The 57,295-nt window shown below is 66.3% G+C and carries 53 protein-coding genes, 1 tRNA gene and 2 pseudogenes (2 of these 56 running past the window's edge); 42 read left to right on the top strand and 14 right to left on the bottom strand.

Going from position 1 to position 57,295, the window contains the following annotated elements:
• A pseudogene (bioB, locus tag LV28_RS46380) lies at positions 1–970 on the top strand (biotin synthase BioB); its annotated part reaches 17 nt to the left of the window's first position; the annotation flags it as partial.
• Positions 971–1,172: 202 nt separating this feature from the next.
• Positions 1,173–3,194, top strand: coding sequence for an acetyl/propionyl/methylcrotonyl-CoA carboxylase subunit alpha (locus LV28_RS46385; protein ID WP_023597910.1), 2,022 nt, complete (start codon positions 1,173–1,175; stop codon positions 3,192–3,194).
• Positions 3,195–3,283: 89 nt separating this feature from the next.
• Here the strand turns inward: LV28_RS46385 and LV28_RS46390 are convergent, their stop codons facing one another.
• Positions 3,284–4,087, bottom strand: coding sequence for an AraC family transcriptional regulator (locus LV28_RS46390; RefSeq protein ID WP_023872898.1), 804 nt, complete (start codon positions 4,085–4,087; stop codon positions 3,284–3,286).
• 350 nt (positions 4,088–4,437) lie between these two features.
• Between LV28_RS46390 and LV28_RS46395 the strand changes: the two genes are divergently transcribed.
• The 6 genes from LV28_RS46395 to LV28_RS46420 all read left to right on the top strand — a co-directional run bounded on the left by LV28_RS46395 (position 4,438) and on the right by LV28_RS46420 (position 11,495).
• Positions 4,438–5,424, top strand: coding sequence for an NAD(P)-dependent oxidoreductase (locus tag LV28_RS46395; RefSeq protein ID WP_081214882.1), 987 nt, complete (start codon positions 4,438–4,440; stop codon positions 5,422–5,424).
• 214 nt (positions 5,425–5,638) lie between these two features.
• Positions 5,639–6,862: a porin gene (locus LV28_RS46400; protein WP_024788576.1), complete on the top strand. Its 1,224-nt coding sequence runs from the start codon at positions 5,639–5,641 to the stop codon at positions 6,860–6,862.
• A 1,163-nt stretch (positions 6,863–8,025) separates the two neighbouring features.
• Positions 8,026–8,271 (top strand): hypothetical protein, encoded by a 246-nt coding sequence (locus LV28_RS46405; RefSeq protein ID WP_023597914.1) that lies wholly within the window; start codon positions 8,026–8,028, stop codon positions 8,269–8,271.
• A 402-nt stretch (positions 8,272–8,673) separates the two neighbouring features.
• The gene (locus tag LV28_RS46410; RefSeq protein WP_048806501.1) at positions 8,674–9,597 is read left to right on the top strand and encodes a DMT family transporter; all 924 of its coding nucleotides are present in this window, start codon (positions 8,674–8,676) and stop codon (positions 9,595–9,597) included.
• Between the two features lie 165 nt (positions 9,598–9,762).
• Complete coding sequence (locus LV28_RS49545) at positions 9,763–10,515, top strand: helix-turn-helix domain-containing protein (RefSeq protein WP_306629797.1); 753 nt, start codon at positions 9,763–9,765, stop codon at positions 10,513–10,515.
• 593 nt (positions 10,516–11,108) lie between these two features.
• A complete protein-coding gene (locus LV28_RS46420; protein ID WP_023597917.1) occupies positions 11,109–11,495 on the top strand; it encodes a helix-turn-helix domain-containing protein in 387 nt (128 codons plus the stop codon).
• An 85-nt stretch (positions 11,496–11,580) separates the two neighbouring features.
• Here the strand turns inward: LV28_RS46420 and LV28_RS46425 are convergent, their stop codons facing one another.
• Positions 11,581–12,417, bottom strand: a complete 837-nt coding sequence (locus tag LV28_RS46425; protein WP_023597918.1) for an alpha/beta fold hydrolase — start codon at positions 12,415–12,417, stop codon at positions 11,581–11,583.
• A 177-nt stretch (positions 12,418–12,594) separates the two neighbouring features.
• On the opposite strand from LV28_RS46425, the gene LV28_RS46430 reads away from it, so the two are divergent.
• From LV28_RS46430 to LV28_RS49185, 11 genes are all read left to right on the top strand, one after another.
• Positions 12,595–13,146 (top strand): YaeQ family protein, encoded by a 552-nt coding sequence (locus LV28_RS46430; RefSeq protein WP_023597919.1) that lies wholly within the window; start codon positions 12,595–12,597, stop codon positions 13,144–13,146.
• Positions 13,147–13,505: 359 nt separating this feature from the next.
• Entirely contained in the window at positions 13,506–14,450 is a 945-nt protein-coding gene (locus tag LV28_RS46435; protein WP_023597920.1) for a 2-hydroxyacid dehydrogenase, read from the top strand.
• A 49-nt stretch (positions 14,451–14,499) separates the two neighbouring features.
• A complete protein-coding gene (locus LV28_RS46440) occupies positions 14,500–15,429 on the top strand; it encodes a hydroxymethylglutaryl-CoA lyase (protein WP_029754422.1) in 930 nt (309 codons plus the stop codon).
• 56 nt (positions 15,430–15,485) lie between these two features.
• The gene (locus LV28_RS46445) at positions 15,486–16,004 is read left to right on the top strand and encodes a YbaK/EbsC family protein (RefSeq protein WP_023872888.1); all 519 of its coding nucleotides are present in this window, start codon (positions 15,486–15,488) and stop codon (positions 16,002–16,004) included.
• Positions 16,005–16,112: 108 nt separating this feature from the next.
• Entirely contained in the window at positions 16,113–16,550 is a 438-nt protein-coding gene (locus LV28_RS46450) for a thioesterase family protein (RefSeq protein WP_023597923.1), read from the top strand.
• A 21-nt stretch (positions 16,551–16,571) separates the two neighbouring features.
• A complete protein-coding gene (locus LV28_RS48565) occupies positions 16,572–16,814 on the top strand; it encodes a DUF1289 domain-containing protein (RefSeq protein WP_072619074.1) in 243 nt (80 codons plus the stop codon).
• Positions 16,815–16,848: 34 nt separating this feature from the next.
• Positions 16,849–17,280 (top strand): MaoC family dehydratase, encoded by a 432-nt coding sequence (locus LV28_RS46455; RefSeq protein WP_024788575.1) that lies wholly within the window; start codon positions 16,849–16,851, stop codon positions 17,278–17,280.
• A gap of 64 nt (positions 17,281–17,344) precedes the next feature.
• Positions 17,345–18,268, top strand: coding sequence for an MBL fold metallo-hydrolase (locus LV28_RS46460; RefSeq protein WP_023597924.1), 924 nt, complete (start codon positions 17,345–17,347; stop codon positions 18,266–18,268).
• A gap of 408 nt (positions 18,269–18,676) precedes the next feature.
• Positions 18,677–19,624 (top strand): NAD(P)H-dependent flavin oxidoreductase, encoded by a 948-nt coding sequence (locus LV28_RS46465; protein ID WP_023597925.1) that lies wholly within the window; start codon positions 18,677–18,679, stop codon positions 19,622–19,624.
• Positions 19,625–20,153: 529 nt separating this feature from the next.
• Positions 20,154–21,983, top strand: coding sequence for a hypothetical protein (locus tag LV28_RS46470; RefSeq protein ID WP_038619559.1), 1,830 nt, complete (start codon positions 20,154–20,156; stop codon positions 21,981–21,983).
• A 70-nt stretch (positions 21,984–22,053) separates the two neighbouring features.
• The gene (locus tag LV28_RS49185) at positions 22,054–24,297 is read left to right on the top strand and encodes a hypothetical protein (protein ID WP_038619557.1); all 2,244 of its coding nucleotides are present in this window, start codon (positions 22,054–22,056) and stop codon (positions 24,295–24,297) included.
• 99 nt (positions 24,298–24,396) lie between these two features.
• On the opposite strand, the gene LV28_RS46480 is transcribed toward LV28_RS49185, so the two are convergent.
• From LV28_RS46480 to LV28_RS46495, 4 genes are all read right to left on the bottom strand, one after another.
• The gene (locus tag LV28_RS46480) at positions 24,397–25,245 is read right to left on the bottom strand and encodes a 3-hydroxybutyryl-CoA dehydrogenase (protein ID WP_023597928.1); all 849 of its coding nucleotides are present in this window, start codon (positions 25,243–25,245) and stop codon (positions 24,397–24,399) included.
• Positions 25,246–25,490: 245 nt separating this feature from the next.
• Entirely contained in the window at positions 25,491–26,531 is a 1,041-nt protein-coding gene (locus LV28_RS46485) for a porin (RefSeq protein ID WP_023597929.1), read from the bottom strand.
• Positions 26,532–27,010: 479 nt separating this feature from the next.
• A complete protein-coding gene (locus LV28_RS46490; RefSeq protein ID WP_141570645.1) occupies positions 27,011–27,277 on the bottom strand; it encodes a hypothetical protein in 267 nt (88 codons plus the stop codon).
• A 246-nt stretch (positions 27,278–27,523) separates the two neighbouring features.
• Complete coding sequence (locus LV28_RS46495; protein ID WP_038619553.1) at positions 27,524–28,039, bottom strand: hypothetical protein; 516 nt, start codon at positions 28,037–28,039, stop codon at positions 27,524–27,526.
• Between the two features lie 765 nt (positions 28,040–28,804).
• Here LV28_RS46495 and LV28_RS46500 point away from each other — a divergent pair.
• Both LV28_RS46500 and LV28_RS46505 read left to right on the top strand, forming a co-directional pair.
• Entirely contained in the window at positions 28,805–29,188 is a 384-nt protein-coding gene (locus LV28_RS46500; RefSeq protein ID WP_038619550.1) for a hypothetical protein, read from the top strand.
• Between the two features lie 128 nt (positions 29,189–29,316).
• Positions 29,317–29,721, top strand: a complete 405-nt coding sequence (locus tag LV28_RS46505) for a hypothetical protein (RefSeq protein WP_023597933.1) — start codon at positions 29,317–29,319, stop codon at positions 29,719–29,721.
• A 149-nt stretch (positions 29,722–29,870) separates the two neighbouring features.
• On the opposite strand, the gene LV28_RS48945 is transcribed toward LV28_RS46505, so the two are convergent.
• Entirely contained in the window at positions 29,871–30,023 is a 153-nt protein-coding gene (locus tag LV28_RS48945) for a hypothetical protein (RefSeq protein ID WP_155765765.1), read from the bottom strand.
• A gap of 491 nt (positions 30,024–30,514) precedes the next feature.
• Here LV28_RS48945 and LV28_RS46515 point away from each other — a divergent pair, with 491 nt between their 5' ends.
• The 4 genes from LV28_RS46515 (at position 30,515) to LV28_RS46530 (ending at position 34,381) form a co-directional block, all read left to right on the top strand.
• Positions 30,515–31,054, top strand: a complete 540-nt coding sequence (locus tag LV28_RS46515) for a hypothetical protein (protein WP_115344449.1) — start codon at positions 30,515–30,517, stop codon at positions 31,052–31,054.
• 71 nt (positions 31,055–31,125) lie between these two features.
• Complete coding sequence (locus tag LV28_RS46520) at positions 31,126–32,505, top strand: TolC family protein (RefSeq protein WP_255315202.1); 1,380 nt, start codon at positions 31,126–31,128, stop codon at positions 32,503–32,505.
• A complete protein-coding gene (locus LV28_RS46525; RefSeq protein WP_038619542.1) occupies positions 32,502–33,875 on the top strand; it encodes a multicopper oxidase family protein in 1,374 nt (457 codons plus the stop codon). The genes LV28_RS46520 and LV28_RS46525 overlap by 4 nt, the downstream gene beginning before the upstream one ends.
• Positions 33,872–34,381 (top strand): cupredoxin domain-containing protein, encoded by a 510-nt coding sequence (locus LV28_RS46530; protein WP_038619538.1) that lies wholly within the window; start codon positions 33,872–33,874, stop codon positions 34,379–34,381. Before LV28_RS46525 ends, LV28_RS46530 begins: the two co-directional genes overlap by 4 nt.
• A 42-nt stretch (positions 34,382–34,423) precedes the next feature.
• Here LV28_RS46530 and LV28_RS46535 read toward each other — a convergent pair whose 3' ends face one another.
• Positions 34,424–35,011 carry an IMPACT family protein gene (locus tag LV28_RS46535; RefSeq protein WP_038619535.1) on the bottom strand — a complete coding sequence of 196 codons (588 nt, stop codon included), beginning with the start codon at positions 35,009–35,011 and terminating at the stop codon, positions 34,424–34,426.
• 22 nt (positions 35,012–35,033) lie between these two features.
• The gene (locus LV28_RS46540; protein ID WP_023597941.1) at positions 35,034–35,903 is read right to left on the bottom strand and encodes a PhzF family phenazine biosynthesis protein; all 870 of its coding nucleotides are present in this window, start codon (positions 35,901–35,903) and stop codon (positions 35,034–35,036) included.
• Between the two features lie 339 nt (positions 35,904–36,242).
• Here LV28_RS46540 and LV28_RS46545 point away from each other — a divergent pair, with 339 nt between their 5' ends.
• Positions 36,243–36,962 (top strand): pirin family protein, encoded by a 720-nt coding sequence (locus LV28_RS46545; RefSeq protein ID WP_023597942.1) that lies wholly within the window; start codon positions 36,243–36,245, stop codon positions 36,960–36,962.
• 223 nt (positions 36,963–37,185) lie between these two features.
• Here LV28_RS46545 and LV28_RS46550 read toward each other — a convergent pair whose 3' ends face one another.
• Complete coding sequence (locus tag LV28_RS46550; protein ID WP_023597943.1) at positions 37,186–38,436, bottom strand: GTP-binding protein; 1,251 nt, start codon at positions 38,434–38,436, stop codon at positions 37,186–37,188.
• 396 nt (positions 38,437–38,832) lie between these two features.
• Between LV28_RS46550 and LV28_RS46555 the strand changes: the two genes are divergently transcribed.
• From LV28_RS46555 to alkB, 5 genes are all read left to right on the top strand, one after another.
• Positions 38,833–39,243 carry a copper resistance CopC family protein gene (locus LV28_RS46555; RefSeq protein ID WP_023597944.1) on the top strand — a complete coding sequence of 137 codons (411 nt, stop codon included), beginning with the start codon at positions 38,833–38,835 and terminating at the stop codon, positions 39,241–39,243.
• An 11-nt stretch (positions 39,244–39,254) separates the two neighbouring features.
• A complete protein-coding gene (locus LV28_RS46560; protein ID WP_158443217.1) occupies positions 39,255–40,232 on the top strand; it encodes a CopD family protein in 978 nt (325 codons plus the stop codon).
• A 126-nt stretch (positions 40,233–40,358) separates the two neighbouring features.
• Entirely contained in the window at positions 40,359–41,564 is a 1,206-nt protein-coding gene (gene ada / locus LV28_RS46565; RefSeq protein WP_023597946.1) for a bifunctional DNA-binding transcriptional regulator/O6-methylguanine-DNA methyltransferase Ada, read from the top strand.
• Positions 41,531–42,292: a 2OG-Fe(II) oxygenase gene (locus tag LV28_RS46570; RefSeq protein ID WP_224785219.1), complete on the top strand. Its 762-nt coding sequence runs from the start codon at positions 41,531–41,533 to the stop codon at positions 42,290–42,292. Before ada ends, LV28_RS46570 begins: the two co-directional genes overlap by 34 nt.
• Positions 42,289–42,948, top strand: coding sequence for a DNA oxidative demethylase AlkB (gene alkB / locus LV28_RS46575; RefSeq protein WP_023597948.1), 660 nt, complete (start codon positions 42,289–42,291; stop codon positions 42,946–42,948). The genes LV28_RS46570 and alkB overlap by 4 nt, the downstream gene beginning before the upstream one ends.
• A gap of 45 nt (positions 42,949–42,993) precedes the next feature.
• Here the strand turns inward: alkB and LV28_RS46580 are convergent, their stop codons facing one another.
• Positions 42,994–43,614 (bottom strand): NAD(P)-dependent oxidoreductase, encoded by a 621-nt coding sequence (locus LV28_RS46580; RefSeq protein WP_023597949.1) that lies wholly within the window; start codon positions 43,612–43,614, stop codon positions 42,994–42,996.
• Between the two features lie 49 nt (positions 43,615–43,663).
• A complete protein-coding gene (locus LV28_RS46585; RefSeq protein ID WP_038619528.1) occupies positions 43,664–44,380 on the bottom strand; it encodes a DsbA family protein in 717 nt (238 codons plus the stop codon).
• Between the two features lie 142 nt (positions 44,381–44,522).
• Between LV28_RS46585 and LV28_RS46590 the strand changes: the two genes are divergently transcribed.
• Both LV28_RS46590 and LV28_RS46595 read left to right on the top strand, forming a co-directional pair.
• On the top strand, positions 44,523–45,488 hold the full coding sequence (locus LV28_RS46590) for a LysR family transcriptional regulator (protein ID WP_223272071.1): 966 nt from the start codon (positions 44,523–44,525) through the stop codon (positions 45,486–45,488).
• 220 nt (positions 45,489–45,708) lie between these two features.
• A complete protein-coding gene (locus LV28_RS46595; protein ID WP_038619525.1) occupies positions 45,709–47,412 on the top strand; it encodes an acid phosphatase in 1,704 nt (567 codons plus the stop codon).
• A gap of 99 nt (positions 47,413–47,511) precedes the next feature.
• Here the strand turns inward: LV28_RS46595 and LV28_RS46600 are convergent, their stop codons facing one another.
• Positions 47,512–47,967 (bottom strand): MarR family winged helix-turn-helix transcriptional regulator, encoded by a 456-nt coding sequence (locus tag LV28_RS46600; protein ID WP_023872869.1) that lies wholly within the window; start codon positions 47,965–47,967, stop codon positions 47,512–47,514.
• A gap of 192 nt (positions 47,968–48,159) precedes the next feature.
• Here LV28_RS46600 and LV28_RS46605 point away from each other — a divergent pair, with 192 nt between their 5' ends.
• From LV28_RS46605 to LV28_RS46630, 6 genes and pseudogenes are all read left to right on the top strand, one after another.
• Positions 48,160–49,881, top strand: coding sequence for an FAD-dependent monooxygenase (locus LV28_RS46605; RefSeq protein ID WP_025249970.1), 1,722 nt, complete (start codon positions 48,160–48,162; stop codon positions 49,879–49,881).
• 29 nt (positions 49,882–49,910) lie between these two features.
• Positions 49,911–50,105 (top strand): hypothetical protein, encoded by a 195-nt coding sequence (locus LV28_RS46610; RefSeq protein ID WP_023597954.1) that lies wholly within the window; start codon positions 49,911–49,913, stop codon positions 50,103–50,105.
• Between the two features lie 121 nt (positions 50,106–50,226).
• The gene (locus LV28_RS46615) at positions 50,227–51,642 is read left to right on the top strand and encodes an MFS transporter (RefSeq protein WP_024788426.1); all 1,416 of its coding nucleotides are present in this window, start codon (positions 50,227–50,229) and stop codon (positions 51,640–51,642) included.
• Between the two features lie 106 nt (positions 51,643–51,748).
• Positions 51,749–52,531: pseudogene (locus tag LV28_RS46620) on the top strand (NYN domain-containing protein); the annotation flags it as partial.
• A gap of 88 nt (positions 52,532–52,619) precedes the next feature.
• Positions 52,620–52,696: transfer RNA gene (locus LV28_RS46625), tRNA-Val, on the top strand.
• Positions 52,697–53,039: 343 nt separating this feature from the next.
• A complete protein-coding gene (locus LV28_RS46630; protein ID WP_023597957.1) occupies positions 53,040–53,336 on the top strand; it encodes a hypothetical protein in 297 nt (98 codons plus the stop codon).
• Positions 53,337–53,466: 130 nt separating this feature from the next.
• Here LV28_RS46630 and LV28_RS46635 read toward each other — a convergent pair whose 3' ends face one another.
• Entirely contained in the window at positions 53,467–54,360 is an 894-nt protein-coding gene (locus LV28_RS46635) for a LysR family transcriptional regulator (protein WP_025249972.1), read from the bottom strand.
• Positions 54,361–54,504: 144 nt separating this feature from the next.
• Here LV28_RS46635 and LV28_RS46640 point away from each other — a divergent pair, with 144 nt between their 5' ends.
• From LV28_RS46640 to LV28_RS46650, 3 genes are all read left to right on the top strand, one after another.
• Positions 54,505–55,185: a glutathione S-transferase family protein gene (locus LV28_RS46640; protein WP_023597959.1), complete on the top strand. Its 681-nt coding sequence runs from the start codon at positions 54,505–54,507 to the stop codon at positions 55,183–55,185.
• Between the two features lie 16 nt (positions 55,186–55,201).
• Positions 55,202–56,197 (top strand): pyridoxamine 5'-phosphate oxidase family protein, encoded by a 996-nt coding sequence (locus LV28_RS46645; protein WP_255315201.1) that lies wholly within the window; start codon positions 55,202–55,204, stop codon positions 56,195–56,197.
• 556 nt (positions 56,198–56,753) lie between these two features.
• Positions 56,754–57,295, top strand: partial view of a DMT family transporter gene (locus LV28_RS46650; protein ID WP_023597961.1) — the 5' portion only. It continues 307 nt past the right edge of the window; 542 of the gene's 849 nt are visible here — the first part of the coding sequence; it begins with the start codon at positions 56,754–56,756; its stop codon lies off the right edge, out of view.

Consider the following 57,295-nt stretch of genomic DNA (forward strand, 5'->3'; position numbering starts at 1 on the left):
GTTGTTCGCGCTGCCGTTCAACGATCTGATCTTCCGTGCGCAGCAGGTGCACCGCGAACACTTCGACGCCAACGCCGTGCAGCTCTCCACGCTGCTCTCGATCAAGACCGGCGGCTGCCCGGAAGACTGCTCGTACTGCCCGCAGTCGGCCAGGTATGACACGGGCGTGCAGGCCGAGAAGCTCATGCCGGTCGACGAAGTCGTGGCCGCCGCGAAGCGCGCGAAGGAGGCCGGCGCCACCCGCTTCTGCATGGGCGCCGCCTGGCGCAGCCCGAAGCCGCATCAGGTCGACGCCGTGGGCGAGATCGTGCGTGAAGTGAAGGCGCTCGGTCTCGAGACCTGCGTGACGCTCGGCATGCTGCGCGACGGTCAGGCCGAGCAGTTGCGCGATGCCGGCCTCGACTACTACAACCACAACCTCGACACCTCGCCGGAGTTCTACGGCCAGATCATCACCACGCGCACGTACCAGGATCGCCTCGATACGCTCGCCCGGGTGCGCGACGCCGGCCTGAAGGTCTGCTGCGGCGGCATCGTCGGCCTGGGCGAGACGCAGCGCGAGCGCGCCGGTCTGATCGCGCAGCTCGCCAACATGTCGCCGTATCCCGAGTCGGTGCCCATCAATAACCTGATGAAGATCGAAGGCACGCCGCTCGAACACAACGAGAGCGTCGATCCGTTCGACTTCGTACGCATGATCGCCGTGGCGCGCATCACCATGCCGCGCGCGATGGTGCGCCTGTCGGCCGGACGCGAGATGATGGACGACGCGCTGCAATCGTTGTGCTTTCTCGCCGGCGCGAACTCGATGTTCTACGGCGAGAAGCTGCTCGTCACGCAAAACCCGCAAGCCGAGCACGACCGCGCGCTGCTTGCGCGCCTGGGCATGCGTACGTCGACCGAGGACAAGCTGAGCCCGGCTGGCGAGGCGGACGACTGCGGCGCGACGTCGGCCTGCGCCACCCATTGAGCGCGGGCTGCCCGGGAGTGCCGGCGGGCGGTGAGGAGGTATTGAAAAGTCATGCGCCGCAACGGCGGTGAGATCGCGAAGACGATCCGCCGTGGCGGCGAAGCTGCACAGCAATAAAGACGGGTGCGCATGCATCGTTGCTTCGTCACAAGCGGGGCAATGGCGTGGGCACCGCCCCAATCGATCATTTTCCGGAGGCAATATGTTCGACAAGATCCTCATCGCCAACCGTGGCGAAATCGCCTGCCGCGTGGCAGCCACCGCCGCGAGGCTGGGCATTCGCACCGTGGCCGTCTATTCCGATGCCGACGCGCACGCCAAGCATGTGGCCGTATGCGACGAAGCCGTGCACGTCGGCGGGGCCGCCGCACGCGACAGCTATCTGCGTATCGAAGCCATCATCGACGCCGCCAAGGCCACGGGCGCGCAGGCGATCCATCCGGGGTACGGCTTCCTGTCCGAGAACGAGGCCTTCGCGGCCGCGTGCCAGGCGGCAGGCATCGTCTTCATCGGCCCGCCGGTGGGCGCCATCCGGGCCATGGGCAGCAAGAGCGCCGCGAAGACGCTCATGGAAGGCGCGGCGGTGCCGCTCGTTCCGGGCTATCACGGCGACAACCAGGACACGGCGTTCCTGCACGCGCGCGCCGACGAGATCGGCTACCCGGTATTGCTCAAGGCCAGCGCCGGCGGCGGCGGCAAGGGCATGCGCGTGGTCGAGCACAGCGACGCGTTTCGCGCCGCACTCGCGTCCTGCCAGCGTGAGGCGTCGAGCAGCTTCGGAGACGAACGCGTGCTGGTGGAGAAGTACCTGACGCGTCCGCGTCACATCGAAATTCAGGTGTTCGCCGACACCCATGGCAACTGCGTGTATCTCTTCGAGCGCGACTGCTCGGTGCAGCGCCGTCACCAGAAGGTGCTGGAGGAGGCGCCCGCGCCAGGCATGACCGAAGGGCGCCGCCGCGCGATGGGCGAAGCGGCGTGCAATGCCGCGCGCGCCGTGGGCTATGTCGGTGCGGGCACGGTCGAATTCATCGCCAATCAGGACGGCTCGTTCTACTTCATGGAGATGAACACCCGCCTGCAGGTCGAACACCCGGTCACGGAGATGATCACCGGCCTCGATCTCGTGGAGTGGCAACTGCGCGTGGCGGCCGGAGAAGTGCTGCCGCGCAAGCAGGATGAACTGCGCATTCACGGTCATGCGCTCGAGGCGCGGATCTATGCGGAGAATCCCGACAACAACTTCCTGCCGTCGACCGGCAAGCTCTCGACGCTGCGTCCGCCCGCGTCGGTGCAGTTCGAGATCGGCAGCGGCGCCACCCCGGCCGCCGTGCGCATCGATTCGGGCGTGCGCGAAGGCGATACGATCTCGCCGTTCTACGATCCGATGATCGCCAAGCTCATCGTGTGGGGCCAGGACCGCGACGAAGCGCTCGCCCGCATGCGCCGCGCCCTCGGGCAGTACCGCGTGGTCGGCGTGCAGACGAACATCGCGTTCCTCGGGCGTCTGGTCGCCAGCGAGCCGTTTGCCGGCGCCGACCTGGACACCGGTCTGATCGAGCGGCACCGCGATACGCTGTTCCCGGCAGCCGCCGCGGCGCCGGCAACGGCGTTGGCGCTGGCCGTGGCTGCGCAACTCTCGCGCGAGACGGTGACCGGACGTCGCAAATATCAGGACAGCATCGACCACCATTCGCCGTGGCAACTCGCCACCGGCTGGCGCTTGAATGGCGACTACCAGCGCACCATGTCCTTCGATCATGGCGAGACGCGTCGCGATGTCGTGCTCACGAGCGGCGCGCAGGCGAGCACGCTCACAGTCGACGGCCAGACCTACCCGTACCGCTATGCCCACGACGGCGGCGTGTATCGCGTGACGCTGGGCGAGCGGCGCGTGCAGGGCCACGTCGATTTCGAACAGGAAACGGCGCACGTGTTCGCCGACGGTCAGTCGTGGACGCTGCGCTGGCACGACCCGCTGGCCCAGGCCGGCGGGCACGAAGGCGGCGAAGGCCGCCTGACCGCGCCGATGCCGGGCAAGGTCATCGCCGTGCTCGCGCAAGTCGGCGCGAAGGTCGAGAAGGGTGCGCCGCTGCTCGTGATGGAAGCGATGAAGATGGAGCACACCATCAGTGCCCCCGCCGACGGCGAGATCGAGGAAGTGCTGTACGCGGTGGGCGATCAGGTGCCCGAAGGCGCGCAATTGCTCGCGTTCAAGCGGTGAAGGTCACGTCGTGGCGTGCGGGCGGCGCGCTCGCGGCAGCCACGACAGGGATGCGGCGTGGGTGGAGCGTGGGTGGCACGTGGATGGGTTCAGACGGCCTCGCCCGCGTTCTCCCCACGAATCGTCCGGCGCCGGAATTGCTCGGGCGTGAGCCCCGATTCGCGAGCGAACATTTCGATGAACGCCGAAGGCGTGGCATAGCCGAGATCGAATGCGATCGACTTCACGGTTCGGCCTGCCTCAAGCCCCTGGATGGCGCGCATGAACCGCATGCGCTGCCGCCACTGACCCAGTGTCATCCCAAGCTCCGTCAGGCAATGACGCGCCAGCGTACGCTCCGTCATGGACATCGTTCGCGCCCATTGCGCGAGCGTGCGATTGTCGCCCGGTTCGCCCTGCAGCGCGTCGAGCACGCGAATCAGCGACGGTGAGCGCGCCTGTGGCAGGAAGCGCGGCTCGGCCGGCGCCAGCGCCAGTTGATCGACCAGCACATGTGCGAGCCGCCGATCCGCTTCGGTCTGCGGACACGCCACCCCGCGCTCCGCGAAGTCCGACAGAATCGCGCGCAGCAGGCCGCTCATCCGCAACGTTGCCGCCGTGGCCGGAAGCGCCGCAGCAAGTGAAGCGTCGATATAGACGGAGCGATAAACCACCGCGTGCGCGTTGAAGCTGGCGTGTGCCGCCTTCGGCGGAATCCAAACCGCGTATTGCGGCGGCGACAGAAAGCGCGCGCCCTCGATCTCCAACTGCATCACGCCGTTGGCAACGTAATTCAATTGCCCCCAATCGTGGCGATGCGGCACCCACGCCGTTTGCGCCGCGAACTCGTCGTAGCGGAAGTAAACCGGATATGGCAACGTCTTGAAGCTCGGCCAGTTGTTGCGAACGGTCATGACGGGGTCGGAGCGATGTAGATTGGAAAAATTCCGCGAGTTCGGCACATTCGCGGCGCTCGCGGCGGCAATTGGCACGATCGGCACAGTTCGCACAATCGAGGCCTGCCGGCGGCAGACCCCCGGCAAGCGCGGACGACACGCGTGCGTCGCGCGCCGCGCCTCGCGACACGCCATAGCCCGCATCTTACCGCCGCCCCGCCGGCATGCCGGGGACACGCGAAGGCGTCGGCTGCGCCGGGGGCGACACCGCACGATGGCGGGTCGGTACCTGCACAAAATCGACGCCCGCCGCCTATCACGAAATTCACCTCCCCTCGTCTTCTCTGCGGCAACGCGCGTTCGGTGTCATGCTGTCGCTCACGCAGCCAACTCAGGACGGGCGCTCCCCTTGCGCAACGTCCTTCTCCGGCGCGGCAACGACACTTTTGACATCGGGAGCATTGATGAACATCGGATTTCTGGGGCTTGGCACCATGGGCGCCCCCATGGCTCGCAATCTGGTCAGGGCGGGCTTCTCCGTGCGTGTGTGGAACCGCTCGCACGGCCCCGTCGACGCCCTGAGCGCCGAGGGCGCCACGCCGGCGTCGAGTGCCGCGCAGGCCGCGCACGGCGTCGACGTGCTCATCGCCATGCTGGCCGACGACGACACCACGCGCACCGTGCTGCTCGACGGCGGTGCGCTGAATGTCCTGACACGCAATGCCATCGTGGTGAACATGGCTACCGTATCGCTCGATTTCGCGCGCGAAATGCGTTCGACGTGCGAGTCGCTCGGCTTGCGCTACGTCGCCGCGCCCGTGCTCGGCCGCGTGAACGTCGCCGAGGCCGGCAAGCTCAACATCCTGGCGGCGGGCGACGCCGCCGCGCTCGAGGGTGTGCAGCCGATATTCGATGTGCTCGGACAACGCACCTGGCGGTTCGGCGACGTGCCTGAGCAGGCCAACGTCGTGAAGCTCGGTGCGAATTTCATGATCGCGAGCGCCATCGAAGCCATGAGCGAAGCGGCCGCGCTCGCCGAGGGTCATGGGGTGTCCGGCGCCGATTTCCTCGACATGATCACGAGCACGGTCTTCGCGACTCCCGCATACACCGGCTACGGTGGCGCGATCGCCCGACAGGTCTTCGAACCGGCCGGCTTCAAGCTTTCGCTCGGCGCCAAGGACGTGCGTCTGGCGCTGCTCGCTGGCGAGGCGGCAAACGTGCCGATGCCATTCGGCAGCGTGTTGCGCGACAACCATCTGGACAGCCTGGCGCATGGCGAAGGGCATCTCGACTGGGCGGCCCTGTCGCGTGTGGCCGCGCGGCGCGCGGGCCACGTGAAAGCGACGGATTGACGTTGGACGCCCTCCTTTGTCAGCGGCGCCGCGAATTGCGGCGTTCTGCCGAAATGAGCGAGGACGGTTCCTAGAAAATTCGACAGCGACCTCGGAGGACGGTCGCTGTCATGTGGATTTCACCGCTTTCGGAATTTTCATAAGGAATCCGAATAGGTGATCGGAAATATTCTCGGTGTCGATTTCAACCATGCGCGGCAAAGCGCTCGACATCATGAACCAACGTCCACACTCGAACACCGGCCTGCGCGCCCTTGCGCTCGCCGCGGCACTCACGGCGCTCGGCCTGCCGGCCGGCGCCAACGCGCAAAGCAACGTCACGCTCTATGGCACGATCGATTCCGGATTCGTGCACGCCAATCACACGGCGACCGACAATGGCGCGCAACCGCTCTCCGGGATCACCAGCAACATCATCGGCGGCAGTCGCTGGGGTCTGCGCGGCACGGAGTCGCTGGGTCGCGGCCTCACCGCACTGTGGCAGATCGAGAGCGGGTTCAACGGGGTCAACGGCGCACTCGGCAACGGTGGCCTGGCATTCGGCCGCAAGGCGATCATCGGCTTGCGCGGCAACGAATGGGGCGAAGTCACGATCGGCCGGCAATACGACCCCGTGGTCAATCTCGTGCAGGGCCTGACCGCCGATGGCTACTTCGGCGGCTTCTTCGCCACGCCGGGGGACGTCGACAACTACGACAACGGTGCGCGCATCAACAATTCGATCCGATATGCCACGCCGAATTTCGGCGGCCTGCAGTTCGAAGGCATGTATGCGACGGGAGGTGTCGCGGGGAAGACAGGCGCGGGGCGCTCGTTCGGCCTCGCGGGTGCCTACAGCAATGGGCCGGTTGCCCTCGCGGCAGGTTACTTCTTCGCGGATGGCGGCTATCAGCGTGAACGGTTGGCCGGCGATGCGCCGGATGCGCCGGCGACCGGGCCTCGTGAGTGGGCGGGCAGCGCCGGCTCGTTGTTCAACTCGCCGATCAACGATGGTTTCCGCACGGCCAGCAAGGTACGCATCGCGCGCGCCGGGGCGAAGTATGCCGTCGGTCCGGCAATCTTCGGCGTCTCGCTGTCCAACGCCCAGTATTCGAGCGACGCGCTTTCCACGTTCCGTGGCGTGGCGAAGTTCGATACCGTCAACGCCTTCGCCACGTATGCACTGACGCCCGCGCTCAACACCGGCATCGGCTATAGCTACACGCGTATGCGCGCGGATGGCGTGGGCGCCCACTACAACCAGTTCAACGCAGGGGTGACGTACGCCCTGTCCAAGCGTACATCGACGTACGTCATCGGCGGCTATCAACAGGCGGTCGGCACGACGCTCCGTCAGGGACGAACGGTGGAGGCGAATGCGTCGGTCGGTTCGTATGGGATCGACGCGGGTGCGCGCACTCAGTTGCTCCTGGGCATGGGACTGAAGCACACGTTCTGATCCCACCGAGTCATCGACGAAGTCGGCCCGAATGCGTGAATCCATGCGGGTTCGGGTCGATTTTTTCGTGCTTTGGAAGATCTATGTTTCAAACGAACGTTTGGAATCTTGAGGACGTTTCGTCTAAAAAAAGACACCAATCTTCAATTTAAGGGTTTACCCCATTAGGGATTCTTATTAGAATTCGTTTCCATTGAAGTTCGTTGCAGACGCAACCAGCGGCATTCACGCCTTTTGATTTCCCTCCGAATTCGATGCGCGCCGACGGGAGGTTGCGCAGCCGCCATTCAGGGGAGAAGGTCCGTGATTCTCGTTAGTTGGTTGTGTGTCGCTATCGTCGCCATCGGTATTTCGGCGGCAAGGGTACGGTACCTGCATCGTCGGGCAACGCGCACGGCGGCGGCAAGCCACGTTGACCGGGTCTTGCGCTATCGCCGCAGTCACCGCCGCACGCCGTGCCCCCGCGTCCAGTTCAAGGACGCCGCGTAGGTCGAGGTCGTCTCGCAGTAGAAGTCGCAGCTCCGCTTCATCCGCAATCGCAGTTCAGCAAGTCGCAGTTTCCGTCGTTCCAGGTCTGCATCGCTGTACGCGCATCACCGGCAGCCCTGAGTTTCAAAGGTCTTGCATCACCGCAACACAGAAGTCACGTTATTGAAGTCGGATAACGTCGGTTGTCGAAGTGAATCCAAACATCCCCTGCAGTTGGCAGTTGTTCGTAGTTGCTGTTCGTAGTTGCTGTTCGTAGTTGCTGTTCGTAGTTGCTGTTCGTAGTTGCTGTTCGTAGTTGCTGTTCGTAGTTGCTGTTCGTAGTTGCTGTTCGTAGTTGCTGTTCGTAGTTGCTGTTCGTAGTTGCTGTTCGTAGTTGCTGTTCGCAGTACTCATGCTGTATTCCGGCGCTGGTCAGATGGCCGGATGGAGAGTCATCCCTCCCTGCTGTTACGAGGCATCGCTCTCACGCGTCAGAGCCGTACCGCCGCCCGCTTGTCAGGCGGCGGATCGCGCGCCCACAGCCTCGTATTGCCCACGCGTTACCCCAAAACTCCGATGCCGCTCACGTATCGCGCTATCGGATCACGCTCGCCTGCGTTATCGCGTGGGTGCTTGGCGTGCGCGTCACCCGCGCGACAGACCCGATGCGTTGAACAAAGAGAAGACTTCCAGACATGAATACCGACCCAGAGCGCATCACCGTCACTCTCACCTTGCACCCGAACGACCTGAAACAGCTCGACAACGCCTGCCAGCGCGTGGGCATGAACCGGGAAGATTTCTGTGTGCTCGCCACGCACCTCGAAGGTGCCCGTGTGCTCAACGGTGAGGGCCTCGCCGCCCTGGCTCGTCCCTTCGGCTTCGCTGCCGCACTACCTGCCGCTTTGCGCGGCGCACTCAATCGTCTGTGCGCTCGCTAAGCGCCGCTGGCATCGACGTCGAGTCCGAAATTCCTTATCGTTTGTCCGAAATTCGCTATACGACATCTCCCGATCGGACGGACAATTCGATGCAAGACGAGAAGGACTGAACGAACCGACTCGCTTGCCGAATCCCCTTCAGGCCCATGGAAGCGCGCCCGCCAGGAAGGCCATGGCAACGGCTGACGACGGTAAGACGATGCCCAGGTTCGCGTCGCGGTCCGGTTCACCGAGTGATTCCCCACGCCCTTCGAATCGGCCGCGGGTTCACGCGCCAGCCGGAAACGACACGTGAGGGCGGCTCCGGAACTTGTCCGCGGCTCGCCGGCGTGTCGAACGCCCCGAACACGTCGCCCCTCTGAATCGCCGGTCGTCCGATCGACCGGTACACCAATCCGATCCATGTTCAATTTCATCCTGCCGTTGACCGCCGTACTGATCTGGTCGGCCAACGTCATCGTCAACAAGCTGTCCGTCGGCCACATCTTCCCCGCCGAGATTGCCTTTCTGCGCTGGCTCGCAGCCGGACTCCTCCTCACGCCACTCGCCTTGCCGGGACTCTGGCGCGCGCGCGAACAGTTTGCACGGCATATGGCGCAGTACGCCACGCTCGGCGTGCTCGGCATGGCCATCTACCAGGGACTCGCCTATTCCGCAGCGCATTACACCAGTGCCACCAACATGGGAATCATCCTCGCGCTGCTGCCGCTCACCACGCTGGCGCTAGCCGTGATGGTGCTTGGCGACGCCCTCACCGCCGGCGCGCTCGCGGGCGGCCTGCTTTCGATCGTTGGTGTGCTGCTCGTCGTGGGACACGGCTCCCTCATGCATCTCGCCGATCAGGGTATCGGCATCGGGGACGTCATGATGTTCGGGGCCATGTTCGCCTATGCGATCTACTGCGTGCTCCTGCGCAGGTGGCAGCTCCCGCTGGCACCGTTGCCCTCGCTGTACGCGCAGATTCTCTTCGCCATCGTGGCGCTTCTACCCTTCTACCTCGTTTCGGAGAAGGCCGGGGTGTCGATGGACAACCTCCCACAACTGGCTTTTGCCACGATTCCCGTCTCGATTGCCGCCCCCTTCATCTGGATGATCGGCGTGGCCCGCATTGGTCCGCGACGCGCCACCGTCGTCATCAACCTGGTCCCCATTTTCACCGCGCTGATCGCGGCATTCGGCCTCGGCGAACATCTGGCGGCCTACCACCTCCTCGGTGGCGCACTCATTCTGACGGGCGTCGCGATCGGCGAAAACTGGCATCTGCCAATTCGCAAAGCCCGCGAACCGCTGCCGACGATGCAGGATGAATTGGGACGTGTCCGATAACTTCTGCGCATTTGGCGTCGCCCACTCTTTATAGAGGCCCGCCTGTAACGCATGGGAAGGAGAGCGATATAACGTCGCAACGCACGGGGGGATTGATTACGCTGTGTGACTCGTCAACGGAGTCCCGCCATGCAAACGAATCCTCTCGCGCTGTTCGGAGACCATTTGGCCCGCTTGCGCAAGGCGCGCGGTTGGTCGCAGGAGAAACTGGCGCTCGAGAGCGGTCTGGCACGCTCGTACGTCAGCGGTATCGAGCGAGGCCGACGCAACGTCGCGCTCGTCAACATATGCGTGCTGGCAGACACGCTCGGTGTGCCCACCTCGGAGATGCTGCGTTTCGCGCAGGCCAGCGCCACGACGCAAGACGCTGCCGCCACATCCGAGCGCACGCCGCTGCCGCAAATCAGCCGTTCGCTGTGCAAACTCGAGAACCGAGACCAGATCTGGCTCGCCGAAATCATTCGAAGCCTGAGCTCCCGGCTCAGCCATGCAAGCCCGGCCCCCGACATTGGGGCGCATTCCGCCATCGCACAACCTGCGGTTGGGCCGGCCGGCGCGAGCCTCCAAAACGACCATCGAGCCGGCATTCGAACGAGTGCCGAAGACGCCCGTGGCATCAGGGCGGCCGAGATGACTGGAGAGGTCGGAGAGACTGAAGCGGTTGAAGTGCCCGATGTGGCCGATGTGCCCGATGTGGCTGAGACAGATGTGGCGGTAGACAACCCCGAGCGGCCGGAATATCCATCTCCCGAGACACGCCGCCCGATACCCGGCCACGACGGGCGCTGCGCGGCCGTCGATCCGGGATTCGATGCTCGCTCGCCCGTCACACCGCAATTTGCAGCATCCGGCACCGCGCCGAAGGCCCCTGGCGCCCATGAAGACTCGCGGCATTTTCCCATCAGCGACGACGAGTGAGCGAACGTCACGGAATTGATTCTTAGGACATCGCGCAAAGTCCGCGACATTTCTCGCACGGGTTTGCGCGGTGGTCCGTCTAGTAAGAGTAACCAACCGACCTATCAAATCTGACCGTTGAAGCCCGTCGGGGGCGGCGCGCCGCGATACCGCCGCGCATCGCCCCGGTGACGGATACGCCCAGACGGCACAGGAAACCCGGCAGGTTGCCGTCTACCGCAAATATTCGCGTTCCGACATCACTTCCCGCTCACTCCGTCGACATCAAGTGACATCCCAGCGCGCAACCTTTCAGAATCCCGGCTCTACGTCATCCGGCGCGTCCGGTGTCACACTGCGCGGCTCCGGTTGACCGGCATGCGGCAACGTCCGGCTCGGCATCGTCTCCTTAACCACGGGATGTAGATACGCGAGCTGGCGTCGCCGATACCGTTGGCGAGTCCCCTTTCGTTGAGTCTTCTCCGAAAGTCCACGAATTATCCATGTGACCGCCCCGGTAGTTCGTGCCTCGCAAACGCGGGATACCCGAGGCACCTCCCCCAATGCCGGATTTTTGTTTCAATCTTCTCGTCCCTAACAAGGAAAACTTTTTTATGGACACCAACTTATTCCGATTCGGCAGGCACCTCGCCGGCTTGCGCAAGAAATACAACTGGGCGCAGGACAAGCTCGCACTCGAAAGCGGTCTGGCGCGCTCCTATCTGAGCGGCGTCGAGCGTGGCAAGCGGAATATCTCGCTGCGCAACATCTGCATTCTGGCCGACACCCTGGGGCTGCCTCCGCATGAGTTGCTGGCCTTCGACACGTCGAACGGCGTGGCGGCCGATGCGGGCGCCGCCGGCTTGTCCGTCCCATGCGATCCGTATCCGTCGCTGAATCGGGCCATGCAGAAGCTGTCGGATCGCGACCAGGCGTGGATGGCCGATCTGGTGCGCACGCTGAGCCTGCGACTGGGCCACGGCATGTTGCGCGATGAATGACGCGAGAGCGGCCGTCGGGCGCGACGTCGGCGATGTCGGCGATATCACGCATCCGCGTCGGCGCACAGGCGGCGCGCAGCGGGCGTCAGTCGTTGCCGAGGAAGGCGTCGACGGCGCGGTGAAAGGAAATGGGGTTGGCGAGGTTCATGCCGTGTGAGGCGTCCTGAATCACCATGCGGCGCGCCTCCGGCATGGCGGCCGCAAGCGCGTTGAGCACCTCGGGATACGGCGCGGGACTGTGCGCGCCGGCCATGAGCAATACCGGCACATGCAGCGCGCCCAGCGCGTCGATGGGCAGCGGCGTGCGTGGCTCGGCGACCTGACCGATCAGCGTGCGCGCGTTGTCGCGCACCATCTGCTTGAACCAGGGCACCATGCGGCGCCAGGTGTCGGGGCCGCTCACGGCGTCGATGAAGATTGCCAGCCCTGCGTCGACATCGCCGTTCTCGATCGCCGCCAGCGCCCGCTCGCGGAAGTTGCCACGTTCACTGTCGAGGGATACCTGCACCGGGCCGCCGCTGATCTCAACACCCGGATCGGCCAGAATCAGCGAGCGCACGGTATCCGGCGCCAGGAGCGCAGTTCGCAGCGCGACGTAGCCGCCGCGCGAATGGCCGAGCACGTGGACCGGACCAACGCCCAGCGCCGTAATGAACGCCGCAAGATCCTCCGCGTGTTGCTCGCCGGAAAAGATGCCCTCATGGCCGTCCCAGGCCTCGGGCCAGTAATGGCGCAGGCTCACCGAGATGACGCGTCGCCGCTGTCCGAGCGGCGCCATGTTCGGTTTGAAGTAGCGACAATCGCACAGCGATCCGTGCACCAGCACGAGGGGTGCGCCGACGGCGTCGGCAGGAGCGGGCGATTCAACGTACGCCATCGGATAGCCGTTGACGTCGATCGTTTGCGGTGCGGGAACCGGCATGGGGGACACATCAGTGAGACGGGTCGCCAGTATACCGAGCTTGCCTGCGCCTTGCTGCAACGCGCCAGAGCGGACGACACGTCCCGATCACGGTTCCCGGGGCCGGCACTCCCGCCGGAGCGCCGCACCCGCCTGGTGTATGCTTGCGACTCTCTTCATTCCTGCGGTTTTCCCGGTATGGCACTCAAAGCCACCATCTATAAGGCCGAGGTGCAAATCACCGACCTCGACCGACACTACTACGCTTCCCACAGCCTGACGATCGCCCGTCATCCGTCCGAGACCGATGAGCGCATGATGGTACGCGTGCTCGCCTTCATGCTCTATGCCGGCGAGCGCCTCTCGTTCGGCAAGGGAATCTCCACGGCCGACGAACCCGACCTCTGGGAGCACGATTTCGGCAACGATATCGTGCGCTGGATCGACGTCGGTCAGCCGGACGCACGCCGCCTCGTCAAGGCCGCCGGCCGCGCCGAACATGTCGACGTGATCACCTATGGCGGCAAACCCGCCGCGATCTGGTGGCAGGCCACCGAAAAGGAAATCCACCGCCTGTCGAACCTCACGGTGCGGATGCTCGACGACGCCTCGGCACAAGCGCTCACGGCACTCGCCTCGCGCACGATGCGCCTTCAATGCACGATCCAGGACGGCGAAGTCTGGATCGCGGACGACAACCACAACTTCGCGGTCAATCTCAGCACCTTGCGTTCGGCGGCGAACGACTGAGCCCGCCTGCGGCCCGCTGGCGGGTGCCGACACGGCGCTTGCCGCAATCCCGCTTCCCCGGCGCGGGTATGGAAGTCGTACAAGGCGCGGCGTCCGATCGTTCCGGTACCCGGCCCGTGCACTTCGGTGTGCGCCGGATCCGTCGCCCCCAACCGTGGCGCGCCGCCCTGCGCCAATGCCCGCCGGCCCACAAGCTGCGTTACACTTGACGTTAACGTAAATCGAGTAAACGCGACTTCGCCGGTCCGCCCGCCGCGCCCGTCCGCATACGACCGTATTCGTTCGTACGCGGCGGGTTTTGCGTTGTGCGTCTTCCGGCTTCGCGACGCCTCGTCCCTATCAGCGTCTGCCCGCAACTCATGGATATTCTTGTTTTCTCCCCGGACGGCAAGACCGCCGCCTACGAGACCGGCCTCGCCGAGCACCTTCCCCGGGCGACGATTCGCGCCTGGCAGCCTGGCGACACGGCGCCGGCCGATTACGTGGTGCTCTGGAAGCCGAATGCCGAGGTACTGCAGCCTCGCGAGCGCCTGAAGGCGATCTTCAACATGGGCGCGGGCGTGGATGGCGTGCTCGGCACGCGTGGCGAAGGCGCGCACCGCCTGCCGCCGGGTGTGCCGCTCGTGCGCCTGGAGGACGCGGGCATGGCCGACCAGATGGCGCAATACGTCGGTGCCGCCGCGCTGCGCTACTTCCGCCGTCTCGATGAATTCGACGCCCAGCAGGCGCAGGGACAATGGAAATTTCAGAAGCCCAACCGCCTCGCCGATTTTCCGGTCGCGGTGCTCGGCTATGGCACGCTTGGTGCCCACGTCGCGCGAGCGCTCAAGCAATTCGGCTTCCCGGTGCGCGCGTGGAGCCGCAGTCCGCGAAGCGATGACGGCGGCGTCGCGCTGCACCATGGCGACGCGGGTTTCGACGCCTGCGTGAGCGGCGCGCGCATCCTCGTCAACCTGCTGCCGCTCACACCGCAGACCGTCGACGTGCTCAATGCCGCCCTGTTCGCGAAACTCGCGCCGGGCGCCTTCCTGATCAACGTGGCGCGCGGCGCACATCTGGTCGAAGCCGACCTGCTGGCCGCGCTGGCGAGCGGACAGATTGCCGCGGCCACGCTCGACGTGTTCCGCACCGAACCGTTGCCCGCCGACCATCCGTTCTGGCGCACGCCGCGCGTGACGATCACACCGCATATTTCAGCGATGACGTTGCGCGACGAGACCGTCGCACAAATCGCCGGCAAGATCGCTGCGCTCGAGCGCGGCGAGGCCATCACCGGCATCGTCGATCTGACGCGTGGCTACTGAGCCACTGCCCGCCAGCATCGTCACCCGACATCCTCCGAGGAGACAACTCATGTCCGCATCCCCTTTGCCGCAGCGTGTGAAAGTGGTCGAAGTCGGCCCCCGCGACGGTCTGCAGAACGAAAAGCAGCCCGTACCGACCGACATCAAGATCGCCCTCATCGATCGACTCTCCGCCGCCGGCTTCGCCAATATCGAGGCCACCTCATTCGTCTCGCCGAAATGGGTGCCGCAGATGGCCGACGGCGCCGAGGTCATGGCGGGCATCGCGCGGCGTCCGGGCACGATCTATTCCGTGCTCACGCCGAACATGCGGGGGTTCGAAGGCGCCGTGGCGGCAAAGGCCGATGAAGTGGTGATCTTTGCGGCGGCGAGCGAAGCGTTCTCGCAACGCAACATCAACTGCTCCATCGAGGAGAGCATCGCGCGCTTCGAACCGGTTGCACGCGCGGCGAAAGACGCCGGACTGCGTCTGCGCGGCAGCATCTCGTGCGCGCTTGGCTGCCCCTATCAGGGCGAGGTCCCGGTCGCGAGCGTGGTCGACGTGGTCAAACGCCTCGCCGCGCTCGGCTGCGACGAGATCGACATTGCCGACACCATCGGCGTGGGCACGCCGTCACGCACTCGCGAAGTCATGGAGGCCTGCGCCCGAGTCTTCCCGATCGAGCGCCTGTCCGGGCACTTCCACGACACCTACGGTCAGGCGACGGCCAACATCTACGCCGCGCTGCTCTCCGGCATCTCGATCTTCCACTCGTCCGTGGCCGGACTGGGCGGCTGTCCGTATGCCAAGGGAGCGACGGGCAACGTGGCGACCGAGGACGTGCTGTACCTGCTGCATGGCCTGGGCATCGCCACGGGGATCGACCTCGACGCCGTGGTGCGCACCGGCGACTTCATCTCGCAGGCGATCGGACGGCCGAACGCTTCGCGTGTGGGTCGCGCACTTCTGGCGAAGATGCAGGACACCGCCGCCGCCTGAAGCATCGCACCAGGCGCCCATCGCCGCGAGAGTGGCGTAACGACATGAACACGACCATGAGCGACACCCCCCGCATTCCCGAACCCGCCCAGGAACAGACCCTGCCCGAAGGCGCGCGTCACGTGGCGCGACTGCTCGCCGGCATGGGCCACGATCAACCCATCGTGCTGCTGCCCGAGACCGGCAAGACGTCGGCCGAAGCCGCCGCCGGCCTGGGCTGCGAAGTGGCGCAGATCGCCAAGTCGATCATCTTTCGCCGTGCCGCCGACGACACGCCGGTGCTGGTCATCGCCAGCGGCATCAATCGCGTGGACGAGAAGAAAGTCGCGGCACAGGTGGGCGAGCTCGCCCGCGCCGACGCGCGCTTCGTCAAGGAGAAAACCGGCTATTCGATCGGCGGGGTGAGCCCGATCGGGCACGTGGTCGCACCGGTCACGCTGATCGACGAAGACCTGCTCAAGCTCGCCAGCCTCTGGGCCGCCGCCGGCCACCCGCACGCCGTGTTCAACCTCACGCCGCAGCAGCTCGTGGCGATGACGGGCGCGCCGGTCGTGGACGTGGCGCTGCGCAGTTGAACCGTTCGCGCCAGCGAAAGTGAATACGGCACCGGGTGGCGCGCATGCGTGTCGTTGCCTTCGGTCACGCATGCGCCGGCACCCCAAACCTTAACGAGGAGACACGCCATGCCGAGTCCCGAACTGGTTCCGGGCCTGACGTTCGAATGGACGTATCGCGTGCCGCGCAAGGCCGTCGTGCCCGAACTGTACGACGACGTCGAACTCTGCCGCGACATGCCCGCGGTGCTCGCCACGGGGTATCTCGCGGGCATTCTCGAATGCGCCTGCCTGCAGGCGATTCGACCGTACCTCGACTGGCCGCGCGAACAGTCGCTCGGCACGCTGGTCTCGTTCACGCACCTGGCGGCCACGCCCGCGGGCGATACGTTGCGCATCCGGGGCACGCTCGTCGATGTCGCCGGGCGCACGCTGCGCTTCGAAGTCGAAGCGTGGGACGGGCTCGACAAGGTCAGCGCCGGCACCCACGAGCGCGTGATCGTCGACGAGGCACGCTTCCAGGGCAAGCTGCGCGAAAAAGCCGCGCGGCTCGGCCTTTCCGTGTAGTCACCTTCTGCCTGTCACGTCATGCTCCCACTCGCCTCGCCCGTTCCATCGCCCTGCACCAACATCTGCCGGATGAACCCGGCGACGGGCTGGTGCTCGGGTTGCTGGCGCACGCTCGCGGAAATCGCCGCGTGGTCCACCATGGCCGACGATGACAAACGCCACGTCTGGTCGCTGCTGCCCTCGCGACGCGCCGAGCACGAGGAGCCGCCGGTGCAACATCGTCGCGTGATCGCGGACGACCCCGGCGCGGGCAGCACCTGACGCGCTCCGACGCACCACTTTTTCATTACCGCATATGGGAAAAATCGTTGCCGTTGGCGAGACCTTCTCCGCCACCCATCATTTCTCGCCCGATTCGATCCGCGAGTTTTCCACGCTGGCGTGCGACCTCAATCCGCTGCACCACGATGCCGATTACGCCGCGGCCGATCCGCGTTTCGGCGGGTTGATCTCGTCGGGCACGCAGCAGATGTCGTACCTCGCCGCGTTGCTCGCCACGCACTACTCCAGGACGGCTCAGCCGCTCGGACTGGAATTCGACATGAAGCTGCGCCGTGCCGTGCACGCGGGCGACGACGTCACGGTGCGCTGGACCGTCACCGACAGCCTGTGGAAGGAGAAACTGGCGGGCGACATCGTGTCGCTCGAGGGCGAGGCCGTCAATCAGCGCGGCGAGACCGTGATCGCGGCCACGGCCAAGATCCTCGTGTCCGCCAGGCCGACGTGAATCGCCGGTACAGCGCACGCACGCTCCCCGGTCGCACCGCCTTGTCAACTCACGAGATACGCCCATGACCTCGCTTGCCCTGCCCGCCGGGATGCGCGTGTTCGAGCGCGGCTGGCTCTCATCGAACAATGTCCTGTTCCTTGGCGACGAACCGACGCTCGTCGACAGCGGCTACGTATCGCACGCGGCGCAAACGGTGGCGCTCGTGGCCCACGCGCTGCCCGAGGGACAGCCGCTCGCGCGGCTCGTCAACACGCATCTGCATTCGGACCATTGCGGCGGGAATGCCGCGCTCCAGGCGCACTACGGGTGCCGCACCTGGGTACCTGCCGCCGAAGCCGATCCGGTCCGCCATTGGGACGAGCGCCGACTGTCGTTCGAAGCCACCGGCCAGCAATGCACGCGCTTCACCTTCGACGAGACGCTCTCGCCGGGTGACGCCATCACACTAGGCGACCACGAATGGCTGGTACTCGGCGCACCGGGGCACGACCCCCACGCGCTGATGCTCTATAACGCCGCGCACGGCATTCTGATTTCGGGCGATGCTCTCTGGGAGCGCGGCTTCGGCGTGATCTTTCCGGAACTCGACGGAGCGTCGGGCTTTGCCGAACAGGCGGCGGTACTCGATCTCATCGAGCAACTCGACGTTTCCATTGTGATTCCCGGACACGGCAAGCCGTTTGCCGATATCGACGGCGCACTGGCCGCGTCGCGCGCACGCCTTGCGTATCTTCAGGCCGACCCGGCGCGCAACGCACGCAACGCGCTCAAGGTGCTGATCGTGTTCCGGCTGATGGCCGACGGCAGCATGGCGGGCGCCACGCTCAAGGCAACAATGGATACGGCAAGCGCCTGGCGCAACGCGGCGGCAATGCTCGCGCCGCCATCGGGCTGGCCGGCGCTGCTCGATACGCTCGTGGCCGACCTTGCGAAGGCCGGGGCCGTGCGCTTCGACGCCGAGACCGACACGCTGTTCGCCGTCTGACGGGACCTGGCGCGTCATGCAAAAAACAACGCCGCTTGCCTGAGTCGACAAGCGGCGTTTGAGGACGTGACGTGCCGGACGAACGCTGCGGTCGCTAACGCCGCGTTCGCCTTGCGACCTCCTGCTGCCAAGGACGCCCGACACGCAATTTCATCCTACTCGGCCCGCGGGTTCGGGCTCAAGGGGACTTTCCCTGATGCGGCCAGTGGCACCTCGCGAACCCGATGCGGAACCGAAGCTTTCCTCAATTGCGCGTCAACCGGGCAGCCGGCAATTCCCCCTATAATCGAACGATCGTTCGCGAAATCGCGAGATCGCAAATTCGCGAATTCGACACGTGACCGACGTTCGGACACGGCGCAACAGCGCCACGGCCGCCGGTACGGGCGTTCTGCTCAAGGAGACTTCATGGCCCTTCCCGAGATTCTGCAAAACCTGGCGTTGCCCGTCGTGGCGTCGCCGATGTTCATCGTCAGCTACCCGGAGCTCGTGCTGGCGCAGTGCAAGGCCGGCATCGTCGGCTCGTTCCCCGCGCTCAATGCGCGCGAGCCGCAGATTCTCGAGGACTGGCTCTCGCGCATTGGCGAGGAGCTGGCGTCGTTCAAGGCCGCGAACCCGGATGCCGTGGTCGGACCGCTGGCCGTCAACCAGATCGTGCATCAGTCGAACCAGCGGCTCGAACATGATGTGCGCGTGTGCGTTGAGCATCGCGTGCCGATCTTCATCACCAGTCTGCGCGCGCCGCCCAAGGAAGTGCTCGATGCGGTCCACAGCTACGGCGGCATCGTGCTGCATGACGTGATCAATCTGCGTCATGCGAACAAGGCGCTCGAGGCGGGCGTGGACGGGCTGATCCTCGTCGCCGCCGGCGCGGGCGGGCATGCGGGCACGCTCTCGCCATTCGCGCTCGTCGGAGAAGTACGCAAGATCTTCGACGGACCGATCGTGCTGTCGGGCTCGATCGCCAACGGCGGTTCGATCCTCGCCGCGCAGGCCATGGGTGCCGACCTCGCCTACATTGGCACGCGCTTCATCGCCTCGTCCGAAGCCAATGCGAGCGACGCCTACAAACAGGCCATCGTCGACGCCAGCGCGAACGACATCATCTATTCGAACCTTTTCACGGGTGTCTCGGGCAACTACATCCGGCAGAGCATTGTGAACGCCGGCCTCGATCCGGAGAACCTGCCCACGGCCGACAAGAGCACGATGAACTTCTCGAAGGCGAAGGCATGGAAGGACATCTGGGGTGCCGGTCAGGGCGTCGGGCTGATGGACGACGTTCGGCCCGCGGCCGAGATCGTCGCGCGTCTGAAGCAGGAGTACAACGACACGCGCAAGCGCCTGTCTCTCTGACGATTCGCGAGGATCTCCCGGACGAGCCGTCGAAGGGCCGCCCGCGGCCGACGCGCGCTGCGGGTGTGCTCCGCGCCCGGGTGAACGGCTCCGGCAAAAGCGACAACGTCCACTGCCAAAGCGCAAGCGCCGCCACGGGCGTCAATGGCAATCTCCCTCCTTCCGGGCTACGGGACGCCTGCGTGTCAACCACGCCTGCTGATGTCCCGCCCCGTTCTCTGGAGGCAATCCCATGGCGCTTTCCTCGCATCGACGCGCAATCCGTTGCGCACCGAGCTATGCACCGCCACGGCTCGATACTCGAGGCACCCGCAATCCTCACCTCACCCACCAATTCCCTCGCCGGTTTCGCGCCGCACGCGTCGGACGCCGCAACCTGACATTCGACGCTCCGTCACGTGATGCCGCCGCAGCCATACCCCCTCTTGCTCGTACGCAAAGGCCAACCGCGGTTTGCGCCGCATCCACGATATTCGCCGTAGCGCTGGTCGCCAATCTCGCCGCCGCTTCCGCCCGCGCCACCCCCGCTGTGCCCGCCGGCATTGACCGTCCGGCGCTCGGCGAACGCGCGAGCGACGACGTCCTTCCGGCAAGGGCCAATGCCTTCGGACACATCGACATCGACGTCGCGCCGATCCACGCCCCTGTCATCAAGACCGACTATCCCGTATCCGATGTGCTGCGCGCGCTGGCTTCCGCAGACGCGCCGTTTCGAAATCTCGGGAAAACGCTCGGCGACGCTTATGCGGTGCTGAGCGGCAACGATGTGGCGCCACGTACACGACAGACGATCATGCAGGTGGGCGCATTCATGGATCTTGCGACCGGGCTCGTTCCGGCGGTACAACGTATGCGCGTCGGCGCACAGGTCGCGGATGTCAGTGCCGACGCCGTCGAACACAACCACGTCGACACCGATGGCATTACAGGGATCGTCCAGGTTGCCGATCCCCGTGCGATGAGCGCGGGCGCGTCCCGACAGACAGGGCGCGGCGCCCTGCCCGCCCCCCACCGTGTTGCGGCACGCCCGGACGCGCTCCCGGATTCGCGATCGGATGTGGTGCGGGCCGCGCCGGCGGAGCGGCGTGACGCAGTCGGCGCAACACGAGACGCGCGGCCGCACGTCGGGAACACACCCGGCGTCGATGCGGACACGCCCTTTCGCATCGCGGGCGAACACGAGCATCTGAGCGGCTACGCGCAAGCGCTTCCCCCCGGTGTTGCACCGGGCACCCCGCGCCAGCGTCTGATACTCGCGGCCGGACGCTACTACCTCGCAGGCGAAGCAGGCTACTACCACGCTACACGAGGACGCAGCGCCGACCATTGGCTTGTCGAAGCCCCCAGAGGCGCGGACCGCCGCGCCCCCGTCCCCGTGCACTACGACGCCGACACCGGACAGTGGCGCGCCGAAGCACCACTGCGACTGTGCGGCGGTGGCTGCGCGCCGAGCCGCGAAGCCACGCCCGACAGCATCGCGCTCGACCATGATCGCGTCGCATCCGCCCTCGCCCATCTCCCGGACGAAAACATACGCGAGGGCATTCAGCGCGCCTTTGCCGACCTGAGCCTGTTGCATCTCACCCGCAGCAACCGGCCCGACCTGCACATGATGCGAGACAACTCGATCGTCGATCACCGTGCGGCCTTGCGCGCGGCAATGAAGCACATCAAGCCCGGCGCATCGCTGGTCAGGCAGCAGCAGGCAGCCTCCCTGATTACCGCGATGCATTACTACTGGCATCCCGACGCGGAAGCCTTCTGCCAGGAGAACGCCGAAATCCTCTTTCACTACCTGCTCGTCAACGATGTCCCCATCGATCGAATTCGCATGATCACGATTCAACCCAAGAATCGCCCGCCGCATGTTCTCGTGCTTTATACGGAATCCGAAACGTTGATTCCACTGCTCGATGCGGCGACGCCGCAGCCTCCCGTCGGCGCTCGTCCTGACGGCATTCGGGACGGCGTCTTTGCGCGGGAAATCTACGAATCGCGCGACACCACCTTGTTGCTGGATCCCTGGAGTCACGCACGCGCGACCTCGTTCTTCCACGCCAATCACGCGATCAGCCTCGTCGAGACACTCGATGCGGCATTCGTCGACATCGGTCATCGCCCGGGCAGCGATTACACCGTTTCGATCACACGCCCGCTAGGGACGCCCCGGGCAAGCGTCGTCAGCTTGTCGGGTGGCGACAACCGGGAGACGCAGGGCAGTTGGGACAGCCTGGAAAGCGACAGGAGATCCGGCCATCCGGACGGCTCAGGCAGATCGGGAAGTGGGAGCAGCCTCTCCGGAGGCTCGTCAGCCCCGGCGGCGCGAGACAGCGGCAGCGAGGGCGCCATTCTCCCTTGACGCTCCCGCCATGCCCTGACTCACTGACTCCCTGACTCCCCCATCGATTTCATCGGAGACGGATCGCCAAATGCATTCAACCACACACGCTCGTGCCATCGCCCCAACGCCCCGCTACGACGCGCGGTTCGCCCACCATCGGACACCCACCGCCTTCGAATTTCGCGGTACCTTCCGGCACGCGCGTGCAGCGCACGCCGCACGGGACATCAACGACACGCATCGAAGCCGGCCCGCCGCGCGCGATGCGTTCTGGCCTGTCGCATTCTCGGTGCTGCTGGCTGCCAACCTCGCGACACCGGCGACGTCCGCATTGCCACCGAGTGATCGTCGTGTCCGGCACGACAACAACGAGGACTACGGGCATGGCACTGCGACGATGCGGCTAGGCACGTCAGCGCCGACATCGAACCTCACGGCGATGCCATTGCCTGATCAGGTCATCGTGCGGCCGGTGACGCGCACTGCCATCAAATCCGACTACGCGATGCTCGACATACTCAAGGCAGTCGCCGCGGCGCGCTCGCCGTTCCTGAACACCGGCGAATCGCTCGCCGACGTGTACGAAATCGCCAGCGGGCAGCCGGTTGCCCCGGATTTTCGCCGCATGCTGCGCGCGCTGACGGGCACGCTCGATACCGCCACGGGCATCGTTCCCGACGTTCAGGCATTGCGAATGCCCGCCGAGATCGCCGACATCGCCGCCGACCGGATCACGGGCCGCGCGCTCGACACGAGCCGTCTGAGCGGCGTGCTGCAATTCGCCTCGCCACGTGGGCAGGCCATGCATGACGTACCTGAGTGGCGCGATGCGCCTGTATTGCCGGATCGCGACGCCCCCGGATCTCCGGCGTTCGACGCTGCCATCGCAAGCGATGCCGCACCGGGCCGCCTCACCGAATCGCGCGCCGCGCCCGAGCGCGATCGCGCCGGCTACGACACCGCGCCAGACAGCTTTGCGGAAGTCTCCGGCCTCGACATCGCATTGCATGATGAGCCCGCGAGCCCCCGATTCATTCAGGATGAGCGGCGACACCTCTCAGGCTATGCACAAACCTTGCCCGAACGTTGGCGGCCCAAGGACGAAACGGCTCGACTCTTCGTCGCGGGTGGCCACCACTACCTTCGGGGCGAGGCCGGGGATTACCGCATCACACGCGGATTCAGCGACGATCACTGGCTCGTCGACGCGCCTCGCCGGAACCAGGCGCAGGTGCCGGTGACGTTCGACCCTGCCACCGGGCGGTGGCAGGCACACGCCCCCCTGCGGCTATGTGGCGGCGGATGCGGCCCGAGCCGTCCGATGACGCCCGACAGCATCACAAGCAGCTACGAAGACATCTTCGCCGCCACGCGGCACCTGCCCGACGAGTCCGCGCAGGAGGCGATCCAGAATGCGTTCGCCGACGTCGGTCGGTTGCGCCTGTTGCGCTCGAATCGCGAAGATCTTCGCGACTTGCGCGACAACTCGATCGTCGACCACCGGGCCGCGCTGAGCGTTGCGATGAAGGACATCAACCGCGGTGCGTCGTTAAGAAAGCAACAGCGCCAGGCCGCGGAAGCCACCGCGATGTATTACTACTCACGGCCGTTCGCGGAGGCGTTCTGCCAGGAGAACGCGGAAGTCCTGTTTTATTTCCTGCTTCAGGACGGCGTCGATCAGGACAATCTGCGCATGATCACCGTGCAGCCAAAAGGTCGGGCGCCGCACGTCATGGTGCTCTACTCGGAGTCACGGGAGTTCATCGACATCCTCGACCGGTCGACGCCGCAGCCCAAAGCGCCGCTGCGTGAAGATGGCGTCACGTCGTCGCAGTTCGCCTGGGGCGCCTATCTGGCGCGCGACACCACCTTACTGCTTGACCCCTGGAGCCGGTACAAAGCGATTTCGTTTGCGCGTGCCGACACGCCGCAGGACGCAGTCGATATTCTCGACAGCGCATTCGCCGAGATCGGACACCGCACCGGATACCCGTACACCGTGTCGGTCACCCGGCCGCTCGCGGCGCGGCGTCACGCGGTGATCGGGCAGACGAGCAGCAGCACCAGCCTCGGCAGTGCGGCAAGCGCGCGCAGTTCGAACAGCGCGAAACCGGAGAAAGGTGAAAGACGCTGGTCAGGCGCATCCGGCAGCACCGGCAGCACCGGCGGATCCGGTGCGTCGGGTGCATGGGGCGCATCGGGTGCGTCCGCAGCATTCAATGCGTTTGCACCGTCGAGCGCACGCCACACGCCGCATGCTTCTCATGTGCGACGATCGCCCGACGCCGCGCGGCCGCTATCGCCTGTCGCCGAAGCTTCATCCGCAGGCTAACGCCGCGCGCGGAGATCGCGAACACGCGGGTCCGGCGCGGCAATATGCGCGCCGGACCCGCACGTCGGCGGTATGTTTCAACCGGAACCGCGAGGACAGTCAGTACGTGTAGACACCGCGCCCGGTCTTGCGGCCCAGATAGCCCGCCGCCACCATCTCCTTGAGCAGGGGGCAGGGACGATACTTCGAATCGGCGAACTGCTCGTAGTAGACGTTCATCACCGACAGACAGACGTCGAGCCCGATCATGTCGGCCAATGCCAGCGGGCCGATCGGGTGGTTGCAGCCGAGCTTCATGCCCTCGTCGATTTCCTCGGGCGAGGCCAGGTTCTCGGCCAGCACGAAGAATGCCTCGTTGATCATCGGCACGAGAATCCGGTTCACCACGAAGCCCGGCGCGTTCTTCACCGTGATCGGCGACTTGCCGAGGGCACGCGCGAGCGCATCGACGCGGGCGTGCGTGTCGTCGCTCGTCTGCAGGCCGCGAATGATTTCCACCAGCGCCATGAGCGGCACCGGGTTGAAGAAGTGCATCCCGATGAACGACTCGGGCCGTGCGAGCACGGCGGCAAGCTGGGTGATCGAGATCGACGACGTGTTCGAGGCGAGGATCGCGCCTTCCTTCGCGATGCCGTCGAGCTGCTTGAGAATCTTGACCTTCAGGTCGAAATTTTCGGTAGCGGCCTCGATCAGGATGTCGGCATCGGCCAGCGACGCGTAGTCGGTCGACGGGGTAATGCGGGCGAGCGCGGCGTCCTTGTCGGCGGCGGTGATCTTGTCCTTCTTGATCAGGCGCTCGAGGCTGCCGGCAATCGTCGTCATGCCTTTCTGGACGGCGGCGTCGCTGATGTCGACCATCGTCACCGGCAGCCCGGCCACCGCACAGGCCTGTGCGATGCCGTTGCCCATGGTGCCTGCACCGATGATGCCTACGTGTTGAATCGTCATGTCGTCTCTGCTCCGGTTGTGCGGGAAGGTGGCGAAAATACCGTCTTTGCGCGGTGCACAAATCATAGCGCGCAGACGCCGGATCGGTGACACATGGAACCGCTGTGCGAAACGACGGGCACGGATCGTCCACGATGCGACGCGCGGAATTGACGCCCCAAAACAAAGGGGGCAGACGCGCGCGGCGTTTGCCCCCTCCGGATCGGTTCGACGGCGCGCCTGTCGGACAGGCGCGCCGCGTGGCCTCAGAACTTCATGCGCACGCCACCACCGAAGGTGTCGCCGCCCGAGAGCGAGCTTACCTTGTCGTTCATGTACGCGGCGTAGATGTCGGTACGCTTGGACAGGTTGTAGTCGTAGCCGAGCGCCCACGTCTTGCGGTTCACGTTGCTCGCGCCCGAGCTCTTCGTGTACGCATACGAGGCGAGCACCTTCCCGTTGCCCAGCGGTACCGACACGCCGAGCTGTCCGCCGTTCTCCGACACGCCGCCGCCGGTGATGTTGTTTCGAATGTACTGGTACTGACCGAAGAACTTCACGACCTGCAGGTCGTAGGTCGCGCCGAGTTGCACGGCCTGCTGGCTGCGGAAGCCCGCCATGCCGGCCATGTCGTCCGGCTGCGAATCGAACTTCACCTGCTGGTAGGCCACCGTCGCCGCGAACGGACCGTTGAAGTACAGCGCCGAGGCGCTCCACTTGTTCTGTCCGGTTTCGCCGGCCTTGTTGCCGAACGCATACGACACGCTGCCCGACAGGCCCTTGAAATTCGGCGTGGTGTACATCACGGCGTTGCTCCAGCCGGAATCGCCAACGATACCCTGACCGGCCTGGCCGATGAACGTGTGGAACACCATCGGGCTGAAGGTGTACGAATCGACGAACGGGTTGAACAGAATCGTCGACACGAAATACGAGGTGGTCAGGCGCCCCATCGTGACCGTACCGGCGGTGTCCGACGACAGGCCAACGTAGGCGTTGCGCGAGAACATCGTATCGCCCTGGAACCGGCCGTACTGACCGTTCTGCGGACGGAAGAAGTCTTCCAGCACGAATACCGCCTTGAGGCCGCCGCCCAGGTCCTCACTGCCCTTCATGCCCCAGTACGAGGTCGACATGCCGCCCCCGCCCTGCGTCCAGGCACGATCGCCGCCCGGATTCTTGACCGCCCCCATCCAGGCGTCGACCTGACCGTACAGCGTGACGTTCGATTGTGCGAATGCCGGTGCGCTCACACACGCGCCCAATACGAGTGCCCCACCGATGCCCTTGGCCATGCTCCGCTTCATTGACTTCTCCTTGGTTTATGTCTTTTGTGTGCCGGTTTGCCCGCCCGACGCGGGACCTGCTGGCGCCCGTCGAGAAGCGCCTCCCTGATAAACGGCCGTGATTCTCGCACAGCCCCGCCATGCGCAGAAAGGCCGGAACCGCACCGAAAAATCTGCCGTATGCGATGGCTGGGAAATGGTGGGGAGACAAAAATCGGCCGAACACCCGCGCCACAATTAATCCCGGTATAACGAAATCGATATGGTGCTTGCGTCAGCAGGTTAGCAAACGCTCACATTCGCGGAAATTAGCGAGAATGGCGGGCCATGAACATGCCCGAATTGAAGACGCGGATGGGGATGACGCGGCGCATCCAATGTTGCACATGTGCAACATCCGGTGCATGGGCGAGGCTGGAGAGGGGGATACGCCCCGCGCCTCGATCATGCGCCGGGAACGGCGAATCGCATGCGGGGCGCGGGGGAACAGCGAGATGAAATCAGCGACCGCGGCGACCGCCGCCGCCACCGCGAGGTCCGCGCGGCTCCCCTTGCGGGGTGTACTGCCGCTCGCGCGGCTCGGCCGGGGCGGCCCAATTCGGATAGGCCGCCTGCCCCCGACCGCGGTCGGCACTGAACCGGCTGATGTCCTCACGCAGCGACGCCTTGTTCACGTCGAGCATGTCGCGTCCGCGCCCACCTCCCGCCCAAGCGGGGTAGGCGCATACGAGTATCAACAGGAAGCAATAACGAAGTCGGGTACTCATTTCGGTTCAGCCACAGCCCCGGCCCGAAGGTGGGGCCGGTTCGCACGGGGGCTGTCGGCATCTGCGGGTGGCAGATGCGCCATACACCCCATGAATGACTGTACCGGGTCGGTCGAACGAGCGTCGACTGAAAAGATGTTAATGCGTGGCGCGGTCTGCAACCGTTTGTAACCACCGCGCCGGACCGGCGCCGCACAGGTCCGCACGCCTCGCCAGATCACGCGGCGTTCCGTCCGGCGAGGCCACTTACTTCTCGACCTGCTTCTCGACCGACAGCGAGATCTCGCGCAGACGCTCGCCGCGCTGGGTGACCAGGTCCTGCGCCGTGATGGTGAAATTCACCGGACGCGCGTACTTCCGGCTCGCGCTCTGCCATTCGGCGGGCAGACCTGCCGCATTCGTGGTCGTTGTCCGTAGCGTGGTCACGCCGCGAGTGCAACGCGAGACCTGCGTCGCAAAGCTTTGCGCCTGTTGACGCAGGTCCATCGCGGAGATCTTCTGGTAGTCCCACACGCATTCATAGGTCGGCGCGAGGCCCGTGGCCCGGAACACCTTGCAGTCGCCGCCCGGCACCGAGTAGGTGGCCTGATAGCTTTCGCCGCGCTCGTTCTTGGCCGCGAGCGGGCCGGTGATATCTTCGAAACCGCCCTGCGCGCTCTTGGCCAGCAGCAGGATGCCCTCGCACTGGTCGGCGGCGAAGGCCGACTGCGCGGCGCACAGGCAGGCAAGCAGGGCCCATCGTTGTAGAGAATGTTTTGCCATCGTTGGAATGTTTGACGGGTATACGGCGGCGCGATGCCCGGGCCGGAGCACTTTTCCTTCCGGGATCGCCATCCATCGCCATGAATGCTGCCATTAGAACGCAAACTTGGCGCGGACGAAACCATCGACACAGGGGGAATCGTGCGCCAATTCGAGTCAACGGTTTCGCGATAGTTCGCACGCGGCGGTCTCTCATCCGAAAAGCCGATTCCATTCGACGGCGGTCGACCTATACTCAAAGCGCAGTCAGACTGCATGGGCGCGGCCGGGAACCGATGGTGGTTCGACGCAGCACGGCAATGCCCCTCGGTGCCAAGTCTTCTTGGCCCTTACCATGCCGCGCCGGTACACGCGGCTGGCGATGCCCTGATGGGGCCTCAACCGGCGGCTAGGCCGCCGGTTTTCATTGGGGCGTCGCCAAGCGTCTCTCCCCCCATCTCTCCCCATCTCTCCCCGTCTTTCCCCCGTCTCGCGTCAGCCAAGGCGCCTCGTGGCGACCTCATGCCGATGGACTAGGCGAAAGTGCGGATTTCGCCCGCGTCGGCGCTCTGCAACTATCGAATCACAAGACCAATATCGCTCGGGCACTCACCTTCGGAAGTCAGCGGAGGGTTTGTGGAAACTTTTCAGTCTCCCGCAGCGCGCGGCACACCGCGCGCCTGCCTGTTCGCGCGTTGCTCGAGGTGACCCATGGGATACCCAACACCACCTCGAGGCCTGCGCCCCGCCAATCCTGAGCAAGGATCACCCACGGCGTGGCCGCAGTTGATCGAATCGGTTCGCGGTCACGGCGGCACGCTCGCGCATGTGCTTGGCGCGCTCGGCACCTTTCGATTTCGGCACGGCCACTGGCCCAGCCGCCTTTACCTCTATCCGGAAACACTCGCCGCGCTCGTGCAGGACCTGACACCATCGGGCTTCTACCGTTTGCAGCAGCATCTCGACGTTCTGACCGACCTCGAGCGCGACCTGTTCTGCGCGGACGACGGCGGCAACGTGTCGATCTACCGCGTGCAGGCCGTGCCGGACACCGTGGGCATCGACGTCGCCGCCGCCTGGCTTGGACTCGCGGGTCCGGCGGCGCACTCGCCCACCCAGGCACGTGGTGAGGTTCCCGGGGCACCGACCACCCCGAAGCCGCCACGCTGACGCCGTCGCACCGCGACGCCGGTCTCGAGCGTGGCCCGCGCCCGCCCTTGCCTGGATTGTCCCCGCTGTACCGGACCCCGCCGCCGCGGGGCAATGTCACCTCCGCCCCAACTTGCCGGAGAGATGTCATGAACCGACTCGCGATCGTTCTGGACGGCCTGATGCTGCTTTACCTTGCCGCCGCCACTGTCGTTGGTGTGCAATCGAGCGCCGCCGACGGCCACGCGCTGCTTGCCAGCGTACTCGGTGTGTTGCTCGCGCTATGCGTGCTGGCCATGCTCGCGGCGCCGTTCTACGTGTCGCTGGTCGTGCTCGTCACGCAATCGGAGCGCCACCTTCGGCTCGCGTCCTGGCTTCACCGGGTGTTGCTCGCGTTGATGGTCGCGGCGATCGCGGTTTCGCTGCTCGGCGACCACACCGTCGAAGTCTCGGCCTCGCTTTTCGCGTTGGTCGCGATCGTGTGCATCGTCAATCTCGTTGTCCTCTCGCGACGTCGAACGCACTTCGAGGCGTTTCATCTTTTCGAGCATTGAACCGCGTGCGACGACGCCGACGCTGTGCGGCGCACCGCTGCGCCGCCGACGTTCATTTGCGGGCGTCACCTCCGCGATGCTAGACTGCGCGGCATGATTCGCTGGCGAAGACTCCTCGTGCTGTGGCTGTTGTGCGTCACCATGCCCTTTCAGGCGATGGCCGCACTGCGCACGCATTGCGCGCCGGGATCGCCGGGCGCGAGCGCACTCGTCGGATCGACGATGGCGTCGTCCGCCATGCCGGGAGACGGCAACTCGACAGCCCGGCATAACGGCATGATGCCGGCGGCGGCCGAGGACACAGGGCGACACGCGATGCACGCGTCACATGAGATGGCGCATGGCATGCATGACGTGGCGCAAATGGACTCGACCACATCGGAGCCGTCCGTCCACAAGGCTTCGCCGGCCGGCCACACATTGCATGCGAGTTGCTCGGCGTGCGCGGCTTGCGTCGTCTGTACAGCATTGCCGGCGAGCATGGTCCTGCGTACGCCGGACGCTCAGCCGTCCACCCCCATCCCCTTCCTGCGCACCTCGGCGAGCAGCGCCGTTGTCGGTGTGCCTGAACGTCCCCCCAAATCTCTCGTCGCCTGACGGTCGTCCATCGTTCGCGGGAATCGCTGTCGCGCGTTCCCCGTCTGGCGGCGTGCCGTCTCCGTTTCTCGTCGGACTGACCTGACGCCGCATCGCGCGACCGGCCCTCACTCGCCCATCGCCCGCGCCGCCGGTCCGTCCGCCCGAATTACGCGCCGCCGGCACGTCCGGCGTCGCCCGACTGACGAGTCTTTTCATGACGTCTTCTTCTTTGCGACGGCACGCATGGGTCGTGCCGCTGATGCTTTCGCTCTCCGGGCTGTGGTCGTCACACGCCGCGAGCGCCGAACCGGCGCCGGCAAGCGCCGGCCTTGCCGATCCGTCGGCCCCGGACGCGCCCGCCGGCCCGCCACCTCAAGGGGTTCTGCAAGACTACTCGCGCCCCGCGCTGTCGGTGGCAACCGGCGACTGGCGCCAGATCAATGCCGGTGTTGCCGGCATGAATGGCATGAGCGGGATGGGCGGTGGCGGCCACGACATGGGCGACATGCCGTCCACGCCCCCCGCAGGACATGCCGCTCACACCATGTCGATGCGAACGGGCAACGTTTCCACGTCGGCCATGCCCGCCCCCGGCGGCGAGCATGAGATGCACGGCATGACAATGTCGGCGCCGCCATCGGCCGCCACCGCGCCGGATCACGCGGCGATGGGACACCCCATGCCGGCCGTGCCCGCGCCGGGCAGCGCCTCCGATCCTCACGCAGCGCATCGCATGCCGGGAGCGCCGAAATGATGACCTCGCCAACTTTCGTCTTGCGCGCCGGGGCTGTGGCACCAGAACGTCGGCGTGCGTCCTCATCCGGGGTGCAACGCGGAACCGCGATCGCCACCGCCGCCATTGCCATGCTCATCCTGTCAGGGTGTGCGACGTTCAGTGAGGACGGTGGCTTCGGCCCGGTCGCCGACGCGACGCAACAGCGCCTGGGCACGCGCGCGGTCTGGGCTCGCGACGACGCCACGACGCAGGCGCTCGCCAAGGAACGCGACGTCTTGCTCTCGCGCCCGCTCGACGTCGACTCGGCGGTGCGACTTACGCTGATCAACCATCGCGGCCTGCAGGCAACGTATGCGGAGCTCGGCATCGCGGAAGCGTCGCTCGTGCAAGCCGGGCGCCTGCCGAATCCTCGCTTCTCGTTTCAGCGTGTGCAGGGCGGCGGCGACGTCAGCATCGAACGCACGTGGGGCCTCGACTTCGTTCGCGTGCTGACGATGCCGCTCGCCTCGCGCGTCGAAGCCCGACGCTTCGCGCAAGTGCAGGCGCAGGTCACGCAGGCCGTCGTCGAGCAGGCGACCGCCACGCGGCGAGCGTGGATCGAAGCCGTCGCAGCCCAGGAGCGCGTAAGGATTCTCGAGCAGACCAGTGTCGCCACACAGGCCGCCAGCGAACTGGCCGATGGCATGGCGCGTGCCGGTAACTTCAGTGCGATGCGTCGCACGCAGGAGAACCTCGTGCATGCCGACACGGCGGCACGTCTGGCGCGAGCCCGCGAACAGTCCCAAACCGCGCGAGAGCAGTTGGCGCGGCAGATGGGGCTGTGGGGGCAGCAATTGACTTTCCAGCTCCCCGAGCGTCTGCCGGCGCTTCCGCGCAAGCGCCCGTCCTGGCCCGACGCAGAGGCGCAAGCCATGCGCGAGCGCGCCGACATTCGCGCCGCTCGCGCAGGCCTCGAGAGCATGTCGAGCGATCTGGGGCTCACGCGCGTGACCCGATTCGTGAATGTGCTCGACACGGCCTATCGCGACAACAGCGCCACGGGCTCGCCCAACGAGCGGGGCTACGAAATTTCGCTGGAGGTCCCGCTATTCGACTGGGGTAGCGCGCGAGTGGCCGGCGCCGAGGCGCGCTACCGCCAGAGCCTCGACCGGCTGGCCGACACGGCAGTGGCCGCGCGCGCCGAAGTGCGCACTCGCCGTGCACAGGCAATCGCCGCCTGGGACATCGCGGAGCACTACCGCACCACGATCCTGCCGATGCGCCAGCGCGTCTCCGACGAATGGCTGCTGCGTTACAACGGCATGCTCGCCAGCGTCTTCGATCTGCTGTCCGATGCACGCGAACAGCGCGATACGGTGCTCGCCTACATCGACGCCACGGCCGATTTCTGGCTGGCGGACGCCGCACTGCGCGAGAGCGTGGGCGGGGCCGAACCGTCCTCATCTCACACACACGGAGGTGGCGCATGACTTCGCGCCGACGATTCCTGCGTGACGCCGGTCTCGCCGTCATGGGCGCCGCCGCCGTCGAGCGGGCCAGCCTCGCCGCGCTGCCCGACGCGGCAACCCGCAGCGATGCAAGTACCGCCAAACCCCTCGCCCCGCCCACCGGGCGGCCATACCGGCCCGTCGTGACGCTCAACGGCTGGACCTTGCCGTGGCGTATGCGCAATGGCGTCAAGGAGTTCCACCTGGTCGCCGAGCCCGTGGTGCGGGAGATCGCCCCCGGCATGCAGGCGAATCTGTGGGGCTACAACGGCCAGAGTCCCGGTCCGACCATCGAGGTCGTCGAAGGCGACCGCGTTCGCCTTTACGTGACGAATCGTCTGCCCGAGCCGACCAGCGTGCACTGGCATGGGCAGCGACTGCCCAATGGCATGGACGGCGTGGCGGGCCTCAACCAGCGCGCCATCGCGCCGGGGCAGACCTACGTGTACGAATTCGAGGCGAAGCGGCCCGGCACCTTCATGTATCACCCGCACGCCGACGAAATGATGCAGATGGCCATGGGCCTCATGGGCTTCTGGGTCACGCATCCGAAAGATCCGTCGTTCATGCCGGTCGATCGCGATTACGTGTTCCTCATCAATGCCTACGCCATCGACCCCGGCACGCGCACGCCCCGTGTCAACGAGATGACGGACTTCAATCTGTGGACGTGGAACAGCCGCGCGTTTCCCGGCATCGATCCGCTGGTCGCACGCCAGGGCGATCGGGTGCGCATCCGCATCGGCAATCTCACGATGACCAACCACCCGATCCACCTTCACGGCCACGAATTCAACGTGACGGGCACCGATGGCGGCTGGATTCCTCCGGGCGCCCAATGGCCCGAAGTCACCACCGACGTCGCGGTCGGACAGATGCGCGCCATCGAGTTCGACGCAACGGAACCCGGCGACTGGGCGTTTCACTGTCACAAGTCGCATCACACGATGAACCCGATGGGCCACGAGGTGCCGACCATGCTCGGCGTGAACCAGCGCGAGATCGCCGAAAAAATTTCGCGCATCATTCCCGACTACATGGCAATGGGCGAGACCGGCGGCTCCATGAACGGCATGGAAATGCCATTGCCGGAAAATACGTTACCGATGATGACCGGCACGGGCCCGTACGGTCCCATCGAGATGGGCGGCATGTTCACCACGTTGAAAGTCCGGCATGACCTGCCACGCGACAGTTATCGCGATCCCGGCTGGTATCGCGCACCGCGCGGCTCGGTGGCGAGCCCGTGGCAAGGCAGCAGTTCCGCATTACCCTCTTCACATCGTCAACCCGCCCGCTCCGGTCACGCCGTTGCACCGGCCAAGGCAGGCAAAACCGGAGTCAAATCATGATGCGTTCGTTTCTTCATCGCACCGCGCCCGCGCAACTCGCGCTCGGCACACTCGTCCTGGCACTCGCCGTGCCGGCCCTCGCCGACGACATGCATGCCATGCACATGCAGCACGGCCAGGGCAACGCGGCGGCGCCGGCCATCGGCGAGGCCGGCGACGACGCGCAGGCCACCCGCACCGTGGACGTCGACATGCGCGACACCATGCGCTTCTCGCCCGCCACGATCACCGTGCGCCGTGGCGACACGGTGCGTTTTGTCGTGACGAACAACGGCAAGGTGCGTCACGAGATGACGCTGGGCACGGCATCGGCGCTGGCCGAGCACGCGAAGATGATGCAGCAGATGCCGGACATGAAGCACGCCGAGGCCAACGCGGTGACGGTCGATCCCGGTCAGCGCAAGACCCTCGTGTGGCACTTCACGCAGCCCGGCACCGTGGAATTCGCGTGTCTCGAACCGGGACACTTCGAGGCAGGCATGCGCGGCGTGGTCAATGTGCGGTAGGCAGGACTGGCCAGACCGACCGGGCGCGCCCGGCCGGTCGCCTCAGGCCGCGCCGCAACGTTCGAGGCCGCCGCTCAATGCCTCTGTCGCGTCGGCCTCGAACGCAGCGACGTCGCGCGCTCGCAGGCACAGTTGCAACGTCACCGCGTCGTCGTAGGCAACATCGAGCACTTGCGCGGCATGACGCTCCGCCAGCCGGCGCAGCATCGCTTCGTGGGCGAACGCACAGCGGTAACGCATCTGCGCCATCGGCTCGACTGCGGTGAGCGTGGCCAGCTTGAGGGCTTCGCTCACCGCCTGACCGTACGCGCGGGTCAGTCCGCCCGCGCCAAGCTTGATGCCGCCGTAATAACGCACCACCACCGCAAAGACATTCGTCAGGCCCTTGTGCATGAGCACGTTGTACATGGGCTTGGCGGCGGTGCCCCCCGGTTCGCCATCGTCGTCGAAGCCCGACGCTCCGTCGCACAGCAACACCCAGCAGTAGTGCGTGGCGTTCGGGTAGCGCACGCGCAGTGCGTCGAGTTCGCGCATGGCCGCCTCGCGCGACGCCGCCGGCATGACAATGCCGATGAACCGGCTCTTCCTGATTTCCAGCTCGGTCTCGACCGGCGCTGCCAATGCGTACATACGGCTGTCGTCTCCCGGCGCCTTACAGGCGCACCTCGCCGCGCGCGAGTTCGATGACGTTGCCGCCGACCCGGATCTGCCGATCCGCCGTGACTTCGAGCGTCAGACGGCACGCGCGCTCCACGGCGTCGCCCTGCGACACGCGGGCACGCACCGGCAGCGGGTATCCCTGCCCGATCAGCCAGCCGCCGAGATTGGCGCAAGCCGAGCCCGTGCCCGGGTCTTCGCTCACGCCGCCGCCCTGGGTGGTGAAGAAGTAGCGCGCCGTCACGTCCAGCTCGCCGCCCCTCTCGCCATCGATGGAAAAAACGTAGCCCGTCTTGCGCCCGAGACTCGAGAGCGGCCAGCGCTCGAGCCGTGCGCTGTCCGGTTGCGCTCGCGCGACAGTCTCGGCATTGCGCAGCGGAATGAGCAACTGATCGGCGCCGGTATCGACCCACTGCGGCGATTGCGCGAGATCGTCCCGGCCGAGCCGCACGAGCGCGGCGATGTCGGCGTCCGCCTCGCTGGCCTTGGAGATCTTCGGCTCGCCAGACGACGGCGCCGTCAACGTCCAGTGATCGCCCGACGCTTCAACCGGAACCCGGCCCGCGGCGAATTGCAGCGTGATCTGATCACCCAGACCACGCATGGCGCGCAGCACATGCGCCGTACCCAGCGTGGGATGTCCGGCAAACCGCATTTCGTAGCCGGGCGTGAAGATCCGCACATGGGCGTCGGCCGTCTCGGAGGGCAGGATGAAGGTCGTCTCGGACAGATTGAACTGACGCGCCAGCGCGCGCATTTCATCGTCGCTCAGACCGCGCGCGTCTTCGAACACGCACAGCGGGTTGCCGCCGAACGTGGTTTCGGCGAACACATTGACGATGCGAAATGCGTAGGTGCGGCTCATGACGAATCTCCGGTGGGGGTAGGTCGTTGGCGGCGCGGCTCCCGAATCCGGTCGGAACTGGCGACCGGCCCGCGGGCCTTGCAAAGGAAGGCCCGTAGTCTCGCACATCGCGCCCCGGCATGCGCACGACAGCTCCCGCTTTCGGACGATTGTCCGCGAGCCACCGGAATCGTCCGATCCCTTCACCAGCCTGGATAGCACTGAACCGCCCAATTGTCTCGTTTCAGATGACAATAATTCACAATTCAGACGGATTGTGGTTATCGCTCAGGACTCTAAAATGACATTCATCGAGGCACACACAGCCTCCCAACGAAACAGACAAGACAGGAGCACATCATGCTGGACATCAGAAAGGCTGCGGACCGGGGCGTTGCAAATCACGGCTGGCTCAACTCGCGCCATACCTTCTCGTTTGCCAACTATTACGATCCGAAGCAAGTCGGCTTTTCCGATCTGCTGGTGATCAACGACGACCGCGTGGCACCGGCGCAGGGCTTCGGCAAGCACCCGCACCGCGACATGGAGATCTTCTCGTACGTGCTCGAAGGCGCGCTCGAGCACAAGGACACCATGGGCACGGGGTCGGTGATCGAGCCGGGCGACGTGCAGTTGATGAGCGCGGGGCGTGGCGTGGCGCACAGCGAGTTCAACCATTCGCCCACCTCGCCGGTGCACTTCCTGCAAATCTGGATCGTGCCGAACCAGGCGGGCATCGCTCCGGAATATCAGCAACAACGGTTCACGCCGGAAGAAAAGCGCGGTCGCCTGCGGCTGATCATTTCGCCGGACGGCCAGGACGCCTCGCTGCGCATCCATCAGGACGCACGTGTGTACGCCGGGCTGTTCGACGGTGACGAGTCGGCCACGCTCACGCTGGCGCCGAACCGTTATGCCTACGTGCACGTGGCGCGCGGCAGCGTGACACTCAACGGTGTGGCGCTGGGGGAAGGCGACGGGGTGCGGGTGCGCGACGAAACGGCGCTCACCCTCTCGAAGGGCAGCGACGCCGAGGTCCTCGTGTTCGATCTGCGCCCGGTGGAAACGCCCGACTTCTGACGTCAGGCAGGTTGACCCGGCATACGCTTGCCTCCCTGCGTATGCCGGTCATGGGCGCCGCCTTCCCTCGGCGCCCGCGCGGCCGGTACCTCAAGGTGCCGGCCGCGTTTTCCCCAACGCCTCCGCGCGACACCGCCGCCAACGCAGGCGACGGCGCCCGCTCAGGCGCGTTGCCAATTGCGTGGCAGCCCGAACCGCGCCCGCACGTCCTGGCGCTCCGCACTCATGCGTCTTCGCTTTCCATCGCCAGCGGCAACGCGTGAGCGTGATCGCGCCAGGCGCGCTCGCCCTGCGAAAGCTCGACCGCGCTCAGACGGCAGGCATCGAACGCAGCCTCGATAGCGCGGCGGTCCATGTCGCGACCGATGAACACGACTTCGTTGATGCGATCGCCCCACGGGGCTTCCCAGCCCGCCTCGATCGCCGCGCGCTGCGGATCGTCCAGCGGCGGCCACTGGTCCGGATCGACTGCCGCCCACCATTGCCCCACCGGCTCGAGCGTGGCCGTATTGCCTGCCCGCGAGTAGGCCAGCGCCCACGCGGGTCGGCTCGCGGACCAGACATAGCCCTTTGCACGCATCAGGCCATCGAAAGGCATCGACATGAACGCGGCAAAGCGCCCCGGATGCAGCGGCTCGCGCCGGCGCACGACGAAACTCGTCACGCCGTAAGTGTCGGCCTCCGACGCGTGCCCGCCCGCCAGTGCCTGTGCCCAGCCGGCCATCTGGCCGGCGCGCGCCGGGTCGAAGCGCCCGGTGCCGAGCACGTCGGCCAGCGGTACCCGGCCGCGCTCGCCGAGCACGATGCGCGCCGAAGGGTTGAGTCCCGCGATCAGCGCCTTGACGGCATCGAGCCGTGCCGCATCCACGCAGTCGACCTTGCTCACGATCACCACGTCGGCGAATTCGATCTGCTCGGTGAGCAACTCCGCGAGACGGCGCTCGTCTTCGTCGCCGGCGACTTCGCCGCGTTGTGCGAGTGTGTCGAAGCCGTGGAAATCCTCCAGCACGTGCAACGCGTCGACGACCGTCACCATGGTGTCCAGGCGCGCGATGTCGGCGAGCGACTGTCCCTCGTCATCGCGAAACTCGAACGTCGCCGCCACCGGCATCGGCTCGGCAATGCCGGTCGACTCGATCAGCAGATAGTCGAAACGTCCCTCCTGAGCGAGTTCGCGCACGGCGATCAGCAGGTCTTCGCGCAGCGTGCAGCAAATGCAGCCGTTGCTCATTTCGACCAGACGCTCCTGTGTGCGCGATAGTGCCGCCCCCGCGTTGGCGGCGTCGCGCGCCACGAACGACGCGTCGATGTTCACCTCGCTCATGTCATTGACGACTACGGCCACACGCAACCCATCGCGGTTGCGCAGCACATGGTTGAGCAGCGTGGTCTTGCCCGCGCCCAGAAACCCGGAAAGGACGGTGACGGGCAGGCGACGATCGACGTCGCCGGATTTCGCGAGGGGGGGAGTCATGGCAACGATGTCCTGTAATCGGCGGGCGGCGGGCGGCGCGTGGACGGTCGACCGTCCGCACCCCACTAATGCAACTTGGTTGCAATAAGATGCGATGATACGGGGGCGGCCACACATTTGCAACTGAGTTGCAAAAATATCATGCCTGTCCTGCCTTGCCGGCTGCGCCAGTCTTCAAGGTCTGCGATACTGCGCAAGCAGCGCAGACTGCGTTATCCGTCATGGATTCGCGTGTCCGCATACGCATCGCGAGACGCCTTGCGACGCGTCATGCCCCGGCCATTCACTCGCTGGCGCGGGCCGTCTGCCGACGTCGGCCTTTTTCAGTGCCGATCTTCGTCGATGCAGCGTTGGCCCAAGCTTCAGGAGCCCCTTTTTCATTCTGATTGCCCCCCTATGCGTAATTCAAAGATCCGCGCCAACGCCTCTTGCCACGCCCATGGACTGCGCCGCGCCGCGCAAGGTATCGCCCTGGCGACCGCCATTGCGTTCGCCGGCCTCTCGCAAGGCGCATGGGCCCATGCCCACGTGGTCTCGAGCGCGCCCGCCGCACAGGCGAGCGTCGAAGCCCCGACGTCGGTGCGCGTGACGTTCGACTCGGCACTCGAGGGCGCCCTGTCGAAACTCAGCGTCGTCGACGCCAAGGGCCAACCCGTCACAACGGCCAAGCCGACACTCGACGCCGCGCGCAAGACGCTCACCCTCGCGCTACCCGCGCTCGCCGCCGGCGACTACCAGGCGAACTGGGTCGCCGTGGCGAGCGACGGCCATCGCACGCAAGGCAATTTCCGCTTCGCCGTCAAGTGATGACGGCGGAAATGGCCGCCGGCACGTGGCAGCCCGCCACCGCCGGATTGCTCGATCTGGCCCTCGCGCTGGCGGCCGGCGTACTGTTGTTGCGCAGCCCTCACGCCGTGAAGCGCGGACTTACCTTGCGCGTGCTGCCCGCCTTCGCGGCCGGGCTCGCGTTGCTGGCCTGGGTCGCGTATGTCGTGGCCAGCACAGAGGCCATGACCGGTGGCGAATGGGAAAGCGCGTCGGCCATGCTCGGCGACGTGTCGCTGGTGTTGACGCAAACGCATTACGGCCGAATGCAGTGGGTGGCCGGTCTGGGCGCCGCCCTGCTGTGCGGGGGCGCCTGGGCCTGGTACGACGCACGGCGCCGATTGCGGCAGGTATTGCCCATCGCCGATGATCCGCGCGACCGACACCATCGTCGCGAGCATCGCCAGGAACGTCATGCGCGTGCGATCTACGCCGTCGGCGCCGTGGTGCTCGCGCTCGCGCGCGCCGGCACCGGACATGCGGCGGATGCATCGATGCCGTCGCTCGCTGTCGGCATTCACACCTTGCACGTCGCGGCAGCCGCTGCGTGGACCGGCGTGCTGCTCGTGGCGGGATGTGCCATCCCCGGCTGGCGCCACTGGCCTGTCGGTGCCCGCGCGGCGTATGGCGAACGCCTGTCGTCGGTGGCGACGTTGGCGATGTTCGTCGCACTCGTGACAGGGGCCTTCAATGCGTGGCGCACGCTCGGCGAAACGCCGTCGCTGTGGTTCGCCGATCAGAACGCGCCGTATCTCGCGTGGCTGGTGACGAAACTGGTGCTCGTGGGCTGCGCCGCCTTGCTGGGTGCGTGGAACCGCTGGCACTTCCTGCCTCGCCTCGTCCTCGACACCGGCGAGACGCCGCTCGACACCACGGCATTCGCGCGGGTGGTTGGCATCGAGGCGCTCGTGCTGGTGATGGTGATGAGCCTGGCCGCCAAGCTCGGCACGACCATGCCGCCCGGCGTGTGACGCGACGACCCGTCGAAAGCGGCAAATTCGATAGCGGGTGGAATTCGATAGCAAGAAACGGAGCGCCGCCACGAGACCCGTTCCCTACACTGAAGACACAGCCTCAGTCCATGGGAGACTATCGTGATGCGTACCCAGTCCATGACCACCCAACGCGCGCCGCGTTCAAGCGACACCGCCACCGATAGCGCGAACCGAACGTCCGGCGCGCGCTATGCGACCGACGACGCCAAATGGGCCGCCGTTGTCGCACGCGACAAGCAGGCGGACGGTGAATTCTTCTACTCTGTGCGCACGACCGGCGTGTTTTGCCGCCCGTCGTGCGGCGCCCGCCTCGCTCGGCGCGAGAATGTCGCCTTTCATGCAGACATTGCCGCTGCCGAACGTGCGGGCTTTCGACCGTGCAAGCGATGCAAACCGGATCAGGGCGGCCTCGATGCGCGACACGCAGCCCTGATCACCGCCGCGTGTCGACGCATCGAGACGGCCGAAGTCCCGCCCCGTCTGGACGTGCTCGCGGCCGAAGCCGGCCTTAGCCCGCATTATTTTCACCGGCTGTTTCGGGCGGTGACGGGTGTGACGCCTCGCGCGTACGCGAACGGCCGGCGCGCCGAACGCGTACGCGACGCGCTGCCCGCCTCGGGCAGCGTCACATCCGCTTTCTATGACGCGGGGTTCAACTCCAACGGCCGCTTCTATGCAAGCGCCGACGCCCTGCTCGGCATGAAACCCGCCACGTTCCGCGCAGGCGGGCAGGCCGAGTCGATCCGCTTCGCGGTGGCCCAGTGCTCACTGGGGGCATTGCTCGTTGCCGCCACCTCGCGCGGCCTGTGCGCCATTTCGCTCGGCGACGACCCCGACACGCTCTTGCACGATCTCCAGGATCGTTTCCCCAAGGCGGAACTGGTCGGCGCGGATGCGGAATTCGAACGCTGGATCGCGCAGGTCGTGGGATTCGTGGAGTCGCCGCGCCTCGGCCTGTCACTGCCGCTCGACGTGCGCGGCACGGCGTTCCAGCAGCGCGTCTGGCAGGCGTTGCGCGAAGTACCGGCGGGCGAGACCGCCAGCTACGCGCAGATCGCCGAGCGCATCGGCGCCCCGCGCGCCGTGCGGGCAGTGGCACAGGCATGCGCTTCCAACCGGCTCGCGGTGGCGATCCCCTGCCATCGCATCGTGCGCAACGACGGCGCGCTCTCGGGCTATCGCTGGGGTGTCGAGCGCAAGCGCGCGTTGCTCGCGAACGAACGTGCCGAAGGTGAGACGGGCGACGGGGAAATCGCACCCGACGCGCATGCTTCGTGCGTACCGGTTATCAACGGGGGAAAGCGGTGAGCGATCGCGTCAAATCACTCGACTGGGCCGCGCTGGAAGACGAACTCAACGCCCACGGTGCCGCGCGCATCGCGCAATTGCTCGACGCGCAGGCGTGTGCCACGCTGCGCGACATGTACGGCCCGACGCACGGGCGCATGAGCGTGACGCCCACTTCGCCACGCTTTCGCAGCCGCGTCGTGATGGCGCGTCACGGCTTCGGCCAGGGGGAGTACCAATACTTCGCCTATCCGTTGCCGCCGCTCGTTGCCGAATTGCGCGAGGCGTTCTACGCGCCCTTGCGCGACATCGCGCATCGCTGGCATGCCGCGATGGGCATCGACACACGCTTTGCGCCGACGCATCGCGCCTACCTCGCCCAATGTCATGCGGCCGGTCAGCGCCGACCCACGCCACTGCTGCTGCAATACGAAGCCGGCGACTACAATTGCCTGCATCAGGATCTTTATGGAGATCATGTCTTCCCGTTGCAGGTGGCCATCCTGCTCTCGCAGCCGGGCGAGGATTTCACCGGCGGCGAGTTCGTGCTCACGGAACAGCGCCCGCGCATGCAATCGCGTGCCGAAGTCGTGCCGCTCATGCGTGGCGACGCGGTCGTCTTCCCCGTACATCATCGCCCGGTGAACGGCACGCGCGGCGTGTATCGGGTGAACATGCGGCACGGCGTGAGCCGGGTGCGCAGCGGCCATCGGCACACGCTGGGCGTGATCCTGCACGACGCCACATGACACTCGACCTCTTCGCCACAGCCCACGACGACACCGACACCGGGCAGGCACCGGCGGACGTCCTCGGCCCCGGCGCCTTCCTGCTGCGCGGCTTCGCGCGCTCGCGCCTTTCGGTGTTGCAAGGGGATATCGACGCGGTCGTCGCACTGGCGCCGCTGAGGCATTGGCTCACGCCCGGCGGAAAACGCATGTCGGTCGCCATGACCAATTGCGGCGACGTCGGCTGGATCAGCGATCGCGCCGGCTATCGGTACGGCTCACACGATCCGCTCTCGAAGCAACGGTGGCCGTCGATGCCGGCGTCGTTCACCGCACTCGCGCGCGAGGCGGCCGAAGCGGCCGGCTATCGCGGCTTCGCGCCGGACGCCTGCCTCATCAATCGCTACTCGCCCGACGCCCGGCTCACACTGCATCAGGATCGCGACGAGCGCGACCTGGACGCGCCCATCGTATCCGTCTCGCTCGGCTTGCCGGCGACCTTCCTGTGGGGCGGCCTGCATCGCAGCGACCGAACCCGGCGCGTGCGCCTCGAACCTGGCGACGTCGTGGTGTGGGGCGGCCCGTCGCGGCTGGTCTATCACGGCATTGCAGGCGTCGAAGGCAGCTTCGACGCACAGGCCGTACGCTACAACCTCACGTTCCGGCGGGCGCGCTGATCGTCTGGCGAAGCGCGCGCCGCCGTCGTGCAAGGGCTCGGTCGCTCAGTAACCGACCGTGAAACGCGCGCGCGGATGGGCGTTCTTCTCGAGTTCATCGACCAGCGCGATGGCGTAGTCCTCCATCGAGATCCAGCTCTTGCCGTTACCGTCGACGAGCAGGGTGTCGTCGCCAAGACGGAACTTGCCGGTGCGCTCACCCGGCTCGAACAATGCCGACGGCGACAGGAACGTCCAGTTCAGCGCCGAACCCTTCGGCTCGGCGCGCAGCACTTCGAGGAAGTCCCGTCCGGCGGCGGCTTCCGGCTTGTAGGCCTGCGGGAAGTCCGGCGTATCGATGAGTGCCTTGCCCGGCGCGATTTCGAGGCTTCCTGCGCCGCCTACCACCAGCAGACGCGGCACGTGGGCGCGCTTGACGGCATCGACGAGTTTCGCGGCATCCATCGAGACGAAGCGGCCCGCGCTGATCACGGCATCGTGACCGGCGAGCAACGGCGCGAGCGACGCCGGATCGGACGCATCGCCCTTGACCACGCTCAGACCCGACTGCGCTTCGACGCGCTCGGGATTTCGGGCGATGCCGGTGACCGTGTGGCCACGTTGGCGCAGTTCCTCGGCAACGCGCGTGCCCACGCGACCGGTAATACCAATCAATGCGACTTTCATCAGACGACTCCTGCAGTTGAGGGGGAATTCGGAGAGAGGCGACGCACGTTCAGATCGCGCAGCCGTCGGGGCCGCACTGCGGCAACGCGGCGGCGTCGCCCGCGGCGGCGGACGTGGCCTGCGCGGCCATCAGACGCTCGCGCAACGCGTCGCGCCATGCGTCGGGCTGGCCGAGATAGCGCCCCGGTTCGAGACGCTCCAGGCGGCCGTCGATTTCCAGCGCAAAGGTCGGAAAACCGCTGCCGCCCACGCGCGCGAGCCACGCACGGCTTTCGCGAAAATGCGCCATGAGCGCGTTTGCATCGACGGCGTCGAGCGCCTTCGCGAACGCAGCGCGGTCCAGCCCGAGATCGGCGGCGATGTCGACGAGCACGTCGCGCTCGGCGATGCGCTTGCCGTCGACGTAGTGCGCGCGCTGCATGGCGGCGAACATGTCCAGTCCGCGCCCGGCCAGCGCCTCGGCAGCCAGCGCGGCGGCCGTCGGCGGTGCGGAGTCGAAGACCGCGGTGCCGTCGCGCAGCAATCCGTCGAAGTAGGCGTCGCCGAACGGCTGACCGGTCAGCTCCGCGATACGGTGGTCGTGCGGCATGACGTAGCTGCGCAGTTGCGGCGTGACCGGCTGCGCGTTCGGGCCGGCCATCATGCCACCGCCATGCAGCGCCACGTCAAGGCCGGCCACGTCACGCGCCGCGCGCACGAGGGGCGCCGCCGCGTAGCACCAGCCGCAAAGCGGATCGGCGATGTAATGCAAGGTCGCGTAGGTCATCTCGATTGTCCTGTGTCGTGTCGCGCCGTCATGGCCGTCGTAGCCGTCGTAGGGCGCTTGTGATGCATGCCATCGTAGTCGCGCCAGTCGCGCAAAAAAAGCCCATAATGACGATCTCTTTGTTGCATCGATCGAGCAAATCATGGACCGTCTTACGGCGATGCGCGTCTTCACGGAGGTGGCCGAACGCGGCTCTCTCACCGCGGCGGCACAGCGGCTGGACATGTCGAGAGCGATGGTTTCGCGCTATCTGGCGGAGTTGGAGGCATGGCTGGGTACCCGGCTGCTGCACCGAACGACCCGCGCAGTGAGCCTGACCGACGCCGGCAACGACGCGCTGCCGCGCTGCCGGGAAATGCTCGGGATCGCGGACGATCTCGCCTGCGCCTCGCAGGCCGACAGCACGCCGCGCGGTCTGCTGCGTGTGGCTTGCAGCACCTCGCTCGCGCAGGCGTTCCTGGCGGCCGCTGTCACTCGGTTCATCGTGCGACACCCCGGCGTGGCGATCGATCTCGTGGTGGCCGATCGGACCATCGACCTGGTGGACGAACGCATCGACCTGGCCATTCGGGTCACGAGCGAGCCGTCGCCCGGTCTCATCGCAAGACGGCTGGCGACCTGCCATTCCGTGGTCTGCGCCGCGCCCGCCTACCTTCAGCGTCACGGCACGCCCGAACGAGCGGAAGACCTCGCGCTTCACAACTGCCTGACCTACACGTATTTCGGCAAGAGCCTCTGGCAGTTCACGCACAACGGTGCGCCGCTGGGTGTGCCCGTGGGAGGCAATCTGTCGGCCAACGAGGTCAGCGCGGTCTTCGCCGCCACGCTCGCCGGCGCGGGCATTTCCCTCCAGCCCGTTTATTCGGCGCTGCCGTATCTGCGCGACGGCACCCTGCGCGCCCTGCTGCCCGACTACGTGCCGCGCGAGATGACGATCTACGGCGTATACATCTCGCGCAAGCAAATGCCCAGCGCCCTGCGCGCGCTGCTCGACGATCTGGTCGAACAGTTCCGCACCGGTCTGTTCGAGGACACCGGCTATCCCGGGCGCCTTCCCTCGCGTTCCAAACCGCTGGCACCGCCCGCCCCTGCAGCACCTCCGGCCTGACACCCGGCGTCGCACCCCGGTCGCGGCCGGCACGCGTGCGGTGACATCCCGGCGATGTCACCCATTTGTCACAGTCCCCGCGTAAAAACGTCGTCTGCCTCACCCGCCCGGGCCGGCCGACGGCACAAGGTCTCTCGTACGTCCGTCCTTGCCGACCGGTCGCGCCCGCGCGCACGCGCCGCATTGCGCGACACGCCAAACCAGGACACCCAAGGACACCATGACGCAAGACACCACGCCCCACGATTCCGCCGCCGGTCCGAACGACGACAACCCGTCGGACCCGTCGCGCCGCCGCCTGCTCCAGGGTCTCGCCGCCATCGGCGCGGCCGGTGCGGCGGGCGCCACCACCGCGCTGACCGGATGCGCCACCGACGCCGGTGCCGGCGCCCCGACGGCCGTCGCACCGGGCGGCACGTTTGACGCGCAGCTCAAGGCAAACATCAAGACGGTGGTCGTGATCTACCTGGAGAATCGCAGCTTCAACAATCTCTTCGGTGACTTCCCCGGCGTGGAGAAGCCGCTGTCGAAAGTGCCCGCGTCTGCGTACACGCAGCTCGATCGCGACGGCAAGACGCCGATGTCACTGCTGCCGCCGGTCTTCGACGGTCTGGTGCCGCGCCCGCAAATGCTCGGCGGCAAGAAGTATCACATCGGCGAGAAGGACATTCCCCGCCAGCCGAACGCGCCGTACATGCTCAAGGACGCCGAGGGCAAGCTGCTGCCGGAGTCGGTCATCACGCGCGATCTGTGGCACCTGTTCTGGCAGAACCAGATGCAGATCAACGGCGGCGCGAACAATCAGTTCGCTGCATGGGCCGACTCGGGCGGCCTGGTCATGGGTTACTACGGCGAGACGGCAAAGACGCTTGACCTGTACAAGATCGCGCAGCAGTACACGATGTGCGACAACTTCTTCATGGCCGCCTTCGGCGGGTCGTTCCTCAATCACCAGTTCCTGGTCTCGGCACGTCCGCCCGTCTATCCGAATGCCGCGAGCAGTCCGGCCAGGGACAAGATCGCCGTGCTCGCCGACGGCCCCCAGGGCGTGCGTCTGGCCGTGTCCGCGGAGTCGCCCGCCTCGGCCGCCGACGGCAAGCCGAAGTTCGTGCGCGACGGTGCGATCACGCCCGACGGGTTTGCCGTGAACACGATGATGCCCGCGTATCAGCCGTCTCCGGTCAAGCCCGCCGCCTCGGGCGACAAGCGCTTTGCCGATCCGTCGAATCCTGCCACGCTGCCGCCGCAGAACTTCGCCACCATCGGCGATCTGCTCTCGTCGAAGGGGGTGTCATGGGCCTGGTACGCCGGCGCCTGGCAGTCGGCGCTCGATCACAAGGGGGGAGCGGACAGGCCGAACTTCCAGTATCACCACCAGCCGTTCAACTACTTCGCACAGTTCGCGCCGGGCACGGCCGCCCGTACGGAACACCTGCGTGACGGCGGCGAAGGCGACAGCCCGATCTCGAACAGATTCCTTGCCGATGTGGTCGCGGGCAAGCTGCCGGCCGTGACGTTCTACAAACCGCAGGGCAACCTGAACCAGCATGCCGGCTACTCGGATGTGGCGTCGGGCGATCAGCACGTGGGCAATGTGCTCGCGCACCTGATGAAGTCGCCGCAATGGCAGAACATGATGGTCGTGATCACGTACGACGAGAACGGCGGCTGGTGGGACCACGTTGCGCCGCCGAAGGGCGACCGATGGGGCCCGGGCTCGCGCATCCCCGCCATCGTGGTCTCGCCGTTCGCCAGGCGCGGCAACGTCGATCACACGTTCTACGACACCACGTCGATCCTGCGCTTCGTCACGCGCCTGCACGATCTGCCCACGCTCGAAGGCATCGCGCATCGCAATGCGGCGTTCGCCGCTCGCGGCGCCATGCCGCCGGGCGACCTGACGAAGACGTTGTCGTTCGCCTGATCGTCGGGCGAAGCGCATGCGCAGCGCGCGCCGGCACACGTCGCCGGCAATGAAGAAGGGCGCCCGAGGGCGCCCTTTGTGCATCGTCGCTGTGGCGGCTTACGCCTGATCGTCGAGTTCGTCGGAGCGCACAAGCAATTTGTCGAGCAGCGTTTCGTAGGCGAGCATCTCCTCGTCCGTGAGCGCTTCGAACAAGCGCTCGTAGTGCGTGCGCGCCGCATCGATCACCACGCGCCAGACGCGCTCGCCGTCCGGCGTGAGCGTGACCTTGACCGCGCGACCGTCGTGCTCGTCAGGCGAGCGCCGGACCAGTCCGCGCGAAACCAATCCGTCCGCACCGCGACTGGCCTGGCTCTTGTCCAGATTCGCGCGGCGCGCCAGCTCGGAATTCGACAACGCGCCCGCCGTGCCCACTGCCGCGAGCACCCGCGACTCGGCCAGGCTGAGCTGCGCGGCCTCCGCGTACGACTGTGCAATGCGCTTGTCGTGCTGCTTCATCAGACGGTGCATCTTGTACGTCAGGAACTGGTCGAGCGTTTTGTGGACTGGCCGCATTTCAGTGTTTTCCCCTAGTCGAAAGGGGTCGATATTTGGTTGCGAACGCAACCTTAGCACACTAGAATGGTTGTGTTAGCAACTAAATGCTCGATGACGATCCACGTCATTTGCGCAAGGTGCGGCTGCTGTCTCCCCGCTGACACGAGACGCCACGCCCCGCGCGCCGAGCGGCTTTTCAGGTGCCGCACCATGCATCGACCAGAGACCACCCCGCGCGCGTCGCTTTATCACACGTATCGCGTCTATCCCCACTATGCTCCGGCGTCCCTCGCGACGGGCAACGCCACAGCGGCCGACACCGACGGGAACGGTACCGTCCCCGTCACGATCGTCGGCGGCGGCCCGATCGGCATGGTCACGGCACTCGCGCTTGCACGTCACGGCGTGCGCTGCGTGGTGTTGCAGGCCGAGCAGCAAGTCTCGGAAGGCAGCCGCGCCATCGTCTTCACGCGCCGCTCGCAGGAGATTCTGCAGGCGGTGGGCGTGGCCGACGCCGTGGTGGCCAAGGGACTGCCGTGGACCAGCGGCAATTCGTACTATCGCGGCCAGCGCGTGTTCCGCATGGAATCGCCAGTCGACGAGGACGACCGTTTCGCACCGCTCATCAACCTCCAACAGAACGTGCTCGAGAGCTACCTGGTCGACGCCATCGAGCGCGAACCGCTCGTCGAGATGCGCTGGGGCAACAAGCTCGTCGGACTCACGCAGGACGCGAACGGCGTCGCGCTGCGGATCGACACGCCCGAGGGCGAATATACGCAGCGCACCGGCTGGCTGGTGGCTGCCGACGGTGCGCGCTCGACCGTGCGCACGGCACTGGGCCTGCGCTTCGAAGGGGCGAGCTACGAAGGCCGTTTCGTCATTGCCGACATTCGCATCGACCTCGATCTGCCGACCGAGCGCCTGGCCTACTTCGCGCCGGACTGGAACCCGGGCAATACGGTGCTCATGCATCGCGAGCCCGACGGCATCTGGCGCGTGGACTACCAGTTGCCGGCGTCCGAGACGTCGGAGCACGCGCTCGAGCCCGAGACCATCCGCGAGCGCATCAACGCACAACTCGACATGATGGGACTGGGCGGCACGCCCTGGGAGCTCGACTGGTGCTCGGTGTATTCGGCTCGCGCGCTCACGCTGCCCGACTACGTGCATGGCCGCGTGCTGTTTGCGGGCGATGCGGCGCACCTGCTGCCGATCTTCGGCGTACGCGGCGCCAACACCGGGTTTCAGGACGCCATCGATCTGTCGTGGAAGCTCGCCGCCGTGGCGCGAGGCGCCGCCCCGGCCGAACTCCTGGCGTCGTACACGCACGATCGCGTGGGCGCCGCGCGCGAGATCATCTCGGAAGCGGGCAAGAGCACGCGCTTCATGACGCCGCCGTCGCATGGCTTTCGTCTGCTGCGCGACGCCGTGCTCGATCTCTCGCTGGCGCACGAATTCGTCCGCCCCCTGTTTCACTGGCGCACGTCGCGCGCGCATGACTACCGCGACTCGCCGCTCAACAGTCCCGACGACGACAACGCCACGATGCCTGGCGGCCCAGGCGTGGGTGCCCCGGCGCCGAATCTGCGGCTCGGCGAAAACGACTACCTGTATGACCACCTTGGCGCCGCCTTCCATCTGCTGACGTTCGGCGACGCGCCGCTCGACGACGTGCTGCGCCATGAAGTCGCCACCTGGCGCGAACGCGGCGTACCGATCACGGTCATCGCACTTTCCGGCTCGCTCCACGCCGTGGCCGGCGCCGACCTCACGTTGCGCGATGCGAACGGGCACGCCGCCGCCAAATATGGCGCGGCCGACGGCACGGCATACCTCGTGCGTCCCGATCACCACATTTGTGCCCGCTGGCTGCGCCTGGACGCCGCGCGCCTCGCCACCGCCCTCGCTCAGGCGACGGCACGCGCGTGAGCCGCCACGATACTCAAGGAAGCTTGATCATGACCACCCCACACACCGACATCGCGGGTCTCGAAGCGATCTACGACGCGCTTGCCCTGGCCATCGACGACGCGCCCGACGACGGGCGCGAGCGCTTGCTCGCCAAGGTCGCCCTGCTGCTGGCCAACGAGATCCAGGACGCGCCTCGCGTGCTGCATCTCATCGAGCAGGCCGCGCGCAGCACACAGCACTGAGCGACTCGCCCCCGCCCATACCCGCATCGTTCCCTTCGGCGCCCGCCCTCGACGGCGGGCCCGTTTTCATAACACCGCCATCTCACAACCAAGGCGGGGAGCGTTGGAGAAGACACCCATCATGAGTCGTATCACCCCTGCCGCCCAGTCCGGCGGCGGCATCGCCGTATCTGCCCCTTCGGCATCGCTGCCCGGCGCCCAGGATGGCGCCACAACCGCCTCGCATGCCGTGCACGACATGGATCTCGAGCGCCAGGTGGTTCGCAAGATCTCGCGTCGCCTGCTCGGCTTCCTCTTCGTGCTTTTCCTGTTCTCGTTTCTCGATCGCATCAACGTCGGCTTCGCCGCCCTCACGATGAGTCAGGACCTCGGGCTCACCAGCACGATGTTCGGCATGGCATCGACCGTGTTCTATCTGACGTACGTACTTTGCGGCGTGCCGAGCAACCTGATGCTCGTGAAGTTCGGCGCGCGCCGCTGGATCGGGGCGATCCTGATTGCGTGGGGACTGGCGTCGAGCGCGACCATGTTCGCGCATGACGCCACGAGTCTCTATCTCATTCGCGCCATCGTCGGCATCACCGAGGCGGGCTTTCTACCGGGCATGTTGCTGTACATGGGCGACTGGTTCCCTTCGGCCGCCCGTGCGCGTGCGAACGCGTGGTTCATGATCGCCATGCCGGTGACGTCGGCGCTCGGCGCGGCGGCGTCGGGCTACCTGTTGCGCCTCGACGGCGTGGGCGGCCTTGCCGGCTGGCAGTGGCTGTTCGTGCTCGAAGGACTGCCGACGGTGTTGCTCGGCGTGGTGACCTGGTGGTATCTCGACGACAAACCCGCCGACGCACGCTGGCTGAGCCACACGGAGAAGCGCGCGCTCGACGCGATGCTGGCGCGCGATCGCGCCGCCGTCGTGGCCACGCGGGGGCACGACGCACGCGGGCAGAACACCGGCATGTGGCGCGCCATCCTCACGCCGAGCGTGGCGAAATTCGCGCTCGGGTATTTCTGTCTGGTCAACACGCTCTCGCTCGCCTCGCTGTGGATTCCGCAGATCGTGAAGAGCTTCGGCACGACCAGCAGCAACGTGACCATCGGCCTGCTCGCGGCGATTCCCTCCGTATGCACCATCGCCGGCATGATCTGGTGGGGCCGCCGCTCGGACCGCCTCCAGGAACGGCGCTGGCACCTCGTGCTGCCGATGCTGTTCTCCGCCGCCGGCTGGGTGGTGACGTGTTTCGCGCCGGAACCGTCGGTGCGACTCGCGGGCGTGGCGATGGCCTCGACGGGCGCCTACACGGCCATGGCGATCTTCTGGACCGTGCCCGATCGCAACCTCGCGCCGCACACGCGCGCGCTTGGGCTCGCCGTCATCAACGCCGTCGGCAATCTCGGTTCGGCGCTCAGCCCGATCGTCGTGGGCGCGCTCAAGGACTGGACGCATTCGTTCACCTCCGGCCTGCTGTTCGCCGCGGCCAGTCTGCTCGTGGGCATTGCCGTGCTGTGGTTCGCGCCGCTGGGGGACGCGCGCGGGCGCTGACCGCGCGGGACACCGCGCCGGTGACATGACGGCCATCGTTCCGGGTGATAATGAGACCTCTCGCGCGACACCGCGCGAGAGGTTTTCGCATTCAAGGAACCCCGCCATGCCAGTGACAACGCCCGTGGCCGCCCAGGGCCCCACGCTCGTCGTGCTCATCGACGCCGACAACGCGGCCCCCGCCATCGTCGAAGGTCTGCTCACCGAAGTTGCCAAGTACGGCGTGGCGAGCGTGAAGCGCATCTATGGCGACTGGACCAAACCGAATCTCGACGGCTGGAAGAAGTGCCTGCTCGAGTTCTCGATCCAGCCGATTCAGCAGTTCCGCTATACCGTCGGCAAGAACGCCACCGACAGCGCCATGATCATCGACGCGATGGACCTGCTCTATACGGGGCGCTTCGACGGCTTCTGCCTCGTCTCCAGCGATAGCGACTTCACGCGGCTCGCCTCGCGAATTCGCGAACAGGGACTCATCGTCTACGGCTTCGGCGAGCGCAAGACGCCCCAGCCGTTCGTCACCGCCTGCGACAAGTTCATCTACACGGAGCTGCTGCGCCAGGATGACGAACCGGACGGCGATGAAGCCCCCGCGCCGCGCAAGCGCCGCAGCGCGTCGGAGCTCAAGCGCGACACGCGGCTCGTGCGGCTGCTGCGCAACGCCGTGATCGCGGTGTCCGACGAGGACGGATGGGCAAGCCTCGGCGCCATCGGCAGTCACATCGCCAAACAGGCCCCGGAATTCGACTCGCGCAACTACGGCTTCGGCAAGCTTAGCGATCTGGTCGCGACCATCGGTCTGTTCGATGTCGAGCAGCGGGCGGGCACCGGCGGCAACAAGGGCCTTTGGGTGAGAATCAAGCCGAAGCGCGGCACGGCAAAGCGCGGCGAATGAGCGTGCCCGGGAGATTTTTCGAGAAATATCGCGCGAAACGCTTGCCAGCCTCGGAAATTCACCCTATACTCGCGGTCTTTCTAGGCTCGTAGCTCAGCTGGTTAGAGCACCACCTTGACATGGTGGGGGTCGTTGGTTCGAGTCCAATCGAGCCTACCAACGAACAAAAGCACAAGGCGTCCCGCGTTTTCGCGTGACGCCTTTTGTTTTTTCCGAGCCCCGCTTTTCCATCGTGTCGACCGCGCCGATCGAGCCGATCGATGGCGAGTTGCGCGGGCAGACACGCCGTGCGGCGCGTCCAGCCGCGTTACAAAACGACACATCCCAGACAAACTCGTAGCACCTCCCACGCGATCGCGTCGATACACTGGCATCAACGGTTCGACGATGTGTGTGCAGGGTTTCGTCACGGCAACGCCTCCCCTTCGCGAACCGATCCGACTTACCGGCTTCATTGCCCACGCACGCTGCCTCGACAGCGCGCTCTTTGGTGGAGGACACCATGAAACGCATTCTCATCATTGCTGCCCTCGGCGCCGCAGCCGCCGTCGCCTCGACGGCCGCCTCGGCCCGCGTGGATGTCGGCCTCTATCTCGGCGTGCCGGCACCGGTCGTTGCCACGCCGGTCTATGTCGAACCGCCGCAACCGGTCTACGTGCAGCCTCGCGTGTATGAAGCGCCCAGCCCGGTCGTGTACTACGGTCGCGATCGCTGGGACGACTGGCGCGAGCGCCGCTGGGAAGAGCGTCACGATCGCGGCTGGCATCGTGGCTGGCGCCGCGACTACGACCGCGACTGATTTCACGAGGAACGAAGCGGCCCGCCGGTTGGCGTCGGCGGGCTTTTTAAGCGGGAAGCGGCCCTGTCGCTTTCCGCGTTCTTTTCTCTGATGCACCCTTCCTTGCCAGCCCGGACGAGCGGCGCGCCGCTCACATCATCGGCACGTCTCGCAACTCCCGCTTCATCCAGTCGACGAACGCCCGCGTGCGCGACGGTAACAACCGCGCGTGCGGGTACACGATGTTGACCGGCCGAGCCGGCCCTTCGAATGCCTGGAGCACTCGCACCAGTCGCCCGTCGGCCAGTGGCGCCGCGACCTGATACGACAGGAAGCATCCGTAGCCCACGCCGTTCAGGCAAGCCTCCACCGCAGTGAGGCCGTGATTGACTTCCAGATTGCCGTCGACGGCCACCGCATACTCCCGTCCGTTCTCCCAGAATCGCCACTGCCCGTAGCCGCCGCCGTGCGAGCGGATACAGTTCTTGCTCACAAGATCGCGCGGATGCGTGACCTCGCCCTGCTCCGCAATGCACGCCGGACTCGCCACGACGACACGACGAATCGCACCGATCCCCTGGGCAACGAGGGTCGAGTCGTCCAGCGGAGAAATGCGAATGCCAACGTCGATACCCGCTTCCCACAGGTTGACTACGCGATCGTTGAGCAGCAGACGGCATTTGACGGCCGGATGCGCGCGCAGGAAGCGCTGCAGCGCGGGCGCCACGTGCAGTTGTCCGAATAGCACGGGCGCGGTCACCACGAGCGTGCCGCTGGGCGCCTCGTGCCGTGCCGCAAGGCGTGCCTCGGCCTCGTGCAACTCGCTCAGGATCTGACGGCACGTCTCCAGGTAGCTGCGCCCTTCTTCGGTGAGCGCCAGGCGCCGTGTGGTGCGGTTGAGCAGGCGAACGTCCAGCGACGCCTCGAGCGCCGCCAATGTGCGAACCACCGCAGGAAGCGAAGCGTCGAGCGCGCGCGCCGCGGCGCTCAGGCTGCCCTGATCGACGATGGCGACGAACGTCTGCATGGCACGAAGTTTATCCATGCCGCGCATCATTACTCCGAATATCGGAGTAGTCAAATCAACTTCTCGGCATTTATCCGAAATTCGGTCAGATAGAGAATCGCTACATCGGTCGTCGGTTCGCGTTGCGAGACGGCGCCGGCCCCTGACTATCGGAGATCCGCCATGCCCCATTCCGTTGAAGCGACGACATCCCGCACCGTACGGCCCGCCCGGCCGATTCGTCTGTACCGGCACGCGCTCTCCGGTCACTGTCACCGAGTGGAGTTGATGCTGAGTTTGCTCGAGCTGCCCTTCGAGACCGTGGAGATCGATTTCGCTTCCGCGGAGCACAAGCAGCCGGCGTTTCTCGCCATCAGTCCATTCGGCCAGGTGCCCGCGATCGACGACGACGGCTTACTGTTCGCCGACTCGAACGCGATCCTCGTCTACCTTGCGAGTCGCTACGACACGCAGGGCGTCTGGCTGCCGCGTGACCCCGTGGCCGCTGCCCGCGTACAGCGCTGGCTGTCGGTCGCGGCAGGCGATATCGCCTTCGGCCCCGCCGCGGCCAGGGTCGCAGAGGTCTTCAAGCGCGATGTCGATACGCGCGCAATGATCGAACGCGCGGCGTTGCTGCTCTCGCGCATGGAAGCGCATCTCGCCGCCCCGCAGGGGACCTCGTTTCTCGCCGGCGACACCGCGACGATCGCGGACGTTGCGTGTTACGCCTACATCGCGCACGCCCCGGAAGGCAATGTGAACCTCGCCCCCTATCCGGCCGTACGCGCCTGGCTTGCCCGCGTGGCCGCCCTTCCGCGCTTCGTGCCGATGGCCGCCTCGGCATGCGGCCTGAACGCCGCCTGAGTCCCGGGAGGACGACATGAACGCGCCCGAGCTTTCCCCGATGCCGGCGACACCGGCAGCGTCGCCAGTGCAACCGTTCCACGCTGGCGAGCTGGCCGTGCAGACTCTGGCCGGCTCGCGCGACGCCATGGCCGAGGTCGGTGTGCGCGTGATTCGCGCAGCGATGCCGGAGCAGCATCGTCAGTTCTTCCCGCAACTGCCCTTTCTGGCGATGGGCGCGCTCGACGCTCACGGACAGCCGTGGGCAACGCTTCTGAGCGGCACGCCCGGCTTCGCCATGTCGCCGGACCCCACGGTGCTGCGCGTGAACGCGCTCCCGCCCACGACCGACCCGCTGCACCGCGCGGTGACGCCGGCCGCGTCGGTCGGACTGCTCGGGATCGAACCGTCGACGCGACGGCGCAATCGCGTCAACGGGCGTGTCTTCGACGTGGACGACGGCGGCTTTGCGATCCGCGTCGCGCAGAGCTTCGGCAACTGTCCTCAGTACATTCGCAAGCGCGAGGTCACGTCGCAACGGCATGAGGCGCCGCCGTTGGCGGAATTGCCGCAGCCGTCGCTCGACGACGACGCCCGGTGGCAGATCGCGAGCGCCGACACCTTCTTCATCGCGACGCATTACGCGGGTGATGGCGCGACCGAACGCAGCGCCGGCACCGACGTCTCGCATCGGGGCGGCAAGCCTGGCTTCGTGCGGGTTGACGGCGCCAACACGCTCACGTGGCCGGATTTCCGCGGCAACGCCTACTACAACACGCTCGGCAACCTGTATGCCAACCCGCGCGCCGGACTGCTGTTCGTCGACTTCGCCTCGGGCGATTTCCTTCACGTGGCGGGCGACGCGGAAATTCTTTGGCAAGACGAAATGCAGAGCGGCTTCGAAGGGGCGCAGCGGCTTGTGCGTCTTCACGTGCGTGAAGTTCGTCGGGTGCAACGCGCGCTGCCGGCGGCGTGGCGCGACGGCGAGACCTCGCCCACGCTCGAGCGCACCGGCGCCTGGCCGACCGCCTGATCGGGCCTGACGCCCTGGCGATGGCCCCGAGGCAAGTCGCGGCGCGATCTGCGCGACGGGAAACTCGACTTCCGTGACCAACGCCGGCATGTCCCACGACCTCGCCGTCGCCGACCCTTCATGGCTTGCCGCTCCGGTCGGCGCCGTGTACAGTGTGTCCACGCCTGTCGAGTGACAGGCGCCAACCCTCTTCATCGATCCATGACCGCTCGATCGCCCGTCCGACTCGCTGTATCGCCGCCGCTGCGCGGGGTAGGCGCACGTCTGCACGGACAGGGCGTGGCGGTGGCAGGTGTCGCACCTCCCCCGCCGTGCGGCGTGGCACCGCCCGCCGCAGTGGTCGCAAGCGTCGTCGTGGCCTGACGCCACGTCCGGCGCGTCGGGTGCTCGCCACCCGACACAACACCTTTTCATTCGAAGTTCGATTCCGGCCCGCTGCCCCGCGTGTCGCCAACGTTTGGTTCGTCTCGCGATGACGTGTCGTCGCCCGACGACGATGGCGTCGTGCGTCAGGCGTCGTGCGTAGCGCGCCGGACATCCTGACAGGGGAAGATCGATGCAATCCGCAGGTCTCGCATGGCGCCGTCACGGCGCCACGCTCTTGTTCGTTCTGCTATGGAGTGGCGGCGCACTCGCCGCCAAATGGGGGCTGACGCACGCGTCGGCATTCGCGTTCCTCGTCATCCGGCTCGGCGTCGCGCTCGCGGCACTCACGCTTGTTGCCTTCGCCCGGCGCCAGTGGTGGCCGGCGGTGGGCAGCCGCTGGCAGGTTGCCGGAACGGGCGTGCTGCTCATCGGTGGTTATCAGGCCGCGTATTTGCTGGCGCTGGCACACGGCATCACCCCGGGCGCGTTGGCAACAGTGCTGGGCGTACAGCCGATTCTCACGCTCGTGGCGCTGGAGCGTGCGCACGGCGCGCGACGACTGACCGGCCTCGCCGTGGCCCTTGCCGGCCTGGCGCTGGTCGTGGCGCAAAGCCTCATGTCGGCGCGACTGTCAGTGGCGGGCTCGGCGTGGGCACTCGCGGCGCTTGCCTGCATGACGCTCGGCACGCTCGCGCAAAAAGGCTCGCGCCAGACACCCCTCGACGTGCTGCC

This window comes from Pandoraea pnomenusa, from assembly GCF_000767615.3.
Classification (GTDB): domain Bacteria; phylum Pseudomonadota; class Gammaproteobacteria; order Burkholderiales; family Burkholderiaceae; genus Pandoraea; species Pandoraea pnomenusa.

Excerpts from the sequence above, each read along its gene's own strand:
- LV28_RS46385 (WP_023597910.1), top strand. The coding sequence starts at position 1,173 with ATGTTCGACAAGATCCTCATCGCCAACCGTGGCGAAATCGCCTGCCGC.
- LV28_RS46390 (WP_023872898.1), bottom strand. The coding sequence starts at position 4,087 with ATGACCGTTCGCAACAACTGGCCGAGCTTCAAGACGTTGCCATATCCG.
- LV28_RS46395 (WP_081214882.1), top strand. The coding sequence starts at position 4,438 with ATGCTGTCGCTCACGCAGCCAACTCAGGACGGGCGCTCCCCTTGCGCA.
- LV28_RS46400 (WP_024788576.1), top strand. The coding sequence starts at position 5,639 with ATGAACCAACGTCCACACTCGAACACCGGCCTGCGCGCCCTTGCGCTC.
- LV28_RS46405 (WP_023597914.1), top strand. The coding sequence starts at position 8,026 with ATGAATACCGACCCAGAGCGCATCACCGTCACTCTCACCTTGCACCCG.
- LV28_RS46410 (WP_048806501.1), top strand. The coding sequence starts at position 8,674 with ATGTTCAATTTCATCCTGCCGTTGACCGCCGTACTGATCTGGTCGGCC.
- LV28_RS46420 (WP_023597917.1), top strand. The coding sequence starts at position 11,109 with ATGGACACCAACTTATTCCGATTCGGCAGGCACCTCGCCGGCTTGCGC.
- LV28_RS46425 (WP_023597918.1), bottom strand. The coding sequence starts at position 12,417 with ATGCCGGTTCCCGCACCGCAAACGATCGACGTCAACGGCTATCCGATG.
- LV28_RS46430 (WP_023597919.1), top strand. The coding sequence starts at position 12,595 with ATGGCACTCAAAGCCACCATCTATAAGGCCGAGGTGCAAATCACCGAC.
- LV28_RS46435 (WP_023597920.1), top strand. The coding sequence starts at position 13,506 with ATGGATATTCTTGTTTTCTCCCCGGACGGCAAGACCGCCGCCTACGAG.
- LV28_RS46440 (WP_029754422.1), top strand. The coding sequence starts at position 14,500 with ATGTCCGCATCCCCTTTGCCGCAGCGTGTGAAAGTGGTCGAAGTCGGC.
- LV28_RS46445 (WP_023872888.1), top strand. The coding sequence starts at position 15,486 with ATGAGCGACACCCCCCGCATTCCCGAACCCGCCCAGGAACAGACCCTG.
- LV28_RS46450 (WP_023597923.1), top strand. The coding sequence starts at position 16,113 with ATGCCGAGTCCCGAACTGGTTCCGGGCCTGACGTTCGAATGGACGTAT.
- LV28_RS48565 (WP_072619074.1), top strand. The coding sequence starts at position 16,572 with ATGCTCCCACTCGCCTCGCCCGTTCCATCGCCCTGCACCAACATCTGC.
- LV28_RS46455 (WP_024788575.1), top strand. The coding sequence starts at position 16,849 with ATGGGAAAAATCGTTGCCGTTGGCGAGACCTTCTCCGCCACCCATCAT.
- LV28_RS46460 (WP_023597924.1), top strand. The coding sequence starts at position 17,345 with ATGACCTCGCTTGCCCTGCCCGCCGGGATGCGCGTGTTCGAGCGCGGC.
- LV28_RS46465 (WP_023597925.1), top strand. The coding sequence starts at position 18,677 with ATGGCCCTTCCCGAGATTCTGCAAAACCTGGCGTTGCCCGTCGTGGCG.
- LV28_RS49185 (WP_038619557.1), top strand. The coding sequence starts at position 22,054 with ATGCATTCAACCACACACGCTCGTGCCATCGCCCCAACGCCCCGCTAC.
- LV28_RS46480 (WP_023597928.1), bottom strand. The coding sequence starts at position 25,245 with ATGACGATTCAACACGTAGGCATCATCGGTGCAGGCACCATGGGCAAC.
- LV28_RS46485 (WP_023597929.1), bottom strand. The coding sequence starts at position 26,531 with ATGAAGCGGAGCATGGCCAAGGGCATCGGTGGGGCACTCGTATTGGGC.
- LV28_RS46490 (WP_141570645.1), bottom strand. The coding sequence starts at position 27,277 with ATGAGTACCCGACTTCGTTATTGCTTCCTGTTGATACTCGTATGCGCC.
- LV28_RS46495 (WP_038619553.1), bottom strand. The coding sequence starts at position 28,039 with ATGGCAAAACATTCTCTACAACGATGGGCCCTGCTTGCCTGCCTGTGC.
- LV28_RS46505 (WP_023597933.1), top strand. The coding sequence starts at position 29,317 with ATGAACCGACTCGCGATCGTTCTGGACGGCCTGATGCTGCTTTACCTT.
- LV28_RS46515 (WP_115344449.1), top strand. The coding sequence starts at position 30,515 with ATGACGTCTTCTTCTTTGCGACGGCACGCATGGGTCGTGCCGCTGATG.
- LV28_RS46525 (WP_038619542.1), top strand. The coding sequence starts at position 32,502 with ATGACTTCGCGCCGACGATTCCTGCGTGACGCCGGTCTCGCCGTCATG.
- LV28_RS46530 (WP_038619538.1), top strand. The coding sequence starts at position 33,872 with ATGATGCGTTCGTTTCTTCATCGCACCGCGCCCGCGCAACTCGCGCTC.
- LV28_RS46535 (WP_038619535.1), bottom strand. The coding sequence starts at position 35,011 with ATGTACGCATTGGCAGCGCCGGTCGAGACCGAGCTGGAAATCAGGAAG.
- LV28_RS46540 (WP_023597941.1), bottom strand. The coding sequence starts at position 35,903 with ATGAGCCGCACCTACGCATTTCGCATCGTCAATGTGTTCGCCGAAACC.
- LV28_RS46545 (WP_023597942.1), top strand. The coding sequence starts at position 36,243 with ATGCTGGACATCAGAAAGGCTGCGGACCGGGGCGTTGCAAATCACGGC.
- LV28_RS46550 (WP_023597943.1), bottom strand. The coding sequence starts at position 38,436 with ATGACTCCCCCCCTCGCGAAATCCGGCGACGTCGATCGTCGCCTGCCC.
- LV28_RS46555 (WP_023597944.1), top strand. The coding sequence starts at position 38,833 with ATGCGTAATTCAAAGATCCGCGCCAACGCCTCTTGCCACGCCCATGGA.
- LV28_RS46560 (WP_158443217.1), top strand. The coding sequence starts at position 39,255 with ATGGCCGCCGGCACGTGGCAGCCCGCCACCGCCGGATTGCTCGATCTG.
- ada (WP_023597946.1), top strand. The coding sequence starts at position 40,359 with ATGCGTACCCAGTCCATGACCACCCAACGCGCGCCGCGTTCAAGCGAC.
- alkB (WP_023597948.1), top strand. The coding sequence starts at position 42,289 with ATGACACTCGACCTCTTCGCCACAGCCCACGACGACACCGACACCGGG.
- LV28_RS46580 (WP_023597949.1), bottom strand. The coding sequence starts at position 43,614 with ATGAAAGTCGCATTGATTGGTATTACCGGTCGCGTGGGCACGCGCGTT.
- LV28_RS46585 (WP_038619528.1), bottom strand. The coding sequence starts at position 44,380 with ATGACCTACGCGACCTTGCATTACATCGCCGATCCGCTTTGCGGCTGG.
- LV28_RS46590 (WP_223272071.1), top strand. The coding sequence starts at position 44,523 with ATGGACCGTCTTACGGCGATGCGCGTCTTCACGGAGGTGGCCGAACGC.
- LV28_RS46595 (WP_038619525.1), top strand. The coding sequence starts at position 45,709 with ATGACGCAAGACACCACGCCCCACGATTCCGCCGCCGGTCCGAACGAC.
- LV28_RS46600 (WP_023872869.1), bottom strand. The coding sequence starts at position 47,967 with ATGCGGCCAGTCCACAAAACGCTCGACCAGTTCCTGACGTACAAGATG.
- LV28_RS46605 (WP_025249970.1), top strand. The coding sequence starts at position 48,160 with ATGCATCGACCAGAGACCACCCCGCGCGCGTCGCTTTATCACACGTAT.
- LV28_RS46610 (WP_023597954.1), top strand. The coding sequence starts at position 49,911 with ATGACCACCCCACACACCGACATCGCGGGTCTCGAAGCGATCTACGAC.
- LV28_RS46615 (WP_024788426.1), top strand. The coding sequence starts at position 50,227 with ATGAGTCGTATCACCCCTGCCGCCCAGTCCGGCGGCGGCATCGCCGTA.
- LV28_RS46630 (WP_023597957.1), top strand. The coding sequence starts at position 53,040 with ATGAAACGCATTCTCATCATTGCTGCCCTCGGCGCCGCAGCCGCCGTC.
- LV28_RS46635 (WP_025249972.1), bottom strand. The coding sequence starts at position 54,360 with ATGGATAAACTTCGTGCCATGCAGACGTTCGTCGCCATCGTCGATCAG.
- LV28_RS46640 (WP_023597959.1), top strand. The coding sequence starts at position 54,505 with ATGCCCCATTCCGTTGAAGCGACGACATCCCGCACCGTACGGCCCGCC.
- LV28_RS46645 (WP_255315201.1), top strand. The coding sequence starts at position 55,202 with ATGAACGCGCCCGAGCTTTCCCCGATGCCGGCGACACCGGCAGCGTCG.